Annotated in this window: 51 protein-coding genes and 2 pseudogenes (2 of these 53 cut by a window edge); 38 read left to right on the forward strand and 15 right to left on the reverse strand. The window is 68.5% G+C overall.

Going from position 1 to position 57,671, the window contains the following annotated elements; genetic code table 11:
• The 15 genes and pseudogenes from ACZ6JY_RS36990 to ACZ6JY_RS37060 form a co-directional block, all read left to right on the forward strand.
• Positions 1–450, forward strand: the 3' portion of a protein-coding gene (locus ACZ6JY_RS36990; RefSeq protein WP_469203336.1) for a hypothetical protein. It extends 291 nt beyond the left edge of the window; only the last 450 of its 741 coding nucleotides appear in the window; the start codon falls outside the window, past its left edge; the stop codon is at positions 448–450.
• Positions 447–734 (forward strand): hypothetical protein, encoded by a 288-nt coding sequence (locus tag ACZ6JY_RS36995; RefSeq protein WP_469203338.1) that lies wholly within the window; start codon positions 447–449, stop codon positions 732–734. Before ACZ6JY_RS36990 ends, ACZ6JY_RS36995 begins: the two co-directional genes overlap by 4 nt.
• A gap of 31 nt (positions 735–765) precedes the next feature.
• On the forward strand, positions 766–1,179 hold the full coding sequence (locus ACZ6JY_RS37000; protein WP_469203339.1) for a hypothetical protein: 414 nt from the start codon (positions 766–768) through the stop codon (positions 1,177–1,179).
• 25 nt (positions 1,180–1,204) lie between these two features.
• Positions 1,205–1,384, forward strand: a complete 180-nt coding sequence (locus tag ACZ6JY_RS37005) for a hypothetical protein (protein WP_469203342.1) — start codon at positions 1,205–1,207, stop codon at positions 1,382–1,384.
• A 6-nt stretch (positions 1,385–1,390) separates the two neighbouring features.
• Complete coding sequence (locus ACZ6JY_RS37010) at positions 1,391–1,570, forward strand: hypothetical protein (protein WP_469203344.1); 180 nt, start codon at positions 1,391–1,393, stop codon at positions 1,568–1,570.
• A 274-nt stretch (positions 1,571–1,844) separates the two neighbouring features.
• Positions 1,845–2,234, forward strand: a complete 390-nt coding sequence (locus ACZ6JY_RS37015) for a hypothetical protein (RefSeq protein WP_469203345.1) — start codon at positions 1,845–1,847, stop codon at positions 2,232–2,234.
• Positions 2,231–3,040, forward strand: a complete 810-nt coding sequence (locus tag ACZ6JY_RS37020; protein WP_469203347.1) for an SPDY domain-containing protein — start codon at positions 2,231–2,233, stop codon at positions 3,038–3,040. The genes ACZ6JY_RS37015 and ACZ6JY_RS37020 overlap by 4 nt, the downstream gene beginning before the upstream one ends.
• Before the next feature lie 38 nt (positions 3,041–3,078).
• Positions 3,079–3,420 (forward strand): hypothetical protein, encoded by a 342-nt coding sequence (locus tag ACZ6JY_RS37025; RefSeq protein ID WP_469203349.1) that lies wholly within the window; start codon positions 3,079–3,081, stop codon positions 3,418–3,420.
• A complete protein-coding gene (locus ACZ6JY_RS37030; protein WP_469203351.1) occupies positions 3,417–4,253 on the forward strand; it encodes an SPDY domain-containing protein in 837 nt (278 codons plus the stop codon). The genes ACZ6JY_RS37025 and ACZ6JY_RS37030 overlap by 4 nt, the downstream gene beginning before the upstream one ends.
• 68 nt (positions 4,254–4,321) lie before the next feature.
• Positions 4,322–4,927 carry a hypothetical protein gene (locus ACZ6JY_RS37035; protein ID WP_469203353.1) on the forward strand — a complete coding sequence of 202 codons (606 nt, stop codon included), beginning with the start codon at positions 4,322–4,324 and terminating at the stop codon, positions 4,925–4,927.
• Positions 4,928–4,932: 5 nt separating this feature from the next.
• A complete protein-coding gene (locus ACZ6JY_RS37040; RefSeq protein ID WP_469203355.1) occupies positions 4,933–5,733 on the forward strand; it encodes an SPDY domain-containing protein in 801 nt (266 codons plus the stop codon).
• Positions 5,734–5,766: 33 nt separating this feature from the next.
• Positions 5,767–7,563 carry a type IV secretory system conjugative DNA transfer family protein gene (locus tag ACZ6JY_RS37045; RefSeq protein ID WP_469203357.1) on the forward strand — a complete coding sequence of 599 codons (1,797 nt, stop codon included), beginning with the start codon at positions 5,767–5,769 and terminating at the stop codon, positions 7,561–7,563.
• Positions 7,564–7,919: 356 nt separating this feature from the next.
• A complete protein-coding gene (locus ACZ6JY_RS37050) occupies positions 7,920–8,672 on the forward strand; it encodes a hypothetical protein (RefSeq protein WP_469203358.1) in 753 nt (250 codons plus the stop codon).
• A 168-nt stretch (positions 8,673–8,840) separates the two neighbouring features.
• Positions 8,841–9,656, forward strand: a complete 816-nt coding sequence (locus ACZ6JY_RS37055) for a hypothetical protein (protein ID WP_469203359.1) — start codon at positions 8,841–8,843, stop codon at positions 9,654–9,656.
• A gap of 269 nt (positions 9,657–9,925) precedes the next feature.
• Positions 9,926–10,156 (forward strand): annotated as a pseudogene (locus ACZ6JY_RS37060) (hypothetical protein); the annotation flags it as partial.
• Positions 10,157–10,508: 352 nt separating this feature from the next.
• Here the strand turns inward: ACZ6JY_RS37060 and ACZ6JY_RS37065 are convergent.
• Positions 10,509–11,336, reverse strand: coding sequence for a class I SAM-dependent methyltransferase (locus ACZ6JY_RS37065; protein WP_469203360.1), 828 nt, complete (start codon positions 11,334–11,336; stop codon positions 10,509–10,511).
• A 72-nt stretch (positions 11,337–11,408) separates the two neighbouring features.
• Here ACZ6JY_RS37065 and ACZ6JY_RS37070 point away from each other — a divergent pair, with 72 nt between their 5' ends.
• Positions 11,409–12,011 (forward strand): TetR/AcrR family transcriptional regulator, encoded by a 603-nt coding sequence (locus ACZ6JY_RS37070; protein WP_469203361.1) that lies wholly within the window; start codon positions 11,409–11,411, stop codon positions 12,009–12,011.
• Positions 12,012–12,178: 167 nt separating this feature from the next.
• On the opposite strand, the gene ACZ6JY_RS37075 is transcribed toward ACZ6JY_RS37070, so the two are convergent.
• From ACZ6JY_RS37075 to ACZ6JY_RS37085, 3 genes are all read right to left on the reverse strand, one after another.
• Positions 12,179–13,531 (reverse strand): hypothetical protein, encoded by a 1,353-nt coding sequence (locus ACZ6JY_RS37075; RefSeq protein ID WP_469203362.1) that lies wholly within the window; start codon positions 13,529–13,531, stop codon positions 12,179–12,181.
• A gap of 425 nt (positions 13,532–13,956) precedes the next feature.
• Positions 13,957–14,280 (reverse strand): helix-turn-helix domain-containing protein, encoded by a 324-nt coding sequence (locus tag ACZ6JY_RS37080; RefSeq protein ID WP_469203364.1) that lies wholly within the window; start codon positions 14,278–14,280, stop codon positions 13,957–13,959.
• Positions 14,277–15,353: a tyrosine-type recombinase/integrase gene (locus tag ACZ6JY_RS37085; RefSeq protein ID WP_469203366.1), complete on the reverse strand. Its 1,077-nt coding sequence runs from the start codon at positions 15,351–15,353 to the stop codon at positions 14,277–14,279. Before ACZ6JY_RS37085 ends, ACZ6JY_RS37080 begins: the two co-directional genes overlap by 4 nt.
• 210 nt (positions 15,354–15,563) lie before the next feature.
• Between ACZ6JY_RS37085 and ACZ6JY_RS37090 the strand changes: the two genes are divergently transcribed.
• The 4 genes from ACZ6JY_RS37090 to ACZ6JY_RS37105 are packed head-to-tail and all read left to right on the forward strand — an operon-like array spanning position 15,564 to position 19,994.
• Positions 15,564–16,193, forward strand: a complete 630-nt coding sequence (locus ACZ6JY_RS37090; RefSeq protein WP_469203369.1) for a hypothetical protein — start codon at positions 15,564–15,566, stop codon at positions 16,191–16,193.
• Positions 16,190–17,428 (forward strand): DNA cytosine methyltransferase, encoded by a 1,239-nt coding sequence (locus ACZ6JY_RS37095; RefSeq protein ID WP_469203371.1) that lies wholly within the window; start codon positions 16,190–16,192, stop codon positions 17,426–17,428. Before ACZ6JY_RS37090 ends, ACZ6JY_RS37095 begins: the two co-directional genes overlap by 4 nt.
• Positions 17,428–18,549, forward strand: a complete 1,122-nt coding sequence (locus ACZ6JY_RS37100; RefSeq protein ID WP_469203373.1) for a DnaB-like helicase N-terminal domain-containing protein — start codon at positions 17,428–17,430, stop codon at positions 18,547–18,549. Before ACZ6JY_RS37095 ends, ACZ6JY_RS37100 begins: the two co-directional genes overlap by 1 nt.
• Positions 18,550–18,605: 56 nt before the next feature.
• The gene (locus ACZ6JY_RS37105; RefSeq protein ID WP_469203376.1) at positions 18,606–19,994 is read left to right on the forward strand and encodes a DUF317 domain-containing protein; all 1,389 of its coding nucleotides are present in this window, start codon (positions 18,606–18,608) and stop codon (positions 19,992–19,994) included.
• 86 nt (positions 19,995–20,080) lie between these two features.
• On the opposite strand, the gene ACZ6JY_RS37110 is transcribed toward ACZ6JY_RS37105, so the two are convergent.
• A complete protein-coding gene (locus tag ACZ6JY_RS37110; protein WP_469203378.1) occupies positions 20,081–21,199 on the reverse strand; it encodes an ATP-dependent DNA ligase in 1,119 nt (372 codons plus the stop codon).
• Positions 21,200–21,419: 220 nt separating this feature from the next.
• Between ACZ6JY_RS37110 and ACZ6JY_RS37115 the strand changes: the two genes are divergently transcribed.
• Positions 21,420–21,647 (forward strand): hypothetical protein, encoded by a 228-nt coding sequence (locus ACZ6JY_RS37115; RefSeq protein ID WP_469203379.1) that lies wholly within the window; start codon positions 21,420–21,422, stop codon positions 21,645–21,647.
• A gap of 398 nt (positions 21,648–22,045) precedes the next feature.
• Here the strand turns inward: ACZ6JY_RS37115 and ACZ6JY_RS37120 are convergent, their stop codons facing one another.
• From ACZ6JY_RS37120 to ACZ6JY_RS37150, 7 genes are all read right to left on the reverse strand, one after another.
• Complete coding sequence (locus tag ACZ6JY_RS37120) at positions 22,046–22,174, reverse strand: hypothetical protein (protein ID WP_469203382.1); 129 nt, start codon at positions 22,172–22,174, stop codon at positions 22,046–22,048.
• A 47-nt stretch (positions 22,175–22,221) separates the two neighbouring features.
• Positions 22,222–22,551, reverse strand: a complete 330-nt coding sequence (locus ACZ6JY_RS37125; RefSeq protein ID WP_469203384.1) for a transposase — start codon at positions 22,549–22,551, stop codon at positions 22,222–22,224.
• A 306-nt stretch (positions 22,552–22,857) separates the two neighbouring features.
• Positions 22,858–25,803, reverse strand: coding sequence for a tetratricopeptide repeat protein (locus ACZ6JY_RS37130; RefSeq protein ID WP_469203386.1), 2,946 nt, complete (start codon positions 25,801–25,803; stop codon positions 22,858–22,860).
• Positions 25,804–26,868: 1,065 nt separating this feature from the next.
• On the reverse strand, positions 26,869–27,753 hold the full coding sequence (locus ACZ6JY_RS37135) for a DUF5655 domain-containing protein (protein WP_469203388.1): 885 nt from the start codon (positions 27,751–27,753) through the stop codon (positions 26,869–26,871).
• A 696-nt stretch (positions 27,754–28,449) separates the two neighbouring features.
• Positions 28,450–28,926, reverse strand: a complete 477-nt coding sequence (locus ACZ6JY_RS37140; protein WP_469203390.1) for a tyrosine-type recombinase/integrase — start codon at positions 28,924–28,926, stop codon at positions 28,450–28,452.
• A gap of 169 nt (positions 28,927–29,095) precedes the next feature.
• A complete protein-coding gene (locus ACZ6JY_RS37145; RefSeq protein ID WP_469203391.1) occupies positions 29,096–29,737 on the reverse strand; it encodes an Arm DNA-binding domain-containing protein in 642 nt (213 codons plus the stop codon).
• A 170-nt stretch (positions 29,738–29,907) separates the two neighbouring features.
• Positions 29,908–31,146 (reverse strand): helix-turn-helix domain-containing protein, encoded by a 1,239-nt coding sequence (locus tag ACZ6JY_RS37150; RefSeq protein ID WP_469203394.1) that lies wholly within the window; start codon positions 31,144–31,146, stop codon positions 29,908–29,910.
• 608 nt (positions 31,147–31,754) lie between these two features.
• Here ACZ6JY_RS37150 and ACZ6JY_RS37155 point away from each other — a divergent pair.
• On the forward strand, positions 31,755–32,354 hold the full coding sequence (locus ACZ6JY_RS37155) for a helix-turn-helix domain-containing protein (protein WP_469203396.1): 600 nt from the start codon (positions 31,755–31,757) through the stop codon (positions 32,352–32,354).
• 8 nt (positions 32,355–32,362) lie between these two features.
• Here ACZ6JY_RS37155 and ACZ6JY_RS37160 read toward each other — a convergent pair whose 3' ends face one another.
• A complete protein-coding gene (locus ACZ6JY_RS37160; protein ID WP_469203398.1) occupies positions 32,363–33,799 on the reverse strand; it encodes an APC family permease in 1,437 nt (478 codons plus the stop codon).
• A gap of 600 nt (positions 33,800–34,399) precedes the next feature.
• Between ACZ6JY_RS37160 and ACZ6JY_RS37165 the strand changes: the two genes are divergently transcribed.
• The 14 genes and pseudogenes from ACZ6JY_RS37165 (at position 34,400) to ACZ6JY_RS37230 (ending at position 51,718) form a co-directional block, all read left to right on the forward strand.
• Positions 34,400–35,938, forward strand: a complete 1,539-nt coding sequence (locus ACZ6JY_RS37165; RefSeq protein ID WP_469203400.1) for a flavin-containing monooxygenase — start codon at positions 34,400–34,402, stop codon at positions 35,936–35,938.
• Entirely contained in the window at positions 35,931–36,866 is a 936-nt protein-coding gene (locus ACZ6JY_RS37170) for an alpha/beta fold hydrolase (protein ID WP_469203402.1), read from the forward strand. Before ACZ6JY_RS37165 ends, ACZ6JY_RS37170 begins: the two co-directional genes overlap by 8 nt.
• Positions 36,850–38,244: a flavin monoamine oxidase family protein gene (locus ACZ6JY_RS37175; RefSeq protein WP_469203404.1), complete on the forward strand. Its 1,395-nt coding sequence runs from the start codon at positions 36,850–36,852 to the stop codon at positions 38,242–38,244. Before ACZ6JY_RS37170 ends, ACZ6JY_RS37175 begins: the two co-directional genes overlap by 17 nt.
• Positions 38,241–38,945, forward strand: coding sequence for a transporter (locus tag ACZ6JY_RS37180; RefSeq protein ID WP_469203406.1), 705 nt, complete (start codon positions 38,241–38,243; stop codon positions 38,943–38,945). The genes ACZ6JY_RS37175 and ACZ6JY_RS37180 overlap by 4 nt, the downstream gene beginning before the upstream one ends.
• A 26-nt stretch (positions 38,946–38,971) precedes the next feature.
• A complete protein-coding gene (locus tag ACZ6JY_RS37185) occupies positions 38,972–40,330 on the forward strand; it encodes an NAD-dependent succinate-semialdehyde dehydrogenase (protein ID WP_469203408.1) in 1,359 nt (452 codons plus the stop codon).
• Positions 40,331–40,358: 28 nt separating this feature from the next.
• Entirely contained in the window at positions 40,359–41,474 is a 1,116-nt protein-coding gene (locus tag ACZ6JY_RS37190; protein ID WP_469203409.1) for a Zn-dependent alcohol dehydrogenase, read from the forward strand.
• Positions 41,475–41,491: 17 nt separating this feature from the next.
• The gene (locus ACZ6JY_RS37195; RefSeq protein WP_217245103.1) at positions 41,492–42,748 is read left to right on the forward strand and encodes an aspartate aminotransferase family protein; all 1,257 of its coding nucleotides are present in this window, start codon (positions 41,492–41,494) and stop codon (positions 42,746–42,748) included.
• A gap of 92 nt (positions 42,749–42,840) precedes the next feature.
• Positions 42,841–44,397, forward strand: a complete 1,557-nt coding sequence (locus ACZ6JY_RS37200; protein ID WP_469203411.1) for a long-chain-fatty-acid--CoA ligase — start codon at positions 42,841–42,843, stop codon at positions 44,395–44,397.
• A gap of 42 nt (positions 44,398–44,439) precedes the next feature.
• Positions 44,440–46,119, forward strand: a complete 1,680-nt coding sequence (locus ACZ6JY_RS37205; RefSeq protein ID WP_469203412.1) for a class I adenylate-forming enzyme family protein — start codon at positions 44,440–44,442, stop codon at positions 46,117–46,119.
• 213 nt (positions 46,120–46,332) lie between these two features.
• On the forward strand, positions 46,333–47,571 hold the full coding sequence (locus ACZ6JY_RS37210) for an acyl-CoA dehydrogenase family protein (RefSeq protein WP_469203413.1): 1,239 nt from the start codon (positions 46,333–46,335) through the stop codon (positions 47,569–47,571).
• Positions 47,572–47,826: 255 nt separating this feature from the next.
• Positions 47,827–48,321: pseudogene (locus ACZ6JY_RS37215) on the forward strand (phosphotransferase family protein); the annotation flags it as partial.
• Positions 48,322–48,830: 509 nt separating this feature from the next.
• On the forward strand, positions 48,831–49,064 hold the full coding sequence (locus ACZ6JY_RS37220) for a hypothetical protein (RefSeq protein WP_469203453.1): 234 nt from the start codon (positions 48,831–48,833) through the stop codon (positions 49,062–49,064).
• Entirely contained in the window at positions 49,058–50,674 is a 1,617-nt protein-coding gene (locus ACZ6JY_RS37225; protein ID WP_469203415.1) for a sodium:solute symporter family transporter, read from the forward strand. The genes ACZ6JY_RS37220 and ACZ6JY_RS37225 overlap by 7 nt, the downstream gene beginning before the upstream one ends.
• Positions 50,675–50,851: 177 nt before the next feature.
• Positions 50,852–51,718, forward strand: a complete 867-nt coding sequence (locus tag ACZ6JY_RS37230) for a phytanoyl-CoA dioxygenase family protein (protein WP_469203416.1) — start codon at positions 50,852–50,854, stop codon at positions 51,716–51,718.
• 129 nt (positions 51,719–51,847) lie between these two features.
• Here ACZ6JY_RS37230 and ACZ6JY_RS37235 read toward each other — a convergent pair whose 3' ends face one another.
• Complete coding sequence (locus tag ACZ6JY_RS37235; protein WP_469203418.1) at positions 51,848–53,083, reverse strand: diacylglycerol/lipid kinase family protein; 1,236 nt, start codon at positions 53,081–53,083, stop codon at positions 51,848–51,850.
• A gap of 346 nt (positions 53,084–53,429) precedes the next feature.
• On the opposite strand from ACZ6JY_RS37235, the gene ACZ6JY_RS37240 reads away from it, so the two are divergent.
• Together ACZ6JY_RS37240 and ACZ6JY_RS37245 are read left to right on the forward strand one after the other, a co-directional pair.
• Positions 53,430–55,610: an ATP-binding SpoIIE family protein phosphatase gene (locus ACZ6JY_RS37240; RefSeq protein ID WP_469203420.1), complete on the forward strand. Its 2,181-nt coding sequence runs from the start codon at positions 53,430–53,432 to the stop codon at positions 55,608–55,610.
• Between the two features lie 121 nt (positions 55,611–55,731).
• On the forward strand, positions 55,732–56,358 hold the full coding sequence (locus ACZ6JY_RS37245; protein ID WP_469203422.1) for a TetR/AcrR family transcriptional regulator: 627 nt from the start codon (positions 55,732–55,734) through the stop codon (positions 56,356–56,358).
• A 70-nt stretch (positions 56,359–56,428) separates the two neighbouring features.
• Here the strand turns inward: ACZ6JY_RS37245 and ACZ6JY_RS37250 are convergent, their stop codons facing one another.
• On the reverse strand, positions 56,429–57,671 hold the 3' end of the coding sequence (locus tag ACZ6JY_RS37250) for a bifunctional cytochrome P450/NADPH--P450 reductase (protein WP_469203424.1). The gene runs 1,973 nt beyond the window's last position; the window shows 1,243 of its 3,216 coding nt (coding positions 1,974–3,216); its start codon lies off the right edge, out of view; its stop codon occupies positions 56,429–56,431.

A 57,671-nucleotide genomic window follows, 5' to 3' on the forward strand; every position in this document is an offset into this window, starting at 1 on the left:
GCCTTCCGTACCGTGCGCGAGCCCGACGGCATCACCGTCCCCGACGACCCGGCCCAGGCCGCCGCGGACATCACGACCACCCTTCTGCCCCGCTACGACAAGGCCCTCGCCCAAGTCCGCGACAACGCCGCCCGTCTCGCCCCGGCGCTGCCCCCGGAACTCGTGGTGATCACGTTGAGCGGCCGGGACTTCCACGTCACCAAGCCCGAACGGGCCGATGCCGCCCAGATCCTCACCGACAACGGCTGCGTCTACGACAAGGACCATGACGCCTTCGTGCTGCCCGGAGAGGACACCGCAGCCCAGGCTCAGGCCATCCAGCGGGCAGCAGCTCAGCTCGTCCAGCTCGGCATCGGCATCAGCGTGCGACTCCCGCAGGCGAAGCCCGCCCTGGACACCGCCCCGGTTGCGGCCCCGACCCCAGCGGCCCCTGCGGCGCGGACTCGGTGAGCAGGTCGACGGGCGCCGAGCCGCCGTTCGTCGTCCTCGACTACGTGACCATCCCGCGGGATTCGAAGACGCAGTTGGTCGTCGCGGTCGGCGGTGACGAACGCGCTAAGGGAATTCTGCAGACCGTCGGCAGCTTCATCTCCGCCGCCGGGCCCCGTGGCCCCTATCAGCGCCAGCCGCACTCCATGCCCGTCGAGCAGCAGCGTCAGGGCGCGCGCACCAGTGCACCCGCGCTGCCCACCGCCCCGGCAACCACCCCGGCCAAGTCGCCTGCCCGGCGGTGATAGCCCACCAGAAGATCGGAGGAGCCCGCCCGTGGGCAACAGAGCCGACGTCGAAGGCAGCGACGTCGAGATCTACCGCAATCCCCTGACCGACACGATCCACGCCGACACCCCCACTGGTGCACCCGAGCAGCTCCTGGCCCTGCTCGACGCCCTCGGGCTGGAACGCAAAACCGAGGTCACGGCCGGCCCCGTCTACGTCTGGCACGAAGTCCCCAGCCACCTCAGCGAGCAGGAGAAGAGGAAGGTCGCCACCCGTGTCTTGCCTTCTCTCCTGCTGGCCGGATACGTGGTCAACATCCCCGACGATCTCTTCGACCCCGTGGCCTACCAGGAAGCGGTCGCCGACATCCGCAACCACCGCCACCCGGCCGCCGCGCCCCCGGCCGGAACCCGGCCCGCGCCCAAGGCCCCCAGCCGCACCGCTCCAGCCGCCCGGCGGTGAACCTCAATACCCCGGAGCCTCACCCATGACGCTCGCCGATGAGCACGACGTCGACGTACTGGTCTACCACCGCGACGGCACCATCTACGTCGACAGCCGCACCAGCGCCCCCGAACACCTCCTCCAACTGCTCGATGGCCTCGGCCTCGACCGGCACTGCATGACCGCGGTAGCCGACACCTGGCACCAAGTCCCCGATGACTGAGGCGAGATGGCCAGGAAACAGATGATCGACCACGCCCTCCCCTTGCTGACCGGCGCCGGGTACCGCCTCGCCATCGACACCGTCTTCGGCGGCACCGCCGACCAGGCCGCCCGTGCCGCCGCGCGGCCGTCGCCACCGGTGACACCACCTGACGCAGGCAGCCATCGCTCCCGCCACTCCCTATAACCGTCCCCGGCCAGCTCCCGCCGCGAAGGCCGGCCCCCGCCACCCGAGAGATGCCGCACATCCCCGCGCCCGACCGCACGCCCCCGCCCATCACCGCCAGCCGAAGCCCGCGCCTGGCCGTTGCCCTGTTCCGCCACTACCTGCGCGCCGTCGCTGTCGGCAGCTGCGAACGGTCCATCCCTGTGGCCGTCGCCCGGCCAGAGGCCGTCCTCAGCGAAGCCCGCCGCCTCGGCCGACGCAGTTGACCGCCCCGTTCATTCGCCCCAGGAGGCCCATGACCGACCTGTCGTCCTATCCCGTACGCCTCGCCGAGGACATCGCCAGCCTCATCAAGACCCTGGACGCCCACCTCGACCAGGCCACCCCGCGCCAAGCGGCTGAAATCCTCGCCAAAGTCCTCGACACCGAGGAGGGCGTCCTGACCCGGGTCACCGATCTGGTCGGCACCGGATCCCGGTTCGCCCAGAACCAGGCCCACCGCGGGATGCTCCCGCCCGAGGTCTGGCTCGCCATGGGCCGGGCCTCCAACGAACTGCACAGCGTCGGCATGGATCTTGACGAGCACGCCGACGCCATCAAGCAGCTCGGGAGACCGCCCACCACGGCAAGCACCCTGCCGCCCCAGCCCGTCGCCTCCGCCATGGTCGTCAGGAGGAGCCGGTGAAACAGCAGCAGTGGGCCGGCTGGGCCCCCGGCGCCCAACAAGCCGAGCAGCACTACCTGATCGAGCCCCGCTACCTCGCCGGCGGCGGCGACATCCGCTTCGTCAGCGAGTTCCTGCGTGCCTCCGGCTGGAACGACAAGTCCAAGACCGGCGGGCCGCTGGTCTTCGACAGCCCGGACAAGTCCGTGCGCATCGGATATGACCCCTTCACCCAGCCCGGCGGGTGGACGATCTCCGGGAAGGCCGCCCGCGGCCAGGAAGCCTGGCACGCGACCTTCACTCGCCAGGTACCCGTGGAGATCGTCGCCGGATTCACCGACGCGCTCACCCGTCCCCGCTCCGCGCACGCCCCCAACGTGTGGGCGCCGCTGCAAGAGCAGCGCTGGACGACCGAGCAGGGTCAGCACTTCACCGCGATGAGTCCCGACGGCGGCGCCTGGATGCAGTTCCACCAGTCCAAGCCAGGCGAGGCGCTGTGGTGGGCTGGGGCCCGCAATGAGCACGGCCGGATCTGGGACGCCTCCTTCACCGCTTCCACGCCGGTGCACCTCGTACAGGCGTTCAGCACAGCGCTGGCCGACCCGCAGCAGGTCATGCGCCCGCGCGGGCACGTGCCACCCTCCACCCGTATCCGCACCACCTCGGTGTCCGTGCGGCCCGAGGAGCTGTCCGCCTGGCAGCAGGCCCGTATTCGAGCCGCCCGCGCGGCCACCTGGGCCCGCAACTCCTGGGCCTCCACCCGGCCCCGACGCCAGACGCCCACCGCCGGCCCGTACGCCCAGGCAGGCTCCCGCGCCCGCCGCTGACCGGCCACCACCCCTCTCCTCGTACCGAAAGCCTCCCCTTGCCCCACCACGCACCCGATGCCCCCACCCCCGACCAGGTCCGTCAGGCCACGAGCACCCTCGCCGACCTCGCCGCCTACCTGCGCACGCATCCCCCGCTCGACGACGTACTGCCGCTGCTCGCGCCGCTGCTCGACGAGGACGACGGCGTCCCGATCCTGCTCGGCAACGCCCTGCGCTGCACGGAGCACCTCATCGGCCAGCAGGCCACCTTCCCGGCGCCTGACGAGACCCGCCTGACCATGGAAGCCTTCCGCGAAGCCGCCCAGGAGGTCACGGATTGGCACGTCCTTCACTGGGACGTCCAGCGGCTGCGTAGGCACACCGGCGCCTCGGAGTGACGCCCGACCCCTACCTGCCCACCCGCGCCAATGCCCCGCACGGCACCATCTGGTTCGAGACCCAGCCCCGTCACCTGGCCGGACGCGGCGACCCGCGGCACATCACCCAGGCGCTGCGGGCCGCAGGCTGGGCCAACCGCTCCGACCCCGACTTCCCCCACGTTCTGCTGGTCAGCCCCGACTACCGGCACACCGTGGTACTCGAACCCGACCCCGAGCCCTCCGGGGCATGGTGGCGCATCCGCGGCCAGGAAGAAGACGGTCGGCGCTGGTACACCGAGTTCGGCGCGCACACCCCCGTGGAGATCCTCGCCCACCTCACCGACGCACTGCTCAAGCCCGTCCCCGAGCAGACGCCGCCGATCTGGTCGCCGCTCATCGCAGCGGGCTGGTCCTACGAGCGCGACGAACACGGCAACGAGATTGCCCGCCACCCCGACGGCATCCTCAGCCTGGAGCGTTGGGCTGTCGAGCCGGGTGAGACCTTCCACTGGCGGGCCCAGGCTGCCGTGCCAGGCGGCGGGGGCGGCCTTCGCCGAATCTGGCACGCCTACCTCGACGAGCAGATGCCGCCCCACCTGATCGCCGCATTCACCACTGCCCTGGCCGACACCGAGCCCGTGCAGCGCGCGATGTACGACGTGCCGCACTCCCACCTGGTCACCCAGGAGCAGCGCGGCCCGCAGGGTGAGGAGCTCGCCGAGGCGCACCGAGTGCGGCTCAAGGCGGTGCGTGCCGCCGCGCGCAAGGCCCGCCGCCCGGCCGCACTCACCACGGGCCCACCAGCGCCCCGCGCCGCACCGGCCGCTCCCACCTCCGGCCGGGCCCGCTGAACGAGCCGGGCGGCATCCCCGCCCGGCTCACCGCCCTCCCTTGTTGCATCCTTCGTCTGAGAGCGCTCTTGCCCCCAACTGCCCACGCCCCCGATGTGATCCACCGCCAGCGTCTGCACCAGCTCGCCGCCTTCCTGCGCGAGAGCGAGCAGATCCTCGCCGACTTCGACGCCTGGCGCGAGGAGCACAGCGACCTCGACGGCTGGCCCCTCGACGACGACGAACACAGCCGTCATGCCGTCAAACGCGACGCGGACACCTGGCGGTCCTTCAACCGCGTCCGGTCCTGCGCCAAGGAGTTGCTGGCTACCGCCGAGGTGCAGATACAGCAGCTCAACCCCGCCCACATCCAGTCCCGCTGGCCATGGCAGCTGGGCGTCCTCGATCACGCCCTGGAGCAGCTCGGCGCACTGCAGCGGGAATGGCTCGAAACCCGTGACGCACTGCCCCCGACTGCCCGGCCAGGCGGCTTCGCGTACGACGACGCGCTCGCCGAGCGCAACGAGGAAGCCTGGTCCTACCTCGACGACTGGGCCAGCCACGGCCAAGTTCTCCTGGAAATCCAGGCCGCCGTCCGGGACCTCCCGCCACGCTCACCGGCCCTGACCTCGGCCACCACGTACGCACGCCCAGCGGCTCCCGTCCCGGCGCCGTCGCCCGTTGCCCGGAGGTGACCGGCGTGCCGCACGACATCGACATCGCGCTGGTCGCGCCCCGCTACCTCGCCGGCCCCGGCGATCCGGCCTGGGTCACCGTCCCGCTCCACCGCGCCTGCCGCTGGAGCACCGCCCAGGATCCGCTCGTGCCCCGGGTCATCCTGACCAGCCCGGACCAGCTCGCCCAGCTGCGTATCACCCCGGATCCGGACCCGGCCGAACCGTGGTGGACCCTGCGTCACGCACACCACGGCGCCCAGCGGGCCTGGTCAGTCACCTTCGAGGCCCACACACCCGTCGAGATCATCGCCGCGGTCACCGACGCCCTCACCGACCCCGCCACACCGCCGACGGCGTCAGGCGACCCGTACGAGACGCTGCGCGTGGCGGGCTGGCACGCTCCCCGCTATCACGACGGTCTTACCTCGCCCGAAGGCATGAGCTCCCCCGACGGCCTGGCCCGCGTCGACCGCACCGTCCACGAAGGTGTCCGCACCGCCGACTGGCTCGTCGAAACCGTCGACACTTCCGTCCGCCGCCTCCCCACGCTCTGGCGCGCCTACCTGGACGGCGACACCCCGATCCAGCTGGTCGCCGCGCTCTTCGGGGCGCTGGCCGACGAGACGTCTGTGGTCCGCGAACGGCACCGCGTCCCGCATCTGGCGACCGCCCTCTGCCGCGCCACCACCGGCCGGGTGAGCGCCGAGAGTGTCGCCTTCGCCCTGGAGCACCGCGTCACCGCCCTGGCCCAGCGCAACACCCCGACGTCACCGGCCACGCCGCCCTCCGGACCGCATGGGCCCAAGCAGCGCCGGGCCCGCTGACCGACACCCGCACTCCCCTCTGGATCTGCCCTCTTGCCCCAGCCCTCCCCCAACCAGTCCACCGACGCCACGGACATCGCCTTCAAGGTCCTTCTTGGCGTGCTCGCCGTCGCGGTTCCCTTGTCCAATCTCGCCTGGCTCGGCGGACAGCTCACCGCCTGGGTCACCGACTCCGGGCCCGGCGCCCCCTACCAGCCCGTTCAAGCCCTCCTGCACCCCGACCAGCTCTGGTCGGAGCTGGGAGAAACGTCCCTCCTGATCGGCACCCGCATCCTGCCCGGCGCCGTGCTGCTCGCCCTCGGCGTCACCGCCGCCGTGCTCTACAAGCGACACAAGGGCACCAGCGGCGGGCGCAAGAAGCGTATCGGCGGCATGGCCAAACGCACCGACATCGAGCCGCTGATGTCTAAGGCGATCACCGCCAAAGCCCGCTCGCTGCGCCCGAGCCTCAAAGACGCCAAGCACATCGACGCCAACGACACCGGCATCCTCCTGGGCAACCTCCAGGGCACGAAGCACGAGGTGCGCATGGGGTACGAGGACGTCGCCGTGGCGATCATGGCGCCGCGCTCGGGCAAGACCACCTCTCTGGCGATCCCCTCCATCCTCAACGCACCGGGCCCCGTCCTGCTGACCTCCAACAAGGCAGCCGGTGACGCATTTACCGCCACACTCGACGCGCGGGCGGGCGTCGGCCGGACCTGGTCGATGGACCCGCAGCAGATCGCGCACGCCAAGCGCGAGATGTGGTGGAACCCCCTGGCCACCGCCAAGACCCTCGACGGGGCAGGCAGGCTCGCCGGCCACTTCCTCGCCGCCTCGGTCGACGCCTCGCAGCAGGGCGACTTCTGGTCGAAGGCCGGCAGCAACATCTTGAGCCAGTTGTTCCTGGCCGCGGCCCTGGACGAGCGCCCCATCACCGACGTGATGCAGTGGCTGGCCTTCCCCGCCGACCGCACGCCGCTGGACATCCTGCGCGACCACGGCTTCACCGCGGTCGCCTCCCAGCTCAAGGGCACCGTCGAAGGGCCGCCAGAAACCCGCGACGGCATCTACGAGACCGCCCGTCAGTACGCCGCCGCGCTGCTGAACTCGGAGATCGCCGCGTGGGTGACCCCGCAGAAGGACGTCGAGGAGTTCCAGCCGGAGGCTTTCGTCACCTCGACCGACACCTTGTACCTGCTCTCCAAGGACGGCGGCGGAGGAGCCAGCGCATTGATCGCCGCGTGCGCGGACTCGGTGATGCGAGCCGCGACCGCCCAGGCCGAGCGCGCCGGCGGACGCCTGGACCCACCCATGCTCGCGATCCTGGACGAGGCCGCAAACGTCTGCAAGATCAGCGATCTGCCTGACCTGTACTCCCACCTCGGCAGCCGCGGGATCATCCCGATCACGATCCTGCAGTCCTACCGCCAGGGCCAGAAGGTCTGGGGGGACGCCGGCATGGACGCCATGTGGAGCGCCTCCACGATCAAGGTCATCGGCTCCGGCATCGACGACCCCGACTTCGCCGACAAGCTCTCCCGACTGATCGGCGACCACGACGTGGAGACCACCTCCACCTCGCACTCGGAATCCGGCAAGAGCACCTCAGTGTCGATGCGCCAGGAGCGCATCCTGGCCGCCGACGCCATCCGCGCCCTGCCCAAGGGCACCGCCCTGTGCTTCGCCACCGGCATGCGCGCAGCCATGCTCGACCTGCGCCCCTGGTATCTCGAACCCGGCGCCGACGAGCTGTCCGCCGCCTCCGCCCGCGCGTCCAAGGGCATCACCGAGCGGGCCGTCGCCAAGGCCGCACCGAAGCGTGACGACTTCGGCACCGCCGCGTAGAACCACCCTCGCCTTCCTCCCCTGTGCGGCGCGTGGCGTCCCTCCACATCGCCGCACCGGCCGTCAGCGCACCTGGAACCGCCTATGACACAGATCCACGCAGTCCCCGACGACTGGGACCCCCGCCATCGCTGCTGCCTCAAATGCGGCAACAGCGAACCCGAGGTCGCTCTGCGGGCCATCACCCACTCCGCGACCACTCAGCAGGCTCTCGCCTGTAGCCGGCACATCGCGGACGTGACCGCGGTCCTCGATGCGCATGCCCCCGCTCCGCGCACTGCGCCAACGCAGTCGTCGACGCCCGCCATCACGCCGGCCCAGTCCGCCGCGCCCGCCCCTCAACGCCGCCCACACACATGACCCAGCCCCCCGCCGATGCACTGCTGTTCGAGGTGCCCCCGCCGCCGACGCCCGTGGAGCGTCTGCTCTCCCTCGCCGCCCACTACACCGAGCACAACGACCGGCTCGACCTCCTGCTCTCCGACCGCGCCAAGCCCGAATCTGGGGCGCACGTCACCGCCGCACAGGAGCTGGCCACCGAGACCCTCGCCGCCATCAAGGCCGTTCGCAACGAACGGCTGTATGAGAGCGCAGAGTTGTCCGACGCCGTCGTCCGGCTCAAGCAGCTCGCCTACCTGTGCACCGCCTCCGCCGGCCATGGCCCTCAACTGGCACGCGAGCTGACTGCTCTGGCCCCCGAAGCCGTCCTGGACAGTGCCACGCGCGTTGCCGGTGAGATACGGCGAAGACGCTGGAGCAACGCCCCACGGCCCGATGAACCGCTCTCGGCCGCGCAGCACACGGCTCTGCACGAGATCGCCCGCGGCCACGTCGTGGTCACCGGCTCCGCTGACCGGAGTTACGTCCACCACCGCACGACACGCATCCTGATCAGCACGCTGCGTTCTCTGGAAGCCAAAGACCTCATCGCACGCAAGGCCAAGTCCGCCGCGCCCGCATACATCGGGGGATCGCCGCAGGATCGCGTGTACCTCACCTCCGCCGGCGTCACGGTCCTGGCCTCCGTCCTCGTCCTGCCTCCAGCCACCACGGCGGGCCCTTCGCCCGGGCCCGCTTCCCGCACGCAGACGGCCACCCGATGCCGCTGACCCTCTCCCGGATCCCTCCGCGACTCCAGGCGTACGCCGATGACGAGATGCGCCTCCGAGAGCTCACACCGGCTCGCCTCCCGCGCGCTATCACCGGAACCCGGAACACCCGCCCGCTGCCTCACCGCCGCCCATGCCCCCTCACCGAACGGATTCCTCACCTCCTCGATGACCGCCCACCTGTCCCCGCCCGAAGCACTGCTCGCGCTCGGTGCCGACTACAACCGCCATAACGACGCGCTCCACTCGCTGTACGTCATGGAGATCAACGGCGCCAGCCCCGCGACTGCGGTCAGCAGGCAGTTCCCCCGTACGCAACACCTGGCCAAGTCGGCGCTCCTCATCATTAAGGCGCTGAACGAGCAGCCGATGTTCCCCAGCCCAGGGATCCGCTCGGTCTACGCACGCATCCGGCAGCTCGCCAACCTCGCCCTCGACGCTGCCGATCACCTCTTGGACGCCGAGGACCTCCTCGACGACATTCGCGTCGGCGCCCCCAGCGAGCACGAGGTGCCCCTGACCACTCAGGAGGCCCGTGAGGAGGTTAAGGGCCGCCTCGTCCTCGTACGGGACCTGACTACCCTCGGCGCCGACGACGCACTGGCCAGCGCGGAACTCCTGACCATCGAGATGCGCCGCCAGCATCTCCTGCCTGCCGGTCGCTCGCTCGACCTCTCGCCCGCGCAGCACACCGCCCTGCGTGCCGTCGCCCAGGGCTTTGTGACGATCGACCGGCACGACAACAAGCCGAGGGTCAGCCACGACGACCTCCGCGTCAGCATCAGCACCATCCGCTCCCTGGAAGCCCGGGGGCTCCTCAACCGCGAGGAAACGCCGCGGAACCTGCATGACGAACGCGTCCACCTCACCACCGAGGGCTGCCGCACCCTGGCGGCGAGCTTCGGGCATTCGCAGCCTCCGGCCCTGACGACCGCTCGCCCAGCACAGCCTCGGGCCGGCGTCACGCCCGCACGCTCCCGATGACACCCGCCGCCCGCCGTCCGACTGACACCGTCGGCCCCGCGACGTCCAGGCCCAACTCCGCACGGCCACCACCGCGATGCGCGAACGCACCCGCGCATCAACCTGGCTCTCGCTCCGCGCAGCGCCGACGGCGGTGTCCGCGCCCGTGCAGCCCGCCGCGTCGTCCCCAGTACGCCCGCGGTGCTGACTCTCCTTCCCCCCTGCCCCACTCCCAAGGACACACCATTTCCGAGTCCCCCGCCTTCCGATGTATTTCTCTAGGCGCTGGAGTGCAATCCAGCGCCATGCTCGCCCTGTCCGCCAAGGGCATCCTCCCCAAGGTCGATTACGCCATATTCGCTGACACCGGCTGGGAGCCGCAGGCCGTTTACCGGCACCTTGACCGACTGGAGCGAGACATAGCCACCCCAGCCGGAATACCCATTCTGCGCGTCTCCTCCGGGAACATCAGAAAGGATGCCCTCGACCCGGATCACCGCTTTGCTTCCATGCCGCTCTGGAGGCCACAAGTTCAGGATTACCGAAGGGTCGTTGCGACGGAACTGGAGGGGCGACAGGGCTGCTTGACCAGTGTGCACCCTCAAGTTCGGCCCTAGAGTCCTAGCTGGAGGCCACAACACTGGCGACCTCGCGTATTCAACTGTCACCAGTTCCCTGCGGAGCCCAGCCTGCTGGTGACTGTGCGTGGTCCCGTGGGGCTTATCGGCTCCAGGTCGTCAACGGCAACCCGCCCGGCCAGCAACTCCTGGCCGAGATGGCCGCTAACGCGGCTGGCCGCACTCCGCCTGCGCCCGGCAGAGCGTTGAACGGCTGCGCGGATTCCTGGGTCGGCGGCGACTTGGCGGATGGACTTTAGGAGGTGCCGGCGCGTACGGCGGTCGCGGCCAGGGTGGTGTAGTTCATCGTGAAGCGTCCACCCAGGGAGTCGATGGCGCTCCCGACCGCGTCCAGTATCTCGGCCAGCTGATCTGGACGGAGTTGGGTGAGACCGCCGGTGGTGGGTAGCAGGTCCAGCCATTGGTCGCGCGTGTAGGACTGCTCCCAGTCGAATCGCCACTGTTCGGGATTGTTGAACTGTCCGGTCTCGCGGATCTTGTCGGCGGACTTCGCGTATGCCGCCTGGTAGAGGTCGAGCGGGCGTCGGGCCGGTTGGCCGCTGAGCGGGGAGTCGGGCGCCGCCCGCCGGTAGGCAGCGGCGAACGGTTCGGCCACCTCGGTAGGCGGCTCGTACACGTGCCCGAAGATCGCCAGCCGTCCCCCTGGACGCAGCACACGTGCCGCCTTCGCGGCGCCGGCGACCGGATCCACCCAGTGCCACGACTGGGCGGCGATGACCGTGTCGAACGTCCGGCCGGCTGACTGCCAGGCTTCGAAGGCCGCCACCTCGACCTCCAGGCCACGGGCTCGCGCGAAGTCGGCCATCCGCGCATCGGGCTCTACGCCGAGCACGGCGCAGCCGGCGGCCTGGAACTGGCGGCCTGCGATGCCGGTGCCGCAGCCGACGTCGAGCACGTCAGGCCCCGGGCTACCGGCGACGATCCGTGCCACCAATGTGTCGGGGTAGCCGGGCCGGGCTTGGTCGTAGCGTTGCGCGTCCACGCCGAACGACTCGGCCATCCGCCGGGCCTCATGCGGCTCCGCCGGGGACGGTTCTGGTTGCTCTCGCGGTAAGGTGGGCATGCGCCCACCCTAGTGGGCGTGCGCCCACTAGGCAAGGATGCCAGGGGGCAGACCGCACGAGAGGATCTGTGAGTGCCGACTGGGGTGCACCTTCGCGACGCGCGGCAGCAGCTGTTCGACGCTGCCGAACGCGTGCTGCTGCGGGACGGGCCGAATGGGCTGACCAGCCGCGCCGTCACCGACGAGGCGGGCTGCGCCAAAGGCGTCCTGCACCGGCACTTCAGCGACTTTGACGCCTTCCTCGCCGACCTCGTGCTCGACCGGGCCGCGCAGCTTGAGAGGCAGGCGAGTGCGCTGCGTGAGTCCGTCGATACCGGCACGGTGGCCGACAACCTCACCAGCGCGCTGACCACCCTGTTCGGACCGATTCCGGTGGCAATCATCCCGCTCATCACTTTCCGGGACGAGCTGCGCGCACGACTGCGGAAGGCGAGGCCCGGAGGCGGCATCGCGATCCTGGCCCAGGCCACGACCGCGATCTCCGCTTATCTGGCCGCCGAGCGTGAACTGGGCCGCATCGCGGCCGACGCCGACATCGATTCGCTCACCCTCTCCCTGGTCGGTGGCGGGCATCTCCTGTTCGCAGACCGCGACCCCGGCCCGCCGGCCACGGCGGTCGTCAACAAGCTCGTGACAGCGGTCATCGCCGACGCCGTGCAACGACGACCGGCTTAAGGAGCCCCTGAGTGTCGGCAAATGAAGGTCTGTCGACACCTGAACTGTCCACGGCGAACCCACAGGTCGGCAGTGTCGAGAACCCGTGTCGACAATCAATGTCGGCGAACGATCGTGCCAACGCCGCACTTTGCGGCTGGTGTCCGAGATAGGAGCGCGAGGCCAGTTCAGGGGTTCTCGATGGGGTCGTGGGACCCGTAGACCGCATCGACATACCGCTGGGCGGTGTCGGGTCGCAGTCCGAAGACTGCCGCGATGTGCAGAGGATCGCGGACACCTACGGCTTCGACTTCGTCGAGGATTCGGTCCTGCCGCAGGAGGTCGAGGCTGGCCTCCTGGCCGCGTAGGACAGTTCTGAGCCACCACCGACTGACCGGGCTGTCGTGATGGGCGGTCTGCTGGGTGATCAGCAGATGGGGGTTGGTCGTACTCGGCCACCTGCGGTTTCGGTAGTCGAGATATCGCTGGATAGCTTGGTGGGTGAGGTCGTCGAGGGGACGGAACTGGCCCTGGATGGTGAATCGGCGGTTGGGCAGATCGGCATCCTCCAGAGCGAGAGTCTGGAGGTGTACGGCTCCGAGCGCATGATGGCCAGTCAACACCGTCACCAGCCACGTTGCGGGAGTGTGCGTGATCACTCCGATCTCTTCCAAGACGGAGGCCGGGAGCCGGGTGGGGATTCTCTGCCCCGGTCTGCGTGTGACTCTCCGGTCCAGTCGGCGGGTGGAGTCGGCGAAAACCTTCTGCTGGGCCTTGAGAAACGCGAAGAGCGAACGCAGTGCGGTCAGCCGGGTATGCCCGTCTCCGCCGAACGGCGTTGGCGCTTCGAGGGCGGCGACGACCTCGGCCTTGGATATCTCACGGAGTGTTCCGTGTTCGGTCGACCAGGACAGCAGGGTCGGCCGGACCTGCAACAGGTAGTTCTTCCAGGTGAGTTCGGCTTTGGGGCGGCGGCGGGAGTTGCCGTTCCTCATAACGTCCATCCAGTCGGCAACGTCGGTGTGGATGCCGGTCGACAGACAGGCCAGGTTCCGCTCCAGCCATTGGTCAAGGGGATCGGCGCGGTCGTCGTCGAGTCGCCCGAGCTCGGCCAGCAGCTCGATGGTCCGGGTGACATTCCGCTTGCTGCCGTCGGCCAGAAGGGCGACCCGAGAAGCCGAGTATCTGGGGGTTCCGGCTTCGTGGGTTGCGACTACGCCTTCCAGGGTGAGCGTGACGCTCTCGCGCACATCGCGGCTCCATCCCTTGGCCCCGCCGATCCGGGTCACGGCGGGTTCCAGGTGTGCGAACCAGGCCAGCCGAGGTCCGTCATCGCGCAGTATCCGGTGGGGCAGCTCGTCGATGGGCAGGCTGAAGAGCTCGTGCTGGACGGGCCAGTCCATCAGACGCCACACGCGCAACTTCCCTACGGATTTGGCAAGTTGGCCGTTCGCCTCCCTGCGCGCTACGCGGCCCGGGTTGTGACGCGTGATGCGGCGCTGGGTTTCTCCGATGAACAGCTGCTGACCGGTGGCCTGCACGAGGTGGAGAGCGGCGGGGCCGTAGTCACCGGTCTCGTTGGCCAGTATCCGGGCCTGGTGACGGCAGAGCCTGCAGTGGCCGTCCGAGAGTGGGACCTGGCGTGCGCAGGTTCCGCAGGAGCCCACGGGGTGCGCACGACTAAAGCTGCGGCACGCCTTGCAGGTCAAGGCATTCATCGGGCCCCAGGCGAAACACGTCCGGCACGAGCGCGGGCGTTCAGACAGCGGCACCAGGCCCGGATGACAACTCCGGCACCAGCCCGACATCCAGAACGGTCCGCCGCACCCTCTGCAGGGCGGAGCCACCCCAACGTCACGCGCACATTCCCAGCACCGTAGGTGCTTGGGGGTCCGGGGTGGCCGAACGCCGCAGCCGGAACAGACCAACTCGCCTCGCAGGGCAGCGATGAACGCCTCGCGATTGTTCACGGCGGTGCTGTACGGCCACTGCGACGGACCGGCCTGACGGCAGGCGACTGCCCGACCGCGACATCCTGCGTGTCGACGTCGGCGAGTGGGTGAGCCTGGACCTTTCCGGGCTCACGCAACAGCAACTCCTCGGGCCCGCAGCCGAGCGCGTCGCAGATGACCTCCAGGTCATCGAGTCGGATCGAGGTCGGCTGCCCGGACCACAGGGACGACATCTTCCCGACGCTGATCTCCAGTCCGCGTTCGGCCAGCAGCCTGCGCATGTCGCTGGCCTTCCAGATCTCGCGGCGGGCCGCCGCCATCCGCAGGTCCCACTTCATGACCTCACCCCACCCAGTCGGGCCGCCGATCGGTCCGCCGCCCTCTCCCAGGAATCTTCGATATGACTGTTATGCACGTGTATGTACCCCATCGTGGTGGCGACCCACTCGTGGCCGAGGAGTTCCTGGATCGCGACGATATCCACGCCGTTGCGATACAGCGACGACGCGCAGTAGTGCCGCAGAACGTGGGGGCTCAAGCGTCCCTGCCAGGACGGCAGATGCCGCTCGACGGCCCTGGCCAGGCCGGCCCTCAGCGTCTCGGTGCTGACCCGGCCGCACGACCCGTCGGCCGCGCGGCGCTCGGAGACGAGAAAGGGGGCGCCCGGCTGGTCCCAGGCATCGTCGAACTGCCCGCGGACCTCCTCGACGAACCACACCGCCTGGTCGCGGGCCCCGTTGATCAGCGGCACGATGCGCTGCTTGGGCCCGCGGCGTCGCGAGCCCTTGCCGAACCGCACGTGCACCTTGCCGAGCGGCCCCAACTCCCATTTCAGGTCGGCCATGTCGAGCCGGGTCGATTCCCCGATGCGCAGGCCCACCTGAGACCACAGCTTCGCGGCGGTGTAGTTGCGGGCAGCGGGCAGGAACTTGCGGGTCGTGGCCACGTGGTCGCGCCAGCCGTCGAAGAACTTGGCGATCTCGGCGTCGCTGGGCGGGATCCGGATGTTGAGCTTCCAGCCGTCCCGCGGCCTGTTCATTTCGTCGATCGGGCACTGCACGAGGTCGCCGGTCAGCGCGTGGATCTCCGCGTGGTGCCGCAATTCCAGGTACTCGAAGAACACCGAGACGCCGAAGGCTTTGCCGCTGACCGTGCTGTGGGACAGGCCCCGGCACCGCTCACCGAGGAACCGGTCCGCGTCGTCCGGGCGGGCCGTCCACAGGTGACGCCCCATCGAGTCACGGAACTCCGACACGGCCCTGATCTCTGCCTGGATCGATCCGTCTTCCACTCCTGCCGCGGATCGTGCGAGCACGAAGCCGGCGACCAGGTCCTGCTCGAAGGCGTCGAGGTCCTCATCTGTCGGTGTCGGTCGGACCGAGCGGAGGTCGCGCACCAGTGCCAGCGACACCGCCAACCTCACCTTCGCCAATACGGCACATCGATCAACAAGGAGGCAAATGTTTCAGGAATCCCGATGACCCGTCAACTCTGGCCTGCACGCCGGTCGACCATGCAATGTCCCAGGCCAGCAACGACAGAGGCAGGTACAGACGCCCGGCGGCCCCCGGGAACTCAAGGGAGAAGGGACAACATCCTGAACAAGGACGGCAAGCCGGGCATGACCAGGCGCCAATGTACTGGTGAGTACAAAATTAAGCCCCTGAAGAAGCAGGTGCGAGAACTCCTCGGATACCCCTATCCGGCACGCATCCCCCGAGACGTTTTCGTGGAGCAGTGGGTCGGTATTTCGACGGATGAATTCCACCGGGCCAAGGACTCGGACGTCAAGTACATGCGCAACCGCCACCCGCTCATCGACATGGGCTGGTCAAGGGCTGATTGCGTCCGGTACTTGACGTCACTCGGACTGGCGGACACCCCGAAGTCCAGCTGCCTTGGGTGCCCCTTTCATGGAAACGCCCAGTGGAGATCCATCCGGGACTCCTCGCCACAGGAGTGGGCGGACGTGGTGGCCTTCGACGCGGCCATCCGGCAAGGCAACGCCCGCGCCAACGCCACCGGCAACCGGCTGCTGGGAGAAGCATTCCTGCACCGCTCGCGCGTGCCGCTCGACCAGGCGCCGATCGACCATGTCACCGCCGCCGAATGGGCCGCCCTGCAGCAAGAACTCGGTGACAGCGCAGCAGACGCCCAGGATCTGGAGGACGGCGTCATCGACGGCTGCTCCCCGTGGGTCTGCCGCGGTGAAGTCGAGCCGGTGCAGGACGGTTTCGGGCTGGCCTCTTGATTCTTGATCTGTTCGCTGGTCCCGGGGGATGGAGCCAGGCCCTGACCGTGCTCGGCGTACGGGACGTGGGCCTGGAATGGGACGAGTGGGCGTGCAAGACCAGGGCGGCAGCAGGGCAGTTGACGATCCGCACCGATGTCGCGGCCTACCCCCTGTGGCCGTTCCTCGGCCGGATCACCGGGCTGATCGCGAGCCCGCCGTGCCAGGCATGGTCGATGGCCGGCAAACGCCTCGGACTCGTCGACCAGCCCCTGGTCCACCAGGCCGTGGCCGACCTGGCCCAGGGCCTGGACACCCGGGAACTGCTGCTTGCCGCCTGCCGCGATCCACGCTCCCTGCTGGCCGCCGAACCCATGCGCTACCTGCACGCCCTGCACCAGCACGGTCAGCCGGAGTGGGTCGCGATGGAAGAAGTCCCCGACGTCCTGCCCCTGTGGCGCCAGTACGCCGCGATCCTGCGCACCTGGGGGTACTCGGCCTGGGCCGGGATCTTGAACGCGGCCGACTACGGCGTGCCGCAGACCAGGCGGCGGGCAATCCTGCTCGCCTCCCGCACCCGTACCGCCGAGCCACCGCCGCCCACGCACGCCAAGCACGCCGAGCCCGAGTCACTGTTCGGGCCGGGCCGCGCCCGCTGGATCTCCATGGCCGAGGCCCTCGGCTGGGGCGCCACCGACCGCCCCGTGCCGACCGTGTGCGCCGGGGGCGGCCCGGGCGGCGGGCCCGAGCCGTTCCCCTCCGGCTCCCGCAAAACCCTCAGCGACGCCCGCGACCGCGGCACCTGGAAGCCGCACCCGCCCGTCAACTCAACTGTCGGGGTGATGGATGGCCGAGCGGAGAGAACCGTCCATGCAGGACACCCCGCCGCACAGGCGACGCCCACGGCGTGGCGCTGGACCCTGCGCAGCAACAACCAGGCCCACGCCACCGTCCGCACGATCGATGAACCGGCCGCGACCCTGTTCTTCGGTCACCGGGTCAACGAGTGCGTGTGGCAGGCCGAACCGACCGTTTCAGCACCGGCGGGCACCGTCTCAGCGCCGGATCCGATCCGGATCACCGCCGCCGAGGCCGGCATCCTGCAGACCTTCCCCGCCGACTACCCCTGGCAGGGCAACAAGGGCCAGATCTTCAGCCAGGTCGGCAACGCCGTCCCGCCCCGGCTCGCCGCCCACCTGCTGGCACCACACCTCGGCAAGACCCTCACCCCCGACGACTTCACCCTGGCCGCCTGATGCCCCCTCCCTCCACCGACGACGAGCACGACGACCTCGACGCCCTTCCGCCGCCCCAACCCGTGCACTACGCCGAACAATCCCTGCTCGGCGCACTCCTGTTGGAAGCCCACCGCCTCGACGAGATCGGCCTGCTGGAGCCGGGCCACTTCTCCAACCACACGCACGGCGAAGTGTTCCGTGCCATGCGCTCGGCACCGGCCCCCGAGGCCGAGCAGCACCGCACGAGCCCGGCCTGGCTGAACACCGTCCTGGCCGCGGCCCGCCCCCATGCCCCCGGGCTGACGGCCTCCTACCTGCACACCCTCATCCAGATCTGCCCCTGGCCGCAGCACGCGGCCACGTATGCCCGGATGATCCGCGCCGACCACGCCCGCCGCAGCCTGCGCCTGCACGCCGAGCGCCTGGCCCAGACCGCGGTGGACACCACCCTGCCCCACCGGGCGAAGGCCACCCTCCAGCAGGCCGACACTCTCGCCCGGTTTCTGGACGACCTCTCCGGCCGCTTCGCCCCCCACCCCGGCTCCCTGCCGCGCACCCCGCTGCCGCCGGCGCCCGCCAGGGATACCAGCGAGGAAGCCCTCGACGAGGAACGCCTCCTGATCGCCACCGCCACCGCGTACCCCGTCGAGACCAGCCAGATGCGCTGGCTCGTGCCCGAGGACTTCGCGCTCCCGCTGCACGCGGCGCTGTGGCAGTGCCTCACCGTCCTCACCCATCGCGGCGAGGCCATCGACCCGGTCACCGTGCTCTGGGAAGCCCAGCACCGCGGCCTCCTCGCCCACGAGATCACCCCCGCTGATCTGCTGGCCCTGCTGTCCACACCGGTCGGCTCCCCCGAGCACTGGGGCGAGAAGGCCCTTGAGCGTGCCCTGCTCAGCCGCGCACAGACCGTCGCCATCCGCATCGCCGCCTTCACCGATGACCCGGCCAACAGCCCCCACCAGCTGATCACCGGCAGTCGGCGGGCGCTGGCCGAGCTGACCGCCGTGCGCTCCCGCTGGCACCAGGCCACCGGCCCGGCCACACCGCGCACCGCCCGCCCGGCCCGCACCCCGGCTGCCCCGCGGGCCGGGCCGCCTCCGCACACCGCCCCGCTCCCCGTCCGAGCCACCCGCTAGAGCCACCGGTCCGGGCCCACCTTCGCATCGGTCCGGACCGGCGAAATGAGCCCTCTATGCCCGACACCTCACCCGACGCTCACGTACACCTCGCCCTGCACCCCCAGCATCCCAGCGCCGTCGTCGCCACCCTCGCCGGCACCAAGCTGCACACCGCCCGCGCCACCCTCGCCTCGGAAGGCTTCCGACCGGTCGGCGACGACACGATGCTCCTCGTCCGCATTGACCACGAGGAGCCCTACTACGCCGACATCGCCGCCAACCTCCTGCGCGACGCCGGCATCCCCGTGGACATCACCGCCCAGCTGAAGGAAGAGATCGACACCGAGTGGATCTGGGCCGATCACCCCATGACCTGGCTGGACCGCAACGAAATACGCCTCGTGTCTGCCGAAGCCCAGAAGATCCACGATGACATCGCCTCCGGGCTCCTCACCATCCACCAGCACGCCCACGACGGCCACACCACCGTCGCCGCGGGCACCTACCAGCACGCCAACAGCGTCCACCTCCACGGCGAGAACCACCTCCGCGTCGTCAGCGGCACCTATGACACCCCGGGCGAGGCCATCGCTGACTTCGAGCGCCTGTACGGCGATGCGGTCCGCACCGGCCCTGCACCGGCCACCGACACCGAACAACAGGCCGCCCAAGCCCTTGCCGCCCTGTCGGCCGGACCGGCCACCCGCGTCCCTGACGCCCCCCAGGAATCACAGGCGATAACCGAGCGAGTGCCGGTGTACGCGGCCGACCCCGGTGACCATGAGGCACTGCTGGGCAAGTTCCTTGAGGAACAGGGCGAGTGGGAGAAGTACAGGACCTGGGAGGACTCCACCACCGTCGCCAATCACGAGTCCCTGACCCTGCGCGCGATCTTCGATCACGATGCCGAAGGCAGTGAGACGAAGTGGGCTTTCGCGGCCTACGAGACACCGGTCAGCGACCGGCTTTGGCACGGCACGGCCACCGCCTCCACGCCCACCGCGATCGTGAGCGCTCTGCTCGACGCGGTAACCACCGAGAACGCCTGGGGCAGCAGTCTCCCCCTCGCCGCTCCCGAGGCCGCCATCACCGAGGCGACAGTTCCGCTCGCCGATGCGGAATGGAAGCACACCATCGACGGGCGCTACATCACCTGGGCGGCCCCCGGTCCGCACGAAGGCGGCGTACAGTTCGACGCCTTCGCCGCCCATAAGGCCGACAGCCCGCTTCCCACCTGGACCATCTGGGGCGGCCACGCCGTCGACCAACCGACTTGGGCACTCCAGCTGTCCGCGAAGACGCCAGCAGCCCTGGTGCAGCACCTCGCCTTCAAGATGGCCGGGGGTCAGGGCACTCGCCTCGTACAGGCCGCGGCTGACGGCCCAGCGCTCCACACCGCTCAAGCCCCCGCATCGATGGCAGCATCGCTGCCGGCCGCGTACCGTCCCGGGCGCAGTCGATGAGCCCTGCCCCTGCGAGGGACCATCACCTCTCTGCGTGCGGGCACCTCTCAGGGCCTGCTGAACACTTACATGGCCAGACGGGCCATCTACCATGCGCACTCACAGTGCGGCGACTCCGAACGGTTCTGCCCGGCCAGGCGTGGGCGCAATGACCAAGGCACGCAGCGGTCAGATACCGGGCCAGGAGTCGGCACCGTCTTCCGGCCAGTCGCCCTCCTCTCCGAAGAGCGGGACATGCATCGGGTGCAACTCCGCTCGGATGCGCAGGAATCGCACCGGATGCCGGTACCTGCCCCCGTCCACGGCGGTGTCAGCTCGAAACTCGGCGACGGTGTCGGGCTGCACGGTTTCGAAGAGCAGGTCCCCGCGGGCTCCCCATCCCGCGCTGAATCGGACCCCGTCCCAGGGTGTTCCGGTCCTCCGGGCGTGAGCCGTAGTCCGAGGTCGCGGCGAGCGGTGGCCGGCAGTGGCGTCGTACGAGCAGTGAGCCGAAGGCGGTGTTCATGGTCGTAGCGGCCGAGCAGCAGAGAGATCGGAGCGCGCTGGGTGCCGGTGATTCCGGCGATGATCGCTTCGGCGCTCTCATAGGCACGGACCTTGATCAGCTCTCGCGCCCCTGGCCGGTAGGGGCGGCTGCCGGAGCGGAGTACAACACCCTCGACGCCCACCCGCCCCCAGGCGGGGCCCATCCATTCCTGGGCGACTGCCCGATCGGTGGTGGAAGCGACGAGCGACCACGGCGAGCCGAGCACCTCGGAGGCGAAGAGCGATCGCAGGGTGTCCAGGCGTTCACGGCAGGGGCGTGAGAGGAGGGAGTTCCCCGCGTGTTCGAGGAGATCGAAGCAGACCACGTGGGCCGGCGCTGTACGCGCCGCCGCAGCCGCCCGCGTTCCGGTCAGGCGTGCGCGCTGCTGCAGCGCAGTGAAGTCCAGACGGCCGCCCTGGAGGACCACGAGCTCCCCATCAACCACCACGTCCTCCTCCACCCGGGCGGCAGCAACCACGAGATCTGGGAAGGCGCCGCTGAGATCGGCGCCACGGCGGGATTGTAGGTGGAGCTTGCCGGACCGGATGTAGGCAATGACCCGGTAACCATCGACCTTCTGCTGCCAGATCGCATCGCGAACGTGCCCTGCCGTCGGTAGAGACTCGCTGGCCCGAGCCAGCATCGGCTCGATCGGAGGCATCAGCACACCCACCACCATGCCGCGGACCCGTGCTTTCCGCTTGGCAGGGCGGACCCCTCACAGGTCCCGTGACCTGCGCGGCGAGCTAAATGCGCAGGGGTCCCCTGGTGGTCGAGGGTGCGGCGGGCACGCGATGGTGGCGGTGACGCGCGTCCCGCGACCTGGGTTATCCACAGGAACAGCTGTCCACCGCGGCCTCGCCCTACCGTGCTACTCCCACACAGAACGGGGAGACCTGATGCACAGGGTAGATCTCGCTCAGACCACCGCCGCCGCGCTGTCGGCAATGCCGGACGACGTACACGAGGAGACGCTGGCGCTCATCGACTCCGTGGCGACGAGCCGAGAGTCCGGCACCGGGCAGCCAGTTGCGGCAGCCGACGCCGTGCTGCGCGGCCGATGCTGGATTGTCTACATGGTGCTTGGCGGGCTCATGGTCATCCTCGACGCAGGGCGGCTCGCCTGATCGTCCCGGCACCGGACGCCCACTGCCCGGGACCCGTTAGGCCACCGTAGTGATCGACCTTCCTCACTACCCGTCGACCCCAACAGGACCTGAAGGAGCAGCGGGGTGTGCTCCGGGGGCGGCTCGTGGAAATCGGTGCCTCTTGCCGAAGGGCCACGTCAACACTGCGCCCCACGAGCGGGGAGTGGCCGCGAGGGAACATGCGTCCCCCGGCGGGGCCGCGTCATGCAGTGAGATCGAGGAAATCGGCCACCGAGCGTGCCTTGTGATGCGCGGCAAGCTGTTCTCGCAGGTCGGTGAGCGCGCTGCTGCCGCGGGCGGATCCGGCGTTTGCGCAGTTCATGACGGACGGCCCGGGAGTCGTACGCCTTGTCGCCCAGGATGGCTTCGGGGCGCCGTCAAGGTCGGCCGGGCCGTCCGGTGACGGGCGGGATGCCGTCGACGAGGATGAGGGTCTGGGTGATGTCGTTGACGTTGGCGGCGGTGGTGATGACGTGGAGCGGGGCGACGCGCCCGTCACAGATCAAGTGGTGTTTGCTGCCTGTTTTCCGGCGGTCGACCGGCGACGGACCGGTTACGGCACCCCCCTCTTCGCGCGGATGTGGGAGCCGCCCACGCATGCGCGGGTCCAGTCGAGTTCGCCGGCCGCGTTCAGCTTCGCGAGCAGGATGCGGTGCAACTGCTCGAAGACCCCTGCCTGTTGCCAGCGGGCCAGGCGTCGCCAGCAGGTCTGTCCGGATCCGAACCCCGACTCCAGGGGCAGGAGTTGCCAGGCGATGTCCTGGTGCAGGACGTACAAGATGCCCTGCAGACATAGCCGGTCCGACACCGGCCGCGGTCCCGGTGACCGCTCGGGCCAGGGAGACAGCAGCGGCTCGATCAGCTCCCACAAGTCGTCATCCACGATCCACGGCCGAGTCGTCACACCCATCCGAACGGTCAGATCGTCACAACAGTCACGCCCAACCAGGGCCGTTCAACAAGACCCTGTTACGAGCTTTTCTGGCCGGCCCTCGGCGAAGGAGCTGCGGGGGCTCTGCCAACGCGCGGCCGGGCGGTCACTGGCCCGCAACGATGAAAGCCAGATCACGTTGCCGGTCAAGGAAGCACGCCGAGGAGCCCTCGTCGTGAACGCACAGCGCCCCCAAGCGTCTGCGTTCGTGTCGCTTCGAAGTGGGCCATCGCCACCCGGTTCGAAGGTGACCGGAGGTTAGGCGGCCACTGTCAGTGGTACGGAGCCACCGACGGTGTTCCCTGTAACCATGGCGCGCAGAAGGTAGGACGGATCGTCGGCCGCCATGCCTTGTAGATTCCTTCCCACTACGACGATCAATGACCCCTGGGCTGCGCTCCGGTACCAGCTGGGGTAGAAATTCAGCGGCATGCGACAGAGAAGCTGGCCGTCTGGGCTGCTGATTGAGAGACTCGTATCCTGGAGGTGAGCCCGGACGCTGCCGCTAGTGACTCCTGGGATGTCGCACAGATCCACGCGTTCATGATTCTCGGTCTGGAGCATCGTCTGTAGATCGGTGAACCCTGCCTTGCGGTACGTCGTGAGGACGAGGTCTTCGACCCGCGCGTCCTCATGAATGCCCCACCCCCCCAAACAGTCGACGATGATCCCGGCGCGGTCTCCGCCGAACAAAATGCACTCCACTTCGAGGACGACCTCGGGTTCCGTCGGCACCCAGTCCTCCAGCTGGACCACCTGGGAGACCATGCAGTGAGGATGAGACAGCCGCAGCATGAGGCGGTCCATGGCTTGGTGCTTCATGAGGAGAAGTTCGGCCTTCCCTGCCTCGTCGATCAAGAGCTGGCACACCTCGCATGACCGGCGGGCGCTCCCGAGGTATTTGAGAAGCTGATCAATGCCGATTCCGGTTAGTGCTCTCCGGACGGAATCCGAGATGTTGATCTTCCTACAGGCAGAGGCGACGGTAAGGGGGTAGCTGACCTTGGTACCAGCTTCCCTGACGGATCGGTTCCTGGTGGGGCGGGAACGGGGGATAGCCTCCAAGGCGCGTTCGTCGACTTGCTGCTCGGACCCAACTAGATCTTCGAGCGCGGGCTCGAAGGAGTTACCCGACCCCACGTCTACGTACAGACCTCCGAGCAGCACCAGCGCCTCGCCGGCCAGTGGCCAATCACCGAGTTCGTGGTGTACAGCGAAGGCTTTCAGCGCGTGTGTGCGAGACCGCTCGATGTCACCGAGTGCCCGGTAGGAGCGAGCCATGTTGAGAAAGCAGGGGGCGCGCAGGGTGTCGTCAGCGAGCTGTTCGATGACGGTCCGAGCTTTGCGGAATTCAGTCAGCGCCTTCTCGTGATCACCGAAGCGTGCGTGGTGCGATCCTAGGTTGAGACGCAGAGCAGCCATAACCGAGTGCATCCCAAACTGTTCAATGAGGGGCATGAGGTTGACGATCTCGTCGGCAGCCCGGTCTCGCTCCTCGCCTCGCAACCGGCACACCGCAGCCATGGCACGGGCGACGAGGAGCGCATGAAGGGCTTTCTGTTCCACGGCAAGCTTGGTGGCTTTGCTGTACTGATCGAGTGCCTTGCTCCATTCCTGGTCGCGGGCGTACACGTTGGCCAGAGTCAGCCTGCACTGCATGATCCCCGACTCGTGGGCGGACCGCTCGCACTGGTCAAGTGCCAGGATGATGGTCGACTCTGCCTCTCTGTGGAGACCCTTGCGCGAGTGGCTGATAGCAAGCGCGCGCGTCGCCTGAGCTCTGAGCGCAGGGGATGAATGGTCCGTCTCGACGAGAACCGACTGCAGGATCTGAAGGCCATATCTCCATCGTCCTGCGACCACAAGTGCTTCCCCCAGCGCGGCCCGGGTCCGCGCCAAGTCGCGTCCTTCCCCGGTGTCTTCCAGTAAGCGCACCGCGTCCGTCAGGTGGGTAATGGCTTCACCGATCCGGCCCTGGGTCCACAGAAAGTCGGCATTTCTCTGCAGGGTCTGCGCGGTGACGATGGGGTTCTTGAGATGGTTCGCCATGTCTCGCGCGTCGGCGAAGTACATATGCGCCTCATCGAGTTGCCCGATAGCTCCATGGCAGGACGCCAGAAGAGCCAGTGCCCGAGCCCCGCGTTCGTAGTCGCCGAGTTGGGCGGCGAGGCTGACGCATGTACCGAAGTGGTCAATCGCCCGCTTGGTATCTGCTTGATTTGCAGCCTGAGTGCCGAGTCGTAAGAGAGTCCGGACTTGTCCCTGGGTATCTCCGATATCCTGATAGATAGTTAGTGCGGCCCGGAGCCCAGTTCCCTCTTCGATGCAGTGCGGCTGGTCAGCCGACGACGATAGCCCGCTCTCTACGGCCTGCAAGGATCGTTGCTCCAGTTTGCCCACGGCTCGCAGTAACTCAGGCACCGAGGAGCCGTGGTCCGCAAGCTCCACCAGTCTCGTCATGAGCGAGTGCACCTCGTCGGCCTCGGGCTCGTCCGCATGCAGCCCCTGGGCAGTCTCGAGCCGGGTCTCCAAGCGGTGGCACCGGTCCTCGGCAGCGATCAGCTCGGTGCGGGTTTGACTCAGGGCCTCCTGCAGGTAGGCCACTTGATCTTGCAGGTCACTGCATTCCTCCTGCAACTGCTGGTACTCGCTGCGCTGGAGCTGGACTTCGGCCCGGTGAGCGAGCCGCTGTTCCTCAAACTGCGTTTCAAGGCTCCGGCACCGACTTCGAAGACTCGTCAGGCGGCCTTCCCGGTCCAGCAGGGCCTTGCGAAGGGTCTGCTGCTGCGATGCGATGCGCAGGGTCTTCTCGTCGGCTTCCACGACTCTGGCCTGCAGCCTCTGTACATCACTGGGTCTGTTGGCTTCGATGGCCTCTCGGTGCAGTTCCCGTAGCGTGGCTTCTGCGTCAGCTGTGAGGGGTGCACGGTACTCCTGCGCCTTTGTGATGACGCCCGCGACGAAGTTCCACGGTGGGATCCGCTCACCATTGAGGTAGCGCGTCACGGTGCTTGGGCTGAGGTATTGGCTCTCGGCGTAGCGTCGCACGCTGATCCTCAGCACGAGGAAGATGCGACGCAGGCCCTCGGCCAGAGCCCGCTTCTCCGGAGCTAACCCGTCCTTCAGCGGCCCCAGGCGTACCTTTGGTCGGACCGGGCTGCTTGCGCCTGTTTCCTTGGGGGCGGGCGCCTGTCCGTTATGCATCGAGTCAGTATTGCGGCATACCAACTCGTCCACACGCAGTATGAGTTGCTACCTCAGCTGGCAACACCGGATGACGCTGCCACTGCGAGCGGCAACACTCCCATGAGCCTTCGGCGCTCTCTGGTCGGCCATCATCAGGGGCTGTGGGGCACAGTCCCCAATCCTGATGAGGAGGAAGCGCCATGACTTTGTCCGATGAGAGCAAGCGACTACATTCCGCCAGGGCGGGGTTCTGGCGCCGGCTCGCCCAACAGGCGGCACTCGGCGCCGCTGGTGCCGCTGGCTCGGGCGCGGTTGGCCTTCTGATCTTCTGGCTGCGGTCCCGCTAGACAGTGTCTTCAAGTGATCTTGAGTAGTGGATCATGGTGGGCGATGCGCCCCGGCCACACCGTGTCCGCCCGATGCAACCGTCTACTCCGTGCCTCAGCCTGGGTAGCTAGCGGGATGCTGCGCCGTGCCCCGCTCCTGCGGACGAGCGGCACACCCCTGTGGACCACCGGTTGGACCAGCCTGGCCCGGAAACACGGCGGTTATGAGTGGATCATCGACCACATCCACGAACCGCTCGTTCGAGCCCCCTATCACCATCACGACTTCATCACCTTGCTCACCGATCCTGAGTGTGGGCTACCGGTAGACGTGACAAGACTGGACTGCGGCTGCCACCTTCCGCCCGCCAACAGGTACGGATGCCGTGTCTACGCATACAGCACCACTGGCCGCTCCGGCGGACTACAGGTGCGCTTCTCCCACCGCAACGGGAGTAAGGCCCGCGAGTTCCCAGATGGCCAGGATGGCTATGCGGCACAACGGCGGCTCTACCGGCAGCTGCCGGCGCACCTGCGGAACGATCCGCTGCGCTGACACACCTCATTCGGGCAGTGAAGCCGAGAAAGCGGAGAGCCCCTCGGCACCTAGCACAGGATCCCCGGTTAGCGAAACCGGGGGATCCTCCGCACCATTAGTGGTCCACCGCCATTCCCTGCCCATCACGTCGAAAGGCAGCATCACGACGACAGCCCACAACTCCACACTCCGCTTGGCCGATGCCATAGCGGGGGATCTCTATGCCGTGGCGTAGCTGAGGCGGAGAAGGTCTCCGGCGCGCTCCAGGTCGCGCTCCGTACGCAGTTGCAGTTCCAAGTCACCCGTGCCGTGGTGGCCGAGCCCCGTTACATCCCGGGTGAAGCCGGGAACAAGGTCGACCTCGTTCGGGTCGGCCTTGAGGTAGACGAGGAGCTTGGTCTGCTGGGGCGGGCAGACGCTGGCGAAGTTCCGCAGCCGCCGGTAGGCGCGGTACTGCTTGCGCTGCACCCGGGTCACACCGTCCCCGAGTCCGACCAGGACCTCGTCGACCGCCTGGGTCAGCTCGGCCATCGCTCCGTCCCGCTCCCGGACCGGCGCCCCGGCCGCTCGTCGGCGCACCCGCTTGGCCGGAGCCGAGTGCCCCATGACGGAGGCCACGGTCTCAAGGCCGAAGTGGTCGCTGCCGAAGTACCGGTAGCGGACCAGGTCGATCGAGCGCCGGTGCTCGCGTACGGCGTGTGCGTCGTAGCGGGTGAAGTCGCCGGCCACACAGATCAGCCGTGGCGCGCTCCACAGGATCTGGGACGCGGCCGTCACCCCGAGCCGGTCACGGACCAGGCTCCGGAAGGCGTCCTTATGGCTCATCAGCCAGGCCATGTAGTAGAGGCCCTGGTTGATCACGCCTGCATCGGTGCCGCGCTTGTACTCGACGATCACGGGTGCACCGTTCTCGTCGAGACCCAGCGAGTCGATCCGCCCCCCGTCGACACAGTCGATGACGTACTCGCTCGCGAGGAACGTGACGCCCAGCATCGTCTCCATGTGCGCCTCGACGAGATCCTGCACATCCGCCTCGACCCCAGCCAGACGCGGCATGACCTCACTCACGCCGCCCGCCATGTTGAACAGCTTCAGGCCCATCACTCCCCCTCCGTGATCACGGTGCCAGAGGGGAACGTCACAGAGTCCGGGGATATTTCCGCGACTCGGGCCGTCTTGAAAGGAACCGCAGAGTCACTCATGCACAGCCAAGACGACGAGATCCCGGACATGGACGCCCAGTACAGCCCCTCGCGGATCCGCGCCACCTGGGGCGGAACCGGCAGTGTCGAGGACGCTTCCCGGGCCTTCGGGTTCTCACGGGCGAAGGGCTACGACCTGGTTCGCCGAGGGAAGTTCCCTTGCCGTGTACTGCGGATCGGCCGCAGTACACGTGTCGTCACTGCATCCTTGCTCCGCGTCCTCGACAGCGGCGAGCCCGAGTACAGTGGAACGCACGACACAGACCTCGCACCAGCCTGACCCAGCGCACGCAGAAGCCCCCGCCGGACTCGATCCGGCGGGGGCTTCTGCGTGTCACATGTGTCACGAGGAAATCACCAACCACGTAGATGCACCCGGACCACAAGGCCCTGACCTGGACCACCTAGACCCCACAAGACGCCTTCGCCCACCTGTGCCATGTAGCACCGAGGGACGGCCCCATGACCAGTACCGGGGCCTGTTCCGGCCCGTCAAAGCGGTATTGCATGCTGTCGACGTTCTTCTCACTCACCCGTTCACGCTCCCACATCTCACATTCTCTTCGTGAACGGGGGCGGACCCACTCGCCAGACCTCCTCACGTGTCCGCCGCCGGCCGCAGATCCTCCACATCCGGCTTCACGTACCAACGCTTCGTGGTCCGGACGTCGGCGTGACCGGCCCACAGGCCGAGGAGGTGGTCCGGGACCCCGTGGTTCGCCAGGTACGTCAGGCAGCTCGCACGGGCGTCGTACAGACGGACCCGACGCAGCCCGCTGCGGTCCATGACCTTGTAGGCCCGCTCACGCAGCTGCCGCCCGTTGAGCCCCCTGCCCCGAGCGTCCACGAGAACGTAGCCGCTGTCTTCGTACCCCTGCCCCGCCGCCGTCCTCTCGTCTGCCTGAGCCGCCCGGAACGCGGCCAAGGCAGCCGCCACCGGAGCCGGCAGAGGAAGGCGGCGCTCACCGGCGGGTGACTTGGCGTCCTTTTCCACCACGATGTCGTTCCCCACGACCGTCCGGGTGTTGGTGATGGACACCGTGGCTTCGTCCAGGTCGACATCCGCCCAGCGCATGCCACAGATCTCCGCCGGCCGAAGACCCATCAGAGCCAGAGGGAACGGTGCCTGCAGGCGGTCACCTGCGATCGCACGAACAAAGGCGCGTACTTCCGCGACGCTCCACGGCGGCACTGCCGCCCTGGCCCTGCGCTCTGCCTTACGTGCCTTACGGGGAACGGTCACCTCACGTGCGACATTCACCCCGACCAGGCCCCGTGTCACCGCCCGGTCGAGCGCCTCCTTCAGCCGGGCCAGCGACATCTCGACCGAGGTCGCCCCCAGGCCGGTGCCCTGCCTCCCTCCCCGCCCACGCCCCTCCTGGAGCGCCCATCGCATCCATGCCGCCACATGGTCCTCGGTGAGGTCCGGGAGCCGGATGTTCCCGAGTCTTCCGCGGACCCGGGGCCAACGTCATCGTGTAACTGTAGGCAGTGCTCTCCTCCAGATCCTCCGCCTTCATGCACAGCCACTCATCGAGCCACTCGTCCACCGTGACCTGACTGAGCGGTGCCCGCGCCGCCTCGTAGCGACGATGCACGATGCTCGCGTACTCCGCCTTCGCCTCCCTCAGCGTCCCGAACGTACGGGTCACCTGCTTACGCTTCCCCGTGACCGGATCGGGGCCCGCATCGACCACGAACCGGTACCGAACCTTCCCCTTGGCATTGGGAGCGAGCTTCTTGATCGGATAAGACAGGTTTACTCGCTTTCCTCCAGTCCGGGCGCTTCTCCCGAACTGAGAAGTCGATGGGGCGTCCACGCCCCAGAGATTGACAAACCACTCTAAGGGTTGCCGTGATCGCCGGTTTGGCCAACCGGCGATCACGGTCTATGTTCCGCTCAGCTGTGTCCTGCGGCATGGTGTACGTGTTCGACCTGATCCGGAGCTGTATCCGCCAGCGGTCCAGCGTGAGGTGCGCCCTGAGATCGATGCTGCGGACGCCGACGCACACGCCGGGGCCCTGCCCTGGAATCGCCGAGCGCCGCGCCCGGAGCTCAGCTTGGATTGGTCGCCACGATGTCAGGCACGATGTCCAACACCAGAAGCGCCGCCGCCACATGGGTCGGGTTGGCCTCCACCTTGACGGCCGAGAGTTCGTTGGCGCGCGAGACGCGCCGCTCGACGGTGTTTCGGTGGGCGTAGAGGTGGGCGGCCGCCCGGGTGGCGTTGAACCCGCACTGCACGTAGGTGAGGAGCGCCTCCCGCAGTGCCGTGTCAGCCTCGGCCAACGACCCCAACGTGTTGATGACGAACCGACGTGCGCCGGCCCGGTCCTTCGTGAGCGCGTCGATCAGCTCGACCTCGGCGTATGCCGTGAATCGCCGGTCGGACCCGAGCCGGATGACCAGCGCCTGTGCCGCGAGGGCGTCCTGGTGGCTGGTCCTGAACCCTTGGAGCCCATGCCCCGGCCTTCCCACCGCTACACGGACCCCGTCAGCCGTCGCCACGACCTGTTTCACGTGGTGAAGGTCCGGGACGGCACCCGCCCCCGAGAGCCAGATCCACCGCGACGTGGCACTGGCGCGTGCCACTAGAGCGGTTCGGCCGGAGGCTGCGGAGCGCACGGCTAGCGTCGCCTCGTCCAGAGCATCGACTTGCTGAGGATCATCGATCCACAACACAAGACCCGTGTGCCACCGTGCCATCCGGTAACGCAGGCGGCCCTCGGCAAGACCCTCCGCCATCGGCGCCCCGCTGGCGATCAGCTGGATCAGTGCGATCCCCTCGGCATCCGTGTTGCCCACCGCAGCGGTCAGGCCGACTTGGCGCAGGGCTGCGATCGAGTCGAGGGCGTACTGCACCATCGACTGCGCCGTGACGTCCAGGACCCCCACGAGAAGGTCAGGGTCGGCGCAGCGCGCCACGCATTCCTCCAGCCATCGCCGCCAGCCGATCCCCAGCGCCACACGCCACGCGCCGGCGAAGTCGGGCGCAATGCCCCGGGAGACGAGATCGTTGATGTAGGCCATGGTTCTCGGGCCGACGTAGGGCTCCACTCGCCGCCCCGGTTGCTGAACGTTCGCGGTCAGCCATTGGACGAGATCGGAGCGGTTGAGTTCCCAATCCTCCTCGACCAGCGAGGCATCGGCGAGGAGGGCGGGATCGTTCTGGGCCACGAGAGAGGGCCTTGCAAAGGTGTCGACCAGGGCGTCCGTTCCCGTCAGCAGGCGCTGGCACAGTGACCTGATCGCGTCAGCGACCTCGCGGGGGGGCGCGGGCCACAGCTCGTCCATGTCTCAGTGTCCCCCTGAATTCGAGGTGCCGACGCCCCCGACATGCCGTGTCACCGGCAGAGGAGTAGCCGGCCGCCGGCATCGGGTCGCCCCCAACGTGCGGCAGCGGCTGCCCGGGACTGCCGTGCACTCGGCAGGCCGGAGAAGCTGAATGCTCATCGTCCGCTCTTTCACTCGTCAGCGGTCGGCATCGACCTGGCTCATGACATGCTTGCGCGTGTGCTCATGGAGGCCGTGCCCCGAATCAGACACACCCGCTCCGCTTGGCACATCCCGCCACGGTGATGTGAACCCCGACTTCGCCCGTCCGCGGATCCGTGAGGTCGACATCCGCCGCCTCGACAGGCGTGGCCGGGTCTCCGGAGAACAACCGCGCACATGGGCTCCAAGAACTGTGGACGTGTTTAGCGTTACTAAACGACGGCAGGTCTATCAGGTCGTCGACGGCGCTGCAAGGGACTCTGCGCCGGTGTCCGCGCAGGGGCACACCAGCTGCCCGTGACGCGCATGCCTTAGCCTCGTGCCACGGAGAGGGCTCGTCTGGGTCGGCCTGTCACCCGACGGGCACACGACCTCGGCCTCGGGATGGGCGGTGAGCGGCGATGTCCATGGATGACAGCAGGAGAGCAGGCGGAGCGGCCAAGGGCTCCGCTGCCTCCGAAGCATCCACCGGCGCGCAGCTGAGGAAGATCAGGCTCAGCCGCAGGTTGTCGTTGACGGAGGTCGCGCACCGGGCAGAGGTCACCAAGGGCTTCCTGAGTCAGTTGGAGCGTGGGCTCACCAGCGTGTCCGTCCCGACGTTGCTGCGCGTCTGCGATGTGCTGCAGATCGGGGTCGGCGAGCTGTTCTCGTACCCCTACGAGGAGGTCGTGGAGGGCGGAAGCCTGATCGACATGGGCGGTGAAGGCGTAGCCGAGTACCTGCTCACGCCCGCCGACACCACGGCCTTCCAGGTCTTCCGATCCGTGATCGAACCAGGCGGAGGCACTGGTGGCTCCTATCGGCTCGACGCCACGATCTTCGCGATGGGGCTGAGTGGCTCGACCCGTCTCATCGTCGGGGGCGAGACCCGGATGCTGTCAGCCGGCGTGTCCACCTCGTTCTCCGGTCAGACGCTTCACCAGTTCGACAACCCGGGTACGTCGGTGAGCGAGGTCCTGTGGGTCCTGTCGCCTCCACTGCTGCGCGTCGCGCGAGGACCCGCCTAGATCCGCTCCTAGACGGCCGGCCGGCGCGCCCGCAGGACGAGGGCCTGCACCGCGCCGACCACGGCCGAGAGGGCGACGCACCCACCGATGACCCAGGCACCCCCGGTGGTGCCGACGAGGAGCGGGAAGTTGGCGACCATCAGGTAGGCCACACAGGCCAGACCGAGGAAGGCCACGGCCGGGGCCACGCTCGTGCGCCACACCGACTGCTGGTCACCGGCGCGCCGGAAGTAGCCGATCACCGCGAGACTGGTGGCCGCCATCAGCAGAACGACGCCGAGGGTGGCGGCGCCGGAGAACCACGTGTAGAGGTCCCCGATCGGGTCGAGATCGAGCGCGACGACGGCAAGTGTGGTGACGGACGCGACCGCCGAGGCGACAACCGAGGATGACGACGGCGCACGGTGCCGGGGGTGAACGACGCCCAGCAGCGCAGGAAGGGCGCCGGACCGGGACAACGCGAACTGGTAGCGCGTCACGACGTTGTGGAAGGCCAGCACGCACGCGAACTGACTGGTAATCAGAAGCACCTGCATCACGTCGGCCCAGACGGACCCGACGTAGCTCCGCGCCAGCGTGAGGACGAGGCCCTCGGGGTCGGCCTTCGCGGCGCCGGTCACCGATTCGACGCCGACACCCACCACGATCGCCCACACGGTGAACGAGTAGAAGACCCCGATCACGAGGATCGCGACGTACGTCGCCCGCGGGACCGTGACATCGGGATCCTTGGTCTCGTTGCGGAACACGGCCGTCGCCTCGAAGCCGATGAACCCGAAGATGGCGAACATGACGCCGAGGCCAAGGGAGCCGTTCCCCACGATGGGAGGTGACAACGGCTCGGCCTTCAGGCCGTGAGCGCCACCATGGCCCAGGATTCCGAAGTCCATGACCAGGAGCAGCAGGGTTTCCAGCACCAGCACGGCACCGAGCACCTTGGCACTCAGCTCGATGTCGCGATAGCCGAGGAAGGCGATGATGCCCAGCGAGACGAATGCCCACAACCACCACGGAGAGCCGACGTCGGTGTACCGTTCGATGACATTGCTCGTCGCGACGCCGACATAGGCATTCACCCCGACGAGAAGCAGAGTGTAGGAGAAGAGCGCGAGGGTCGCGGCCGAGAGGCCGGGTATGCGGCCCAACCCCGCCTGGACGTAGGCGTAGAAGGCGCCCGCGTTGCGTACCCGTCCGGCCATCTGCGTGAAGCCTACGGCGAAGATCAGCAGCATCACGGTGGACAATGCGAAGTACAGCGGCATCCCCGGACTGCCACTCACGGCGAAGGCAAGCGGCACCCCGCCGGCCACGAGTCCGAGCGGTGCCGCTGCGGCGACGACCATGAACACGATCTGCGATACGCCGAGCCCGCGGTTGAGCGGGTTGCCCGATCCTGCTTCACCGCCAGGTGCTTCGGGGTGCCCTGTCTTGGGGAGGTCGGTCATGTCGACCACCTTTCAGCTCACGGGCCGGTTCCGGCTCGTCATGGGTGGGTGAATGAGTGCGTGAGGTGGTACGGCCACACGAAGCGGACCGGCGCGGCACCTCAGCAGCAGGGTGAGGGACCCGGCTTCTGCTGCTCCGGCTCAGTTCTGAGAAGTCGTGACCCCGAGCGAGAGCTGGTCTGCTCGTCGCTTCCTCTTGGCCGCGACAGCATGAGTGACAGCGCGATCCGCCTCGGCTCGATGCGTAGGTGGTCCCCGAGGCGCGGAAAAGACGTGACGACAGCGATGCCGGCGCAACCGCGACGAGGTGTTTAGTGATACTAAACGCGGCAAACGTCTATCACGCCGATGACGGCACCGCAATGGCTGCGGCGAGGCCGGCCTCTGCTGAGGCGCCGCCAGGCGTCCTGCGCCTCGAAGAGCCGAACACGTCCTCCACCGAGGTCACTGCCCGGACGTCCACCACCGTATGAGCGCAGCGCTACACCTGCCTGTGCATCCTGCACCGGGCCTGGGCGAAGCAGGTGCTCACTGTCGTTCTCACCTCGGTCGCGGCTCGCGACAGTGAGGTGACCGCCACAGGAACAGCGAGGAAACGTCATGACAGCTGAGGTGTTGGACGCCGTCGAGGAATTCGACGTGGTGATCATCGGAGCCGGGATCTCCGGGATCGGCGCGGCCACCTATTTCAGCCGGGAGCTCCCCGACAAGTCGCTCGCCGTGCTGGAAGCGCGCGACGACATCGGAGGCACTTGGGACCTGTTCCGCTATCCCGGTATCCGCTCGGACTCCGATCTCCACACGTTCGGATACGCGTTCAAGCCCTGGCGCCACGAAGCCGCGATCGCCGACGCTCCCCTCATCAAGGACTACCTGCACGAGACCGTCGAGGAGAACGGCCTGGAGCGCGTCCTCAAGCTCGGCCACCGGGTCGTCCGCTCGGAGTGGTCCACGGCGGACTCACGGTGGACCCTCACCGTCCAGACGTCGGACCCCGCCACGGGAGCGACCCGGACCAAGACGATCCACGCGGGATGGGTCTTCGCCGCCACCGGCTACTACCGGTACGACGAGGGATTCTCCCCGGAGTTCCCGGGGCGGGACGACTTCGAGGGCCGGATCGTCCATCCGCAGCACTGGCCGGACGACCTCGACTACGGCAGCAAGAAGGTCGTCGTCATCGGCAGCGGCGCGACCGCGATCACGTTGGTGCCGGCCATGACCACCGGGGCGGGCGCCGCCCGGCACGTGACGATGCTGCAGCGCACCCCCACCTACGTCATGGCGCTCCCCCGTGTCGACAGGGTCGCCCTGGCGCTCACGAAGCTGCTCGGAGAAGAGCGCGGGTACGCCATGACGCGGTTCAAGAACATCTGGACCGAACACGCCGTCGTCAAGGGCCTACGGACCTTCCCCAAGGCGGGGCGGGCCTTCATCCGGCGCGAGAACGTCAAGCGCCTTCCCAAGGGATTCGACGTCGACAAGCACTTCAACCCGCCGTACAACCCGTGGGACCAACGACTGTGCGTGGCACCGGATGGGGACTTCTTCGACGCGATCAAGGAAGGAAGGGCCTCCGTCGTCACCGACGCCGTGGCGCGTTTCAGCAAGCGCGGAATCGTCCTGGCGTCGGGCGAGGAACTGGAAGCCGACGTCATCATCACCGCCACGGGGCTCAACCTGCGGCTCTTTGACGGCATGCCCATCGTGGTGGACGGGCGCCAGGTCGACATCGCGGACGCGCTCTGTTACCGCGGCATGCTGCTGAGCGGGATCCCGAACTGGGCGATGGCGATCGGCTACACCACCTCGTCCTGGACGCTCAAGGTGAGCCTGATGTGTCGCTACTTCATCGACCTGGTCCGGCACATGGACTCCCGCGGATACGACACGGTGGTTCCGGTCGCGCCGTCGGGAACGAACCGCAGGCCCGTCATGGACCTTCAGGCCGGGTACGCCAAGCGCGGCGAGAAGCTCCTGCCCAAGCAGGGCCCCGAGAAACCCTGGCGGATGGCGATGTCCTACCCCGAGGACGCCAGGGCGCTCCGCGGTCCGGTGGCCGACGAGAACCTCGAGTTCGGCACCCGTCGCACGGCCGCCGCGCAGTCATCCGACGGGAGGCGAGCCACCCATGCCTGAGACGAGCGGCGCCGAGGGCGTCGACCAGTACGCGACCTCGCCGTCCGGGATCAGGATCTGCTTCCGGGACTACGGCGACAAGGCCGACCCCGCGATGCTGCTCGTCGCGGGACTGGGCGAGGACCTCACCTTCTGGACCGGCTCGTTCGTCGGCTCACTCGTCACCCGCGGCTTCCGGGTCGTCGCGATCGACAACCGCGACGCCGGTCAGTCGACGTTCGTCGCCGCTCCCCCTCCCGGTCTCTGGCGTCAGATCGCGGGGCGTCCGCGCGGCGACGCGTACGCGCTGGCCGACATGGCCCGGGACGGCATCGGCGTACTCGACCATCTCGGGATCTCGCGAGTGCACCTGGTAGGGCGGTCAATGGGCGGGATGATCGCGCAAACGATCGCGGCCACGGCGCCCGAGCGTGCTCTGTCACTGACTTCCCTCTACTCGACCACCGGGGCGAGGAAGGTGGGCCAGCCGGCTCTGTCGACGATCCGGCTCCTTGCCGCCCCGCCGGCGAGGACCAGAACCGCGGCGGTCCGTGCCCACCTGCGGCTCACCCGGCACATCGCGGGAACGGAACATCCCATCGACGACGCGGCCGAGGCCGCCATCGCGGCGCGCGGGTGGGATCGCAGCGCTGGTGACCTGGCGGCCGGCACCGCGCGCCAGATACAGGCCATCAAGCGCTCCGGAGACCGGACGGCCCAGTTGAGCAAGATCACGGCCCCGACCTTGGTCATCAACGGCGATCGAGACCCGCTGGTCAACCCGAGCGGCGGCGCCGCAACCGCCCAGGCGATCCGCTCGGCCCAGCACGTGGTCATTCCCGGCATGGGCCATCACATTCCCGAGACCCTCGTCGATCCCATCACGAGCTACATCTCGCAGCACGCGAACCGCGTGGGTGAAGGAGGAAACCATGTCCGGATCTCGTGAGCCCCGCGCCAAGGGCACGCCGGTCGACGTCGTGGTCGTCGGTGCCGGCTTCGCCGGTCTGAGCGCTGCCGAGCGGCTGGTGAGCATCGGGCGGTCCGTCGTGGTCGTGGAAGGCCGCGACCGGGTCGGAGGGCGTTCGCTCTCCGGCGAGGTGGCGGGCGTGAAGGTCGACCTCGGAGCGACGTGGGTGGCGCGGCGCCACACCGCCGTCCGAGACCTCGCGAGCCGGGTGGGGTGCACCACGACCGACCAGTTCGCCCAGGGCCGCAACGTGCTGTGGATGGCGGGTCGGCGCCGCACCTACAGCGGCACCATTCCCAAGGTCTCCCCCCTTGCCCTGGTGGACATGGCCCGCATGCAGACGGCGGTGAACAAGCTGGTCGCGACCGTCGACGTGAACGCCGCCTGGGAGACGCCCGGGGCCGACCGGCTCGACGCCATCTCGTTCGGTGAGTGGCTCGACCGGAAGAACGCACTGCCCAGCACCCGCGCGCTGATGACCGTCATCAGCAAGGTGCAGTGGGGATGCACTCCGGGAGACGTCTCCTTGCTGCACGCACTGCGCTACATCCGCTCGGCGGGCGGACTCGACCACATGCTGGACGTCGACGGCGGTCAGCAGCAGGACCGGATCGTCGAAACCACCCAGGAGATCGCCCATCGGGTGGCGGAGCGGCTCGGCGACCGCGTGCGCCTGCAGACACCGGTGCGCCGTATCACGCAGGACGACCATGGTCTCACCGTTCGCACCGACTCCGGCGAGATCCACGCCAGGTACGCGGTCGTCACGGCCTCGCCGGCGCACCGCGCCGCCATCGAGTTCGAGCCCGCCCTGCCCGAGCAGGGTGAAGGGCTCACGCGAACCTGGCGCATGGGTGTGCTGAGCAAGGCTTTCGTAGCCTACGAGAAGCCATTCTGGCGGGCCGAGGGATTCTCCGGTGAGGCGGTGACCGACACCGGAACCGTGTTCATCACCTTCGACGTGTCTCCCGCCCACAGCGGACCGGGCGTCATGATGGCCTTCTGCGATCCGCGCGTCTTCGACGGCTTCAGCCCTGAAACCCGGCGCGACCGGGTCGTCCAGCAGCTGGCCGACCTCTACGGTCCGCAGGCCCGCACTCCGATCGACTACATGGACCACTGCTGGGGAGCGGAGCCCTTCGCCCCGGGCGGCCCCAATCCCGCTGTCGCCCCCTACGCGACCACGAGCTTCGGCAAGGCGCTGTCCGAGCCCCACGGGCGAATCCACTGGGCCGGCAGCGAAACCGCCGGCGAATGGGCCGGCACCATGAACGGCGCGGTTCTGACCGGCCAGCGCACTGCCGAGAGCATCGCCGCCCTCCTGTCCCGCGACGTCCGAGATGGGGCGTTGGCATGAAGGAAGCGCTGTTCCTGCTGGCCGACCTGTGGATGATCTTCGCCGGCTATTTCTACGGATGGAAGTTCATCCGCCGCTACGGCAACTACCTCCTCGGCCTCGAGTGGATGGTCGTCGCCACATCGGGCAGCAACTTCCTGCTCTGGTCACTGTCCGGAGCCGACAGCGACAGCGTCCTGTACGACCTGGCGTACTTCCTCGACGCCTTCTCCCGGGCAGTCGGCATCACGCTCATCCTGGTCATGGGCCTGATGAAGGTCACCCATCGCTACAAGCCGAGCCTCGGCGTCGACGTCGCCGTGTTCGGAGTCGCGATCGTGGCCGGCCTCTTCCTCCGGCAGTTCCACGGCGCGGACCTCCACACCGACCACGCCGCGTTCTGGGTCGCCGTCTTCTACGTGGTCGCCAACCTCCTCACAGCGGTCTTCCTCGCGTACTTCGCGAAACGGCTCTGGAACGCGGGTGCGAAGCGGCCCGCGATCTGGACGGGCCTGGTCACGGCCGCAGGAACAACCATCGCGTTGACCTACGATTTCTTCCCCCTGCCCTTCGACGACGCGGACCGCACGATCTTCTACACCGCCGCACTGGCGACGTGGGGCACCCAGGGATTCGTCTACTTCCGCGCCTACCGCGCGCTGCACGACCACAACGCGGCTCTTGACGCGAATCCGGTCCGCACGACCGGAACCCTCGCATGAACCCCGACAACGAAGAAGGAGTCAGCATGGCCAAGAGGCACGTATACGCGGTGGTGGACCCCGCCAGCGGAAAGCTGGTCAAGGAGTACCCGACCGCGACGGACGAGGTCGTCGAGGGGGCGGTCGACGCGGCGGCGGAAACCTACGCGCAGTGGTCGAGTCGGACTTCCGTGGAACAGCGTGCCCAGCTGCTGAACACCGTCGCCGCCCTCCACGACGAGCGCAGCACGCAGCTTGCCGAGATCATCCACCGGGAGATGGGCAAGCCGGTGGACGAGGCCGTCGCGGAGGTCGAGTTCAGCGCCTCGATCTACAGGTACTACGCCGAGAACGCGGAGAAGTTCCTCACCGACGAACCGATCGAGCTCCTGGAGGGAGAGGGCACCGCCTTCATCCGTCGCCAGCCGGTCGGCGTGCTGCTGGGGATCATGCCCTGGAACTACCCGTACTACCAGGTTGCCCGGTTCGCCGCGCCCAACCTCGCGCTGGGCAACACCATCGTGCTCAAGCACGCGTCGCAGTGTCCGGAGTCGTCCGAGGCGCTCCAGCAGCTGTTCACGGACGCAGGCTTCCCCCGGGGCGCTTACGTCAACGTCCACGCCACCGGCGAGCAGATCGCTCGGGCCATAGCGGACCCCAGGGTGCAGGGCGTCTCCTTCACCGGTTCGGAGCGGGCCGGCGCGGAGGTCGCCGAGAAGGCCGGGCGCAGCCTCAAGAAGGTGGTGCTCGAGCTGGGCGGCTCGGATCCCTTCATCGTGCTGTCGGCCGACGACCTCGACGCCACGGTCCAGGCGGCGGTCGAGACGCGGTTCGAGAACACCGGGCAGGCGTGCAACGCCGCGAAGCGCTTCATCGTCGCCGAGGACCTCTACGACGCCTTCCTCGACAAGTTCACCGAGAAGGTGCTCGCCCTGACCGACGGGCTGACGCCGCTCTCCTCGGTCGCCGCCGCCGAGTACCTCGAGGAGCAGGTCGAGCGAGCCGTCGCCGACGGGGCGACCTTCGTCTCCGCACGACAGCGCGAAGGAGCGTACTTCCCGCCCGGAGTTCTGACGGGCGTCTCGCCGACGTCGGCGTCGGCCACCGAGGAGCTCTTCGGCCCCGTGGCGACCGTCTACCGCGTCGCATCCGAGGACGAGGCCGTCGAGCTGGCGAACGGAACCCCGTACGGGCTGGGCTCCTACGTGTTCACGACGGACGCCGAGCAGGCCCTGCGCGTCGCCGACAGGATCGAGGCCGGCATGGTCTTCGTCAACGGCGTCGGCCTCGAAGGCGCGGAACTGCCTTTCGGCGGGGTGAAGCAGTCCGGTTTTGGCCGCGAACTGGGGCGGGCCGGAATCGACGAGTTCGCCAACAAGAAGCTCATCCGCACCGCCCGGGCGTGATCGCCGCACCGCGCAGAAGGAAACCGCCATGACCATCGAATTCGACGCCGCTGTCTTCAGGACTCCGAACGAACCACTGACCATCGAACGAGTGAATCTTCCCTCGACGCCTCCGCCCGGCGAGGTGCTGGTGCGGCTCAAGGCGAGCGGAGTGTGCCACAGCGACCTGCACGTGCTCGTGGGCGACTGGGAGGTCCCTTCGCCGATGATCCTCGGCCACGAAGGGGCCGGGATCATCGAAAGCGTCGGAGACGGCGTCACGACCCTGAAGAAGGGCGATCACGTCGTGCTGTCCTGGACGCCTTCGTGTCGCCGCTGCTCCTACTGCATCAGCGGCAGGCCGGTCCTGTGTGACATGGTCAGCGAACAGTCGGCGAACCACCTCTCGTTCGACGGCCGTACCCGAATCACGTCCGTGGACGAGAGCGACGTCTACAGCTTCGCGGGCCTCGGAACGTTTGGCCAGTACACCCTCGTACCCGAGTCGGCCGCGATCGCCATCCGGGACGACGCCCCGTTCCCGCAGTCGGCATTGGTCGGATGCGCCGTCACGACCGGCGTCGGCGCGGCCGTCAACACCGCGAGCGTGCGGCCGAGCGACACCGTGCTGGTCCTCGGCTGCGGAGGCGTCGGGCTGAACGCGATCCAGGGGGCCCGGCTCGCAGGCGCCCGGAGGATCATCGCCGCGGACATCTCCGACGAGAAGCTCGAGCAGGCACGCGTCTTCGGTGCGACCGGCCTGATCAACAACGCCCGCGAGAATTTCGCCGACAGGGTGCAGCAACTCACCGACGGACGCGGCGTGGAGATCGCCATCGAGGCCATCGGGCTGCCCCGCACCATCGAGTCGGCCTACGAGGTCCTGGCCCGAGGCGGCACGGCGGTAGTCGCCGGGCAAGTGGCGGACGGCATGAGGATCTCCATCGACCCCTTCGTCATGTCCGATCAGGAACTGTCGCTCATCGGCTCGAACTACGGCTCCAGCAAGCCGGATACCGACTTCCCCATGCTGATCGACCACTACATGAACAACCGCATCGACCTGGATTCCCTCGTGACGAGCGTGATCGGTCTCCAGGACATCAACGAGGCGTTCGACCAGATGAAGCGCGGCATCGGCATCCGCTCGGTGATCACGTACTGAAAGGCAGGGGCGATCTCATGGCCCTGGAATCATCACGCTCGGCTTTCGAGCGAGCCCGCCGCAGCGTCGGCGGGGGTGTGGGGTCGGGCCTGCGCGCCGCGATGCCTCCCCACCCGCTTTTCGTGCGGGAGGCCCGGGGCGCGTACGTCTGGGACTTGGACGGCGACCGGTACGTCGACTACGTGATGGCCTGGGGCCCGCTGGTCCTCGGTCACGGCGACCCGCGCGTGGTGTCCGCGGTGTCCGAGGTCGCGGCGAAGATGCAGGTCGTCGGCACTGGCCACCCGCTCGAGTATCTCGCGGCGGAAGCGGTTCTCGAGGCCGTGCCGCACGGCGAGCGACTGCTGTGGAGCAACACGGGGACCGAGGCGGTGCAGGTGGCACTGCGCCTCGCGCGGGCCGCCACCGGGCGGCGCCGCGTCCTCAAGTTCGCGAAGAGCTACCACGGCTGGCACGACACCGTGTACGCCGGGATGTCCGAGGACGACTGCGACCGCCCCGCCACCCCGGGCGGACCGGGACAGTCGGCAAGCGTCCTTGACGACCTGGTCGTGGCGCGCTTCAACGACGTACAGCTGGCCGAGCGTCTGCTGAGCGACGCCGTCGAGCGCGACATCGCGGCCGTGCTAGTGGACCCGGTGATGAGTAATGCCGGCGTCGAAGCACCCTCACCGCAGTTCCTGTCGACACTGCGGGCCCTCTGCGACCGGCACGGTGTCGTCCTCGTCTTCGACGAGGTGATCGCCGGGTTCCGGATCGCACGGGGCGGGGCGGCCGAGAGGTACGGTGTGCGGCCCGACCTGTCCGTCTTCGGGAAGGCGATGGCCGGAGGGTTCACCCAGAGCGCCGTCGTCGGCCGGGCCGACCTGATCGATCAGGTGACGACCGGCGTCGTGCACGCCGGAACCTTCAACGCCAACCCGGTCGCACTGGCGGCCGTCACGGCGACGATGCGCGTCCTGGCCGACCCCTCGGTCTACGAGCTGCTCGAAGGGACCTCGTCCGAGTTCGAAGCTCTCGTCGGCGGCGCTCTTGGTTCATCTGCCGACTTCGGCCGCTTCAACCGGGTCGGCTCGCTCCTCCAGTACGTCCCCGCCGGTGGAACCACCGGGCTCCACGGGACCAGCGGGCTCTGGACCGTGATCCTCGAAGAGATGCTGCGTCAAGGCTTCCTGTTCATGCCGTCCGGCAAGGTCTTCATCAGCACGGCACACACCACCACCGACATCGAGGCGACAGCCGAGGCCCTCGACCGGCTGCTGCGGCGGCTGTGACGTCCGCGTCCAGCCGCGCGTAATACCCAACCGCTCCGAGCCGGGCCGCGTGTTCCCTTCCCCGCGGCCGGTCCACCTCCCCGGAAGACACCATGCTGAACCTCTCGGTCCTGCTCGAGGACTCCGCCCGCACACACCCGGACCGGGACGCCGTCGTCCTCGGCACGACACGCCTCACCTACGCCCAGGTCGAGGCAGCCGCCAACCGGGTCGCCAACCTCCTGGTCGACCGCGGCATCTGGCCCGGCGACAAGGTCGCGCTCAGCTGTCCGAACGTGCCCTGGTTCCCCATCGTCTACTACGGCATCCTTAAGGCTGGCGCCGTCGTCGTACCGCTCAACATCCTGCTCAAGAGCCGGGAGATCGCCTACCACCTGGCCGACTCGAAGGCGAAGGCGTACTTCTGCTTCGAGGGGGACGCGGGCCTGCCGATGGGTGCGGAGGGACACGCCGGGTTCATCGAGACCGCGGGCTGCGAGCACTTCTTCCTTGTCACCGCCGATCCCGAGGCGCAAAGTCCGATCGAAGGTGTCGAGACCATGGGCGCCGCGCTGCAGGGCAGCGCGACGACGTTCGACAGCATGGGGACCACGGGGGACGACCCGGCTGTGCTGCTCTACACGAGTGGTACGACAGGACAGGCGAAGGGTGCCGAACTCAGCCACGCCAACCTGGTTCTCAACGCCCTTTCGTGCAATCGGCTGTTGGAGAACCGTCCTGCCCTGGACACCCACTTGGTTGTGCTGCCGCTGTTCCACTCCTTCGGCGCGACCGTGCAGATGAACGCCGGCTTCTCGACGGCGAGCACACTGGTGCTGCTGCCGCGGTTCGACGCCCGGCAGACGGTCTCCCTGATGCAACAGGAGGACATCACCTTCTTCGCGGGCGTTCCCACCATGTGGTGGGGCCTGTTGCAGGCGCTCACCGACGATGTCGACGTCGCGAGGATCGCGAAGAACCTGCGAGTAGGCGTCTCCGGCGGTGCCTCTCTCCCTGCCGAGATCATCAAACAGGTCAGGGAGCGGCTGGGGGTCCAGGTTCTGGAGGGCTACGGCCTCTCCGAGACTTCGCCGGTGGTGACCTTCAGCGATCCGGCGCGAGAGCCACGGCCCGGCTCCATCGGCGTGCCGGTCTGGGGCGTGGAGCTCAAACTCGTCAACTCGGACTGGTCGGAGGTCGAGGACGACGGCACGGGCAGCGCCATCGGGGAGATCGCAGTCAAGGGCCACAACGTGATGAAGGGTTACCACGGCCGCCCCCAGGCCACCGCCGAAGCAGTCAGGGACGGCTGGTTCCGCACCGGCGACCTCGCCCGCAGGGACAAGGACGGCTTCTACTACATCGTCGACCGGGCGAAGGACCTGATCATCCGCGGCGGCTTCAACGTGTACCCGCGCGAGATCGAAGAGGTCCTGATGACGCACCCCGCGATCAGCCTAGCCGCGGTCGTCGGCGTGCCGCACGAAAGCCACGGTGAGGAGATCAAGGCGTTCGTCATCCTCGACCGCGGCGCCGAGGCCCGTCCCGAGGAGCTGATCGCCTGGAGCAGGGAGCAGATGGCCGGCTACAAGTACCCGCGCATCGTGGAGATCGTGCAGACCCTCCCGATGACGTCCACCGGAAAGATCCTCAAGCGCGAACTCACGTGACCGGCACGCCAAGCGCATGGACACGAGTGGGAAGGACGGCAGATGACAGTGGACGAGGGCCGGTGGCGGGGCACGTTCCCCGGCGCGTTCGGTACGGGGACGGGCGCGGCCCCCGACCCGCTCGTGGCCGCCTGGAAGGCACGCGTGGCGAGGAACCCGGACGGCACAGCGCTCCGATTCTTCGACGGTGCTCTGTCCGCGCGGGAGGTGGACGCGGCGTCGGACGCCTTGGCCGCAGCGTTCCAGGCCCGCGGAACCGGTCGGGGTGATCGGGTCGGCGTGTACCTGCAGAACCTTCCGCAGTACGCGCTGGTGCTGCTGGCCCTGTGGAAGCTGGGGGCCACGGCACTGGGGCTCAATCCGATGTACCGGCGTCAGGAGCTGCGCCGGATCATCGACGACTCCGGGGCGGTCGGGGTCGTCTGTGCGGACTCGGACGTCCACGAGACGCTCGGCACGCTGGCGGGGAGCACGGTCCGATGGCTGGTCAGCACGTCGGCTCTGGACTACCAGTCGAGGAACGATCCGCGGGTCTTCATGACGACGGAGCGCCACGCTCCGGCACCGGACGGCGACCTGGTGGCCCTGATCGGCGAGTTCGAGGGCCGCAGCCCCTCACCCGTGGAGCTGACCCGCGACGACGTCGCGTTCCTGACGTACACCTCGGGAACTACGGGGCCGCCGAAGGGTGCCATGAACACCCACGGCAACGTCCTAAGCGTGGTGGCTACGTGCGCGTCGTGGATGGGCGTGAGCGACGGGGACGTCGTGCTCGCCGTGGCCCCGCTGTTCCACATCACGGGCGCGGTGGTCAACGCGGCGATCTCCCTGCTCACCGACACCACGCTCGTCCTCACGGGGCGGTTCCACCCCGCAGTCGCCCTGGACGCCTTCGCCGAGCACGGGGTGACCTACACCATCGGCTCCATCACCGCGTACAACGCCCTCTACGAGCTGCCGCAGGCCGGACCGGAGCACTTCGCGTCGGTGAAGGCCCTGTACTCCGGCGGCGCGCCGATCCCCCCAGCCACAGTCGAGCGGTTCCAGGAGCGATTCGGCGTCTACCTCCACAACGGCTACGGGATGACCGAGACGACGTCCGCCGTCATCGCCGTGCCTCCGGGGGACAGGGCCCCCGTGCATCTGCCGAGCGGCACGCTCTCCATCGGCAAGCCCCTGCCGCACCTCACCGCGCGCGTCGTGGACCCGCACGGCAATCCGGTGCCGAGCGGGGAACAGGGCGAACTGGAGTTGAGCGGGCCGCAGGTGGTGCCCGGCTACTGGGACAAGCCCGAGGTCACCCGCCAGACGATGCCGGAGGGCCGGCTCCGTACCGGTGACGTCGCCGTCATCGACGAGGAGGGCTGGGTCTACCTGGTGGACCGGCTCAAGGACCAGATCAACGTGTCCGGTTACAAAGTCTGGCCGCGTGAGGTCGAGGACGCTCTGTACGAGCACCCGTCGGTGCTGGAGGCAGCCGTCGTCGGGCAGCCGGACGCGTACCGCGGTGAGACCGTCGTCGCCTACGTCTCGCTCAAGGCGGGTCTGACCGCCACGGCGGAGGAGCTGATCGCCTTCGCCCGGGATCGTCTGGCCGCCTACAAGTGTCCTCGCGAGGTCCATTTCCTCGCCGACCTGCCCAAGACGCAGAGCGGCAAGATCCGGCGTGCCGAACTACGCCGCATCGATGTCGCCGGACCGGTACCACCCTCCACGGACTGATCGTTGTGCTCTTCCCTAGAGCAGCACCATCACCGGCGTCGGCAAGGAGGTGGCCGCCGACCGCCCCCTGCGGTGTCCGGGCGTGCCTACCGACATCGCCTCCGCCGTGGCGTGCCTGACCTCGGAGGACTCCTCCTGGGTCACCGGCCACATCGGCCTCACGGTCGCCAACGGCGCCGCGTGACGACCGCGCCCATCCGACAAAGGACATCCATGACTTTCCCTCACCTTCCGCCGGAGATCGCGGAGCTTCGTGAGCGTACTCGCCGGTTCGTTCGCGAGGTCGTCATAGACGCCGAGCCCGAACCGGGCCGACGTCTCGACCAGACCACCCGTGACCGGCTGCAGGCCGCGGCGAAGGAGGCCGGTGTCTTCGCGCCACTCGTGCCGACGGAGTACGGCGGACAGGGCCTGCCCATCGAGCACTGGTCACCGATCCTGCAGGAGGCCGGCTACTCGCCGATCGGTCCCGTGGCGCTCAACTGCATGGCACCCGACGAGGGGAACATGCACATGCTCAACCTCATCGCGACCGAACAGCAGAAGAAGCACTACCTCGCGCCCCTGGCGGCCGGAGACGTCCGGTCCTGCTTCGGCATGACCGAGCCCCACCCCGGAGCGGGATCCGACCCGGCGGCGCTGCGGACCACAGCCGTGCGCGCCGACGGCGGCTGGATCATCGACGGCCACAAGCGGTTCACCAGCGGGGCTGCCGGTGCCGGGTTCTGCATCGTGATGGCGCGGACGCCGGCCGTCGACAGCTCCCCCGAAGGGGCCACCATGTTCCTCGTCGACATGACGAACCCCGGAATCCGGGTCGGCGAGGCGATCCACACCGTCGACCGCTCCATCGACGGCGGTCACCCGCACGTCCACCTAGAGGACTGCTTCGTCGCCGACGACGCGGTGCTCGGCGAGGTGGGGCTGGGATTCCGGTACGCACAGGTACGGCTCGGACCTGCGCGTCTCACACACTGCATGCGGTGGCTGGGGCTGGCGCGGCGGGCGCACGACATCGCGCTGGACCGGGCCGCGCGGCGTGAGCTGTTCGGCGACACGATCGACTCGCTCGGCCTGGCACAGCACCTCATCGCCGAGTCGGTGATCGACATCGAGACCTCCGACGCGATCATCGCCAAGACCGCGGCTCTGCTGCACAGTGACCCGAAGGCGGGTTCGGCGATGTCGTCGGTGGCGAAGGTGCACTGTTCGGAGGCGGTCTTCCGGGTGGTCGACCGTGCCGTCCAGATCTGCGGAGGGGACGGGGTCTCCGACGGGCTTCCACTGGCGCAGTACCTCAACGAGGTCCGCCCGTTCCGGATCTACGACGGCTCCAACGAGACCCACCGGTGGGCCATCGCCCGCCGGGCATCGGCCGGCCGCAGCGCAGCGGTCCAGGCCGGTGAGCGGTACCGGGGCGACGCTGTCGTGGGCCGAAACGGAGGCTCGTGATGCACACCGTCCCCGACGGCGTGGAGGTCGTCGCAAGCTGGGACGGGGCCCGTCACCTCGACAGCCCTCCGCTCCTGGTCCTCGACGCGGTCACCGGCTTCCTCGACACACACGGCATCGGCAGCGGTCCGCTCGCGTGGCAGCGCATCGGCGACGGCCACTCCAACATCACCTACCTGCTCCAGCGAGGCAGTGAGTGCGTCGTACTACGCCGTGGACCGCGCCCGCCGTTGCCCCAAATCGACGCACGACATGATGCGCGAGGCCCGTGTCCAGAAAATCCTTGGCAGCCACGGAGTGCCGGTGCCGGAGATCATCGCGGTATGCGAGGACGAGTCGCTTCTGGGGGTGCCGTTCTACCTCATGTCCAGGCTCGACGGCATCGTCATCACCGACACGATCCCGCCCCGTCCTTCCCCCGCCGAACAGCGCCGGGCCACCAGCGAGGCGGTCGTCGACACCCTCGCCGCCCTGCACGGCATCGACGTGACCGGAGCGGAACTCGCCTCCCTGGGCTTCCCCGAGGGGTATCTCCGGCGCCAGGTCGACAGATTCCACGGGTTGTGGGAGGTCAACACCACACGCAGCCTGCCCGCGGTGGAGCGCGTCGGGGACTGGCTCGGCCGGAACCTCCCGCCGAGCCAGGCGGCATCGGTGGTGCACGGCGACTACCGCATGGGCAACCTCATGTTCGCACCCCAGGCGCCGGCCAGGGTTCTCGCGATCCTGGATTGGGAAATGGCCACGCTCGGTGACCCGCTCGCGGACCTGGGCTACCTCACCGCCACCTACTCCGAGGCCGGCAGCCCTGCCACCCCGCTCGAGCTCACCCGGGTAACCCCGGTCGCCCGGCTACTTCACCCGGCGCCAACTGGCAGAGCGCTACGAGTCCCGAACGGGCCTCAATCTGACCCCGCTGCCTGGTACCAGACTCTCGCACTGTGGAAGGCAGCGATCTTCTGCGAGGCCATCTACACCCGCTGGCAGCGTGGGGAGCGCCCCCACGACAAGACCTTCGGGCCGTCGCTCGAAGCGGGTGTCCCCCGACTGCTGGAGCAGGCGGGGGCGATACGCCGGCCTGACGGCGACCACTCGCCGCTGACACCACACACGTCCCGATACGGCTGCCCGACTCCAACGCTCGTCCTCAACGGCTGCGACCGTCTCCACGACCCGTCGCGCCGTGTCCGTCTTCCCTTTCTTCAGAGAGAGATCTCGTGCCCTCCGCTTCCTCCCGGCATTCCCCCCGTGACACACGAGTGCTGGTCACTGTCAACGCGCTGCCGCTCGCCGTCGGTGTCCTGCTCTCCTGCTCCACGGCCCTCGGTGAGACCTCCGTGTACGGACGTCTCACCCTTGGCATGGCGTGGGCGCTCACGCAGCTCGTCGTCCTCGTCGGCGGGACGTGGCGGTACGAGAGCCGGGCCGCGTCCTCGTGCGAGCCGGCCCCGGCGACGACCGCTGCCTCTCGTACGGTCGGGGGCACGTGGTGACGACGTACCTCCTGAGCGTCGGCTCGCCCGACCTCATCGGCTCCGCCGCGAGGGGCGCGGTCATCACCGCCTTCTTCGTCTTCATCGGCCTCTGCCTCCTGTGGGTCTTCACCCTCGCCACTCAGGACGACGATCCGGAACGCCTCTACGTCGCCGGCCGGTCTCTCCCGCCCGTCTTCAACGGCGTCGCGATGGCGGGGGAACAGATCACGGTCGTCATCCTGGTCTCGTTGCCGGGAGCGATCGCCCTCTTCGGCTACGCCGGTGTCTCGACCGCCGTCGACAGTGCCCTCGCACTCGGTGTCTTCCTGCTCCTCGCCTCCAGGATTCGCGCGACCCGCCGCTACACCCTCGGTGAGCTGTTCGCCCTGCGTGCTGAAGGGCCGGGAACGCGGATCGCCGGTGCGGTGGTGACGCTGTGCATCGCCGTACCCCTGCTCATGGTCCAACTGCGGGCCGGCGGCATCACCGCCGCTCTTCTGATCGGCATGCCGACCGAGACGGCCCAGGTGGTGTGCACGGTACTGATGGGATTCCTCATCACACGCTTCGCAGGAGTGGCGGATCTGCGCGGCACCAGTTTCATACAGGTCGCCAAGGTGCCCATAGCCCTGGCGACGCTCGCCGCATTGACCCTGCTGGCACTCCGCCTGTTCGACTGGAGTCCTGAATCGCTGTTGTCGGCCGCTATGGACAAGAGCATGTCGCCGGATGACTACCTCAGCCCAGAGCTGTGGGCGCACACCGCCGACTTCGGTCCGCTCGGCACGATCAGCGACCACATCGTCGTCGTCCTCGGCACCGCGATGATGCCCCACCTGCTCCTGCGCGTCAGCGCCAGTCGGGACGCGTCCGCCGCGCGACGCTCATCGAGCGTCGCCGTAGGGCTGACCGGCCTCTTCTACCTGCTCCTGATCACGGCCGGTGTCGCCGCTGCCGCGGTGGTGGGCAGCGGACAGATCGGGGTCGTCGACGTGAAGGGACAGGGAGCCCCGATCCTCCTGGCATCGGAGGTCCTCCCCCACCACTCCACGGGCCGGATCGTGGTCATCGTCCTCGTGGCCTGTGTCGCCTGTGTCGCCTTTCTCGCCGTCCTCACAGCCGTGGCGAGCGTGACCTTCGCCGCCGCCGTCTCCGTGGCCCGCGACTTGTTCGGGCAGAAGGGCCGCTCCAGGATCGGCATCGGAGAGCTCGCCGTCACGCGACTGTCCGTTGTCGCGCTCTGTGCCGTCAGCCTTCTCCTCGCCACCGCCCTGTACCGCTACCCCATTGAATTCCTCCTCGCCCTCTCGCTGAGTCTCGCGGCCACCTGTGTGTTCCCCGCACTCGTCTACTCCTTCCTGTGGACCGGCTTCAACCGCCGTGGGCTGCTGTGGCTCGTCTACGGAGGGCTGTCCATCTGCATACTCCTGACCCTTGCCTCCCCCGCGGTGTCCGGGACTAAGTACGCGCTGCTGCCGGAGCAGGACTTCAACCTGATCCCGCTTCACACCCCCGGGCTGATCTCCGTCCCGGCAGCCTTCCTCCTCGGATGGCTCGGCAGCGCGCGACCGTGGGAGGGGACCGCACGAGCCCGGCGCACGGCGATGAGGGAGGCACGGAGTCAGTGACAGGCCCTGACTCCTGACTCGACAACCGTGGGAGAGCGGCGGTGCGACCGACGTGTGCATCGTGCACCGGGCCCGAGCAAGGCAGGTGCTCGCTGTCGTTCTCGCCGGCGGTCATGGCTGGCGAAAGTAGCGCCACCAGCCACAGGAACAGCTAGGACGTTGAGGGAGAGAAGGCACATGACGGCACAGAAGCAGCGCCAGCCCCTGCCGTCGGTGGAGACTGACACGCCGACGGACGAGATCCTCAAGCTCCTGACCCGCGACGGAGGCGTCATCGTCAGGAACTTCCTGACGAACGAGCAGATGAACCGCTTCTACGCCGAGATCGAGCCGCCGATGCAGGCGCTTCGCCCAGGCTCGACCCACGAGAACGAAATGGTGGCCGCGTTCCACGGCAGCAACACCAAGCGCCTCACCAACCTGGTCACGCACAGCGCCACGTTCCGCAGCGAGATCCTCGAACACTCCCTGGTCCACGAGGTCTGCGACCGGATCTTCCTCCCGGAGTCGGGCACGTACTGGATGACCACCGCGCAGGTGATCGAGATCGGCCCCCGCAGCCAGGCGCAGATGCTGCACCGGGACCTGGAGAACTGGTTCCCTTTCATCGGGATGGGGCCCGACGGTCCGGAGGTCACCCTCAACTTCCTGATCGCCCTGACCGACTTCACGGAGGAGAACGGCGCCACCCGAGTCATCCCCGGGAGCAACCACTGGAGCGACTTCGAGGATCGCGGAACTCCTGAGCAGACAGTTCCAGCGATCATGAACGCCGGAGACGCCCTTCTGTTCAGCGGCAAGACCGCGCACGGTGGCGGCGCGAACCAGACCAGCGACGAGTACCGGCGGGCTGTGGCCTTCGCCCTCAATCCGGGCTTCCTCACCGGCGAAGAGGCGTACCCCTTCCTGATCGACATGGAGCTCGCCAGAAAGCTTTCGCCCCGTGTCCAACGCATCCTCGGGTTCCGGTCCCAGTACCCGACGGGCTCTCCTGGCCTGTGGCAGGTCGACTACGCCGACCTGGGCGACTACCTCGCACTCTGAGAGCCGACCCGATCGACTCACGTGCCCTGGCCAGCTGCCTCTGCCGATTGGATGGATGGGCCCAAAGGGCTCGCGCAGCGTCGCAGCGAGGCACGGGGCTCACCGCGGAAGGCAGGGACCGTGCTGCCGTCAAGTGCGGCTCTCACCGAATGCTGTGCGCTCGGCGGGACGGCACGCGAGGGCGAGCAGTTTCCGCCAGTCGACAGGGGGCGCTGTGGGTGGTGCGCCGGGGCGGTCGCGTGGCAGCAACACCCGTAGCGGGCGGGGCCGTACCGAGCACACGACCGGTGTGCGCAACCACAGCGCCTCCCCGTCGACCGCCACCGGAATCCGCGTCTCCTCCCCGCCCATCGTCACGGGGAGTTGCGGTTCCCCGGCCGTCACCTCGATCCGCCGCGCGGTCATCACGGCGAGCCCCGGCGCCTGTGAGCCCCACAGGGCCAGCTGTGCCGCCTGTGCCGCGTTCTCCACCCTGATCCCGATCACACCCAGCTCACCGTCGTCGAGCACGGGCCGGCGCCCGCCGCCGCTCAGCTCGTCGGCCGAGACGTACGGGTTGTTGCTGATCAGCAGTGCCTGCTGGTCCGCGAGCCGGGTACCGTCCGCCCACGCGTCGATCCGTCCCGCGCCCTCCCCGGCCAGCAAGTCCGGCAGCAGCTTCAGGGCGGTGCCCGTCTTGTCGTCGCGGTACTCGGGGCTCTGCACGATGTCCGCGTACACGCCGAAGGACACCGTGTTGACGAAGGGACGGCCGGAGACGTCGCCGAGATCGACCCGGATCACCTCGCCGTCGGTCAGGGCATCGAGACAGCGCGCCGGGTCGGCGCGGTCGAGGCCGAGATCCATGGCGAAGTGATTGCGAGTGCCCGCGGAGATCACGAGGAACGGCAGTCCGTGTTCGGCGGCGACGGCCGCGACCAGTGCCTGAGTACCGTCGCCACCGGCGACACCGAGCAGGTCGGCACCGTCTTCCACGGCCTCTCGGGCCGGTCCGCCCACGTCGACCGGGGCTGACGGGTCCAGCAGGATCACCCGCGCGCCCAGTCGCTCCGCCCGCTTCACGAGGTCGAAGCGGGCGACCTTGCCACCGCCCGACTTCGGATTCATGATCAGCACCGCCCGCCTCGGCGGACGTGCGCGTACGGGCCGCTGCGACCGGGGCGGCCGCGCTCGGTGCAGCGCCGTGCGGCCGCAGGTCACCGCCGTCGCCCAGCACAGGCTGGAGATCAACGCGATCAGCCACAGACCGCTCCGCGCATAGAACACGAGCACTCCGGCCGGCGCCCCGACGGCCACGAACGCGCCGAGCAGCCGCACGAGACCGCGCCGGGCCACGAGCCACCAGATGCCTGCGGCGCAGACCACGAGCCCGAGGCCCGGCCATGACCACGAGCAGTCCGCCCCCGCTCAGCGCGAGCAGCAGCACTGCCACGGCGGCGGTTGCCGCCACCACGGCGAACCACGCGAGCAGCCGGGCTGCCAGCCCGGCCCGCGGCCGTGCCTTTCGTGTCCTGTCTATGGCCGTCTCCTGAAGGGGCTCTGATCCGTTCTGCCTCACCAGCCTGGCGTAGCGCCCCTGGCCGAGTGCGTCCCGGACGCCCGTACGGGTGAGCCGGTCAGTCGAGCGCGTCGAACCCCGGCGCGAGACAGCTGAGGGGCTGGCCCCCACTGACGAGGGGCGTACGTCAAGGGCTTCCCGTACATTCACACTATGGGAACCGACGTCGATGCGTTCCTTGGTCAGCTGGCCCGCCACCTCAGGACACAGGTGGAGAATCTGGCCGGCCTGCTGCTCCAGCGCCTGAACGGCGAACTCCCCGAACTGCGGGAGGAGAGGGAGATCGCGGCTCTGACCTTGGAGGAGACAGCCCAGCACGTCACCACCATTCTGGATCTCCTGGAGACCCAACCTGACGTGAGCGCGCCGAAAGCGCCTTCGGTCGTTCTTGAAGTAGGCCGCATCTACGCCCGGCGGGGGATCCCGGTGAGCAGACTCCTGCGTGGCTACCGGCTCGGCCACCTCAGCCTCCTCGAAATGGTCCAGGCCGAAGCTCCCCGCCTCACCAGCGACTGGCACATGATCCACCTGGCCGCGATGAGGCTGATCACGATCGGCTTCGACTACGTGGACCGGTCCTCGGAAGAGGTCGTCGCCGCCTACCAGGAGGAGCGCGACCATCTCCTCCAGCGCCGACTCGCCCTCACCAACAGGGCGAGCAAGCGGATCGGGGCCACACTCGACGTCACCCGCACCGCACAGGAGTTGACGGAGGTATGCACCGAGGAGTTCACCGATCTCGTCACCGTCGACCTGTTCGACTCCGCCCTCGACGAACAGGGCACGGGTTCACCGGAGGCTCTGACGCAGCGCCGAGTCGCCCAGCGCTCCGTCTTCGACGGCTGTCCGGAGTCCCTGCTCCGCATCGGTGAGGCACACTCCTACCCCGACGACTCGGAACCGGCTCGCACACTGGCCACCGGACGATCCGTCCTGCACCGCGTCGGAAGGGCCGGGATGCCCATGTGGATGGCCCCGTCCGAGTCCCACAGTCAGGCTTTGCGCACCCTCGGCCTCCACTCTGTTCTCCTCGTAGCGTTGCACGCCCGTGGGGAGACACTGGGCCTGGTGCAGTTCTCACGCCATCGCACCTCGGCCCCGTTCGACGACGACGACCTGCTGCTGGCGCAGGAGATCGTCTCCAGGGCAGCGGTGTCCATCGACAACGCCCGCCGGTACACCCGTGAGCGTTCCACCGCGCTCGCTCTCCAGCGAACCCTGCTGCCGCGACACACGGTGAAACAGTCGGCCGTCGAAGCGGCCTCGCGCTACCTGCCCGCCGGGTCCCGCGCGGGTGTGGGCGGTGACTGGAACGACGTGATTCCGCTGTCCGGGGCCCGCGTCGCGCTCGTCGTCGGCGACGTCGTCGGACGCGGCCTGCACGCCGCCGCCACCATGGGCCGACTCCGCACAGCCGTCCGCGCCTTCGCCGATATCGACCTCATGCCCGATGAGCTGCTCACGCATCTGGACGACGTGGTCATCCTGATGCAGCGCGAGGAGTCACGGGACGAGGGTGAGACCAGCGCCACCTGCCTGTACGCGATCTACGACCCTGTCTCCCGTCTGTGCTCCGTCGCCAGTGCCGGCCATGTACCGCCGACCGTGGTGACCCCCTCGACCACCGGCGAGGACACCCGGACCTCCAACGTGGTCAAGCTGCCTGAGGTGTCTGTCGGACCGCCCCTCGGCCTGGGCGGACTGCCCTTCGAGACGACCGAGTTCGAACTGCGGGAGGGCAGCCTGCTGGTGCTGCACACCGATGGGCTGATCGCCGATCGCACGCGTGACGTAGATGTCGCACTCACCACACTGCACGATGTCCTCACCTCGGCGCCGGAGTCGCTGGAGGAGACCTGCGACCAGCTGCTGGCCGCACTGCTGCCCAGCCGACCCGCCGATGACGTCGCTCTGCTGATTGCCCGGACCCGAGCCCTCGATCCCGACCATGTCGCAGCGATCAACCTGCCGTCCGATCCAGCAGCCGTTTCCGGAGCCCGCCGCTTCGCGTCCGACGTACTGGCGGCCTGGGGGCTGGAGGAGATGTCGTTCACCACCGAGCTGGCCGTCAGCGAACTGGTGACGAACGCGATCCGCTACGGCAAGAGCCCCATCCAGCTGCGACTGATCCTCCAGTCGACGCTCCCCTGCGAGGTCTCCGACGCCAGCAGCACGGCCCCGCATCTGCGCCGCGCCCGGATCTTCGACGAAGGCGGCCGGGGCCTACTGTTGGTGGCCCAGCTCACCGACCGCTGGGGCGCACGACACGGTCGTGAGGGAAAAGTCATCTGGGCCGAGCAGGCTCTCCCCGCCACCGGCGGGTCCGACCACTGACCGAACGAAACACCGCTCGCACCTCAAGGGCGAGGCGGCGACCAGGGCGTTCGCCCCGGCCTGTGGCAGAGCCCTCGATCGGACCGACTTGATCGATCGACTAAGTCGGTATAGTGGGCGTATGGCTCATATTTCCGCGGCGGAGCGCCGCCCCCAGTTGATCAAGGCGGCCATCGACCTCATGACACGGGAGGGCGTCGCCGCGGGAAGCACCCGCGCCATCGCCGCGGAGCTCGGCGTCGCACAGGCCACCGTCCACTACACCTTCGGCACGAAGGAGGATCTCTACCGGGCGGTGATGGACCAGATCACCGACGAGCTGGTCGCGCAGGTGCAGCGGGCGGCGCCGGAAGACGCGGGCTTCGAGAAGACCTTCAGCGCCCTGGCGGGGGCCTTGTGGAGCACCGTGCGTGAGCCGACGTCGCACCAGCAGCTGCTCACTGAACTGACCATGTTCGCCCTGCGTGTGCCCGGGCTCAACGAGGCCCGGCAGAGCCATTACCAGCAGGTCATCGAGGTGACGGCACAGGTGATCGCCGAAACCGCGGACAGGACGGGACAGAAACTGGCCGAGTCCCCGGAAACAGTGGCTCGGTTCTTCCTCTCCGGCTTCGACGGACTCACCATGCAGGTCCTGCTGAGCGTGCCGGACGAGGACACGGAGCGGACGGGCCTCAGGGCACTCGTCGCTGCGACCGTAGCGCTGGCCAAGGGGAGCCTCGACCTCCCGGACGTACCGACAGCCTGACACGACAGCAAGACGGTTGGGGGCGCACCTGGAAGGTGCGCCCCCAACCGTCTCTGCCTACTCTTGAGACTCAGCCGGCCCAGACGTCCTCGACGTAGCGCCCGGACTCGACGAGCGCCGCGAGCCACGCCACGGCCTGCTCATCGCTCGCACCGGTCCGTTCACGGTAGAGCGCCATGAACGCTTCCCGTACGGCCGGTGCCATACGGCGGCCGTCGCCGCAGATGTAGACGCGTCCGTCGGACTCCAGGACCGACCACACCTCCTCGCTCTCACGGGCGATGCGCTCCTGGACGAAGCGGGCGCCGTTCTCGGGCGCGTGCATGAAGGCGGGGCGCATGCTGACGGCGCCGGCCGTCTCGGCTGCCTCGAACTCCTCCCGGTGGAGGAAGTCCACGTCGGGATGGTCGCAGCCGAAGTAGCAGAGCAGGGTCCCGGTCGAGCCGGCGTGGTGGCGGTCGAGGACCGCGCCGCGGAAGGGCGCGAGACCGGTACCCGCGCTGATCAGGATCACCGGTACGGAGGTGTCCTCGGGGAGGCGGAAGGACTCGCTGCACGGCAGGACCCGGGCCTGGACCACGTCGCCCGCGTTCACCGTCTGCAGGAAGTGCGAGGCGATGCCCCGGAAGGTGCCCTCCCCCGACCGGTGGGGCGCCGCGAGCAGCGACACCATCAGGTCCGCCTCGCCCGGCCGGGCCGCGGCGGACGACGAGAGCGAGTAGTGCCGGGGGCGCAGCACCGGCAGCATTTCCAGGAAGCGTTCGAAGGGCAGTTCGCACGCACGGTAGCGCTCCACGAGGTCCAGGACGCTGAGCCCCGCGACGGTCACCTGCTCCCGGAAGGTCTCGGCATCGGCGGTGACAAGGACGGTGAGCGGCTGCTTCTCAGGCGGGCAGGACGTGTGCTCGGCGAGCACGGCGACCTGCTCCTGGGTGGCCGGGTCCTGCAGCTCGACGAAGTCGGTGAGCAGGCGGCGCAGGGTCAGCGGCCGGTCGACAGGCAGCGCGCCCCGGCTCCGACGGCGGGCGCGCAGCCGGACCGTGCGGTCCAGGTCGAGGCCGAAGCGGTCGGCGACACGCTGGACGAGGGCCTCGGGATTGCTGGGCAGGACGGCCAGGTGATCAGCGGTGCGGTAGCTGACGCCCTCGGGCAGGCGGAGCCGCAGGAACCGCTTGGAGCGTCCGAGTTCGTGGTCGGTGTCGACGAGTTCGTACGCTTCGAGGACCTCCATCGGCTGGACGCCGTGGCGCTCGGCGAGACCGCCGAGGACCGACTCCGAGGTGTCCTCCAGCTCGTACAGCCCTTCTGCTTCC

The sequence above is a fragment of the Streptomyces sp. NPDC046335 genome, assembly GCF_055587985.1.

What these genes read in the sequence shown, in the direction of transcription:
- ACZ6JY_RS37205 (WP_469203412.1), top strand. Translation starts at nt 44,440, where the DNA reads ATGACAGTGGACGAGGGCCGGTGGCGGGGCACGTTCCCCGGCGCGTTC.
- ACZ6JY_RS37090 (WP_469203369.1), top strand. Translation starts at nt 15,564, where the DNA reads ATGACCAGGCGCCAATGTACTGGTGAGTACAAAATTAAGCCCCTGAAG.
- ACZ6JY_RS37240 (WP_469203420.1), top strand. Translation starts at nt 53,430, where the DNA reads ATGGGAACCGACGTCGATGCGTTCCTTGGTCAGCTGGCCCGCCACCTC.
- ACZ6JY_RS37190 (WP_469203409.1), top strand. Translation starts at nt 40,359, where the DNA reads ATGACCATCGAATTCGACGCCGCTGTCTTCAGGACTCCGAACGAACCA.
- ACZ6JY_RS37115 (WP_469203379.1), top strand. Translation starts at nt 21,420, where the DNA reads ATGCACAGGGTAGATCTCGCTCAGACCACCGCCGCCGCGCTGTCGGCA.
- ACZ6JY_RS37210 (WP_469203413.1), top strand. Translation starts at nt 46,333, where the DNA reads ATGACTTTCCCTCACCTTCCGCCGGAGATCGCGGAGCTTCGTGAGCGT.
- ACZ6JY_RS37195 (WP_217245103.1), top strand. Translation starts at nt 41,492, where the DNA reads ATGGCCCTGGAATCATCACGCTCGGCTTTCGAGCGAGCCCGCCGCAGC.
- ACZ6JY_RS37170 (WP_469203402.1), top strand. Translation starts at nt 35,931, where the DNA reads ATGCCTGAGACGAGCGGCGCCGAGGGCGTCGACCAGTACGCGACCTCG.
- ACZ6JY_RS37105 (WP_469203376.1), top strand. Translation starts at nt 18,606, where the DNA reads ATGCCCGACACCTCACCCGACGCTCACGTACACCTCGCCCTGCACCCC.
- ACZ6JY_RS37180 (WP_469203406.1), top strand. Translation starts at nt 38,241, where the DNA reads ATGAAGGAAGCGCTGTTCCTGCTGGCCGACCTGTGGATGATCTTCGCC.
- ACZ6JY_RS37015 (WP_469203345.1), top strand. Translation starts at nt 1,845, where the DNA reads ATGACCGACCTGTCGTCCTATCCCGTACGCCTCGCCGAGGACATCGCC.
- ACZ6JY_RS37140 (WP_469203390.1), bottom strand. Translation starts at nt 28,926, where the DNA reads ATGCGCTGGGCGGATGTCGACCTGGACGAAGCCACGGTGTCCATCACC.
- ACZ6JY_RS37165 (WP_469203400.1), top strand. Translation starts at nt 34,400, where the DNA reads ATGACAGCTGAGGTGTTGGACGCCGTCGAGGAATTCGACGTGGTGATC.
- ACZ6JY_RS37065 (WP_469203360.1), bottom strand. Translation starts at nt 11,336, where the DNA reads ATGCCCACCTTACCGCGAGAGCAACCAGAACCGTCCCCGGCGGAGCCG.
- ACZ6JY_RS37010 (WP_469203344.1), top strand. Translation starts at nt 1,391, where the DNA reads ATGGCCAGGAAACAGATGATCGACCACGCCCTCCCCTTGCTGACCGGC.
- ACZ6JY_RS37155 (WP_469203396.1), top strand. Translation starts at nt 31,755, where the DNA reads ATGGATGACAGCAGGAGAGCAGGCGGAGCGGCCAAGGGCTCCGCTGCC.
- ACZ6JY_RS37245 (WP_469203422.1), top strand. Translation starts at nt 55,732, where the DNA reads ATGGCTCATATTTCCGCGGCGGAGCGCCGCCCCCAGTTGATCAAGGCG.
- ACZ6JY_RS37185 (WP_469203408.1), top strand. Translation starts at nt 38,972, where the DNA reads ATGGCCAAGAGGCACGTATACGCGGTGGTGGACCCCGCCAGCGGAAAG.
- ACZ6JY_RS37130 (WP_469203386.1), bottom strand. Translation starts at nt 25,803, where the DNA reads ATGCATAACGGACAGGCGCCCGCCCCCAAGGAAACAGGCGCAAGCAGC.
- ACZ6JY_RS37100 (WP_469203373.1), top strand. Translation starts at nt 17,428, where the DNA reads ATGCCCCCTCCCTCCACCGACGACGAGCACGACGACCTCGACGCCCTT.
- ACZ6JY_RS37005 (WP_469203342.1), top strand. Translation starts at nt 1,205, where the DNA reads ATGACGCTCGCCGATGAGCACGACGTCGACGTACTGGTCTACCACCGC.
- ACZ6JY_RS37150 (WP_469203394.1), bottom strand. Translation starts at nt 31,146, where the DNA reads ATGGACGAGCTGTGGCCCGCGCCCCCCCGCGAGGTCGCTGACGCGATC.
- ACZ6JY_RS37050 (WP_469203358.1), top strand. Translation starts at nt 7,920, where the DNA reads ATGACCCAGCCCCCCGCCGATGCACTGCTGTTCGAGGTGCCCCCGCCG.
- ACZ6JY_RS37160 (WP_469203398.1), bottom strand. Translation starts at nt 33,799, where the DNA reads ATGACCGACCTCCCCAAGACAGGGCACCCCGAAGCACCTGGCGGTGAA.
- ACZ6JY_RS37080 (WP_469203364.1), bottom strand. Translation starts at nt 14,280, where the DNA reads ATGAAGTGGGACCTGCGGATGGCGGCGGCCCGCCGCGAGATCTGGAAG.
- ACZ6JY_RS37200 (WP_469203411.1), top strand. Translation starts at nt 42,841, where the DNA reads ATGCTGAACCTCTCGGTCCTGCTCGAGGACTCCGCCCGCACACACCCG.
- ACZ6JY_RS37055 (WP_469203359.1), top strand. Translation starts at nt 8,841, where the DNA reads ATGACCGCCCACCTGTCCCCGCCCGAAGCACTGCTCGCGCTCGGTGCC.
- ACZ6JY_RS37110 (WP_469203378.1), bottom strand. Translation starts at nt 21,199, where the DNA reads ATGGTGGTGGGTGTGCTGATGCCTCCGATCGAGCCGATGCTGGCTCGG.
- ACZ6JY_RS37175 (WP_469203404.1), top strand. Translation starts at nt 36,850, where the DNA reads ATGTCCGGATCTCGTGAGCCCCGCGCCAAGGGCACGCCGGTCGACGTC.
- ACZ6JY_RS37230 (WP_469203416.1), top strand. Translation starts at nt 50,852, where the DNA reads ATGACGGCACAGAAGCAGCGCCAGCCCCTGCCGTCGGTGGAGACTGAC.